Below are 43289 nucleotides of genomic sequence, written 5' to 3'. Positions count from 1 at the left end.
CATCTAAGAGATAGCAAGAGCGGATCATACTGGGCCGTCAGCGGGAAGCTCGGCTGCCTTTTCTTGTAGTATTGCTCTGATCGCACGCGCTGCAGTTCATGCTGGCGGGCTCTGCGCTTTGTCGCATATTACGGGTCGGTGGAGAAGGTTATGAATGCAGTAGTCAATGGCTCCGCAAATCTTGTCGGGATAACCGGAATTGCACGGCGTCTGGTCCAGGACGGTGCCATTGATGAGGCTGTGGCTCGGGAGGCGATGGCACAGGCTGCTGCGGCTCGTTTGCCCCTGCCTCAATGGTTTGCCCAGAGAAAGTTGGTCACTGGCGCCCAGCTGGCTGCCGCCAACGCGCTTGAGTTTGGTATGCCATTGCTGGATGTGTCAGCGTTCGACAACAGCCAGAATGCAATGGGACTGGTGAGCGAAGAGCTCCTTCGCAAGCATCATGTGCTGCCGCTGTTCAAACGTGGCGGCAAGTTGTTCATCGGTACTAGCAATCCCACCCATTCTCTGGACGAGATCAAGTTTCACACCAATCTGGTGGTGGAGCCGATCCTGGTGGATGAAGATCAGATTCGCCGCACGTTGGAGCAGTGGCAGTCCAAGCAGGACACGCTTGGTTCGGCGCTCGGGACCGATGACGAAATGGGGGATCTGGACGTCTCGGCGGGCGACGAAGAGGGTGGTATTAGCGACTCTGGTATCGACGCCAAGGGCGACGACACCCCTGTCGTAAAGTTCGTCAACAAAGTCCTCGTAGACGCCATCCGCAAAGGCGCCTCGGACATCCACTTCGAACCCTACGAAGACGACTATCGGGTGCGCTTGCGCATCGATGGTCTGCTCAAGAACGTGGCCAAGGCCCCGGTCAAGCTCAACCAGCGCATCGCCGCGCGCCTGAAGGTGATGGCGCAGCTGGATATCGCCGAGAAGCGGGTGCCGCAGGATGGGCGCATCAAGCTCAACCTCTCCAAGACCCGCCAGATCGACTTCCGCGTCAGCACCCTGCCGACCCTGTTCGGCGAGAAGGTGGTGCTGCGTATTCTCGATGGCAGCGCAGCCAAGCTCGGCATCGACAAGCTCGGTTACGAGCCGGCCCAGCAGAAACTGTTCCTGGATGCGATCCACAAGCCGTATGGCATGGTGCTGGTCACCGGCCCGACCGGTTCGGGTAAAACGGTCTCGCTGTATACCGCGCTGGGCATCCTCAACGATGAAACCCGCAACATCTCCACCGCGGAAGACCCGGTCGAAATCCGCCTGCCCGGCGTCAACCAGGTGCAGCAGAACGTCAAGCGCGGCATGACCTTCGCCGCGGCGCTGCGCTCGTTCCTGCGCCAGGATCCGGACATCATCATGGTCGGCGAAATCCGCGACCTGGAAACGGCCGAGATCGCGATCAAGGCGGCGCAGACCGGCCACATGGTGCTCTCCACGCTGCACACCAACGATGCGCCGCAGACCATCGCGCGCCTGATGAACATGGGTATCGCGCCGTACAACATCACCAGCTCGGTGACATTGGTGATCGCGCAGCGCCTGGCGCGCCGGCTGTGCAACAACTGCAAGCGCCCGGTGGAACTGCCGGCCAATGCGCTGCTGGCCGAAGGCTTCACCCAGGCCCAGCTGGATGCGGGGATCAAGCTGTTCGAGCCGGTCGGCTGCGATGAGTGCACCGAAGGTTACAAGGGCCGTACCGGTCTTTACCAGGTGATGCCGATGACCGATGAGATCTCGACCATCGTGCTGGCCGGGGGCAATGCGCTGCAGATCGCCGAGGCCGCGCAGCTGGCCGGGGTCAATGATCTGCGGCAGTCGGCCTTGATCAAGGCCGCGGCCGGTGTGACGGGTCTGGCCGAGATCAACCGCGTGACCAAGGATTGAACTGCGTCCGTAGATAAAAAAGGCCCGCGCAAGCGGGCCTTTTTGTTTTGCATCGAGCGCTGGCTACTCAATCCATCCCCAGCTTCTTCAACTTGTACCGCAGCGCCCGGAAGGTAATGCCCAACTGCGCCGCGGTGCGGGTCTTGTTCCAGCGGTTCTCTTCCAGCGCTTTCTGGATCGCGGTGCGTTCCATCTGCTCGATGTAGGAGGGCAGCGCGCCATTGCCGGCCGGCAGGTCGACCACGGCTTCTTCCTGCGTGGCCGGCGCGTTGCCGGCGCCGAAGCGCGGTGCGTTCTGCGGCAGGCGCAGGTCGCTGGCACCGATGCGGTCTTCCTCGGCCAGGGCCAGGGCGCGCTCGAGGATGTTCTCCAGCTCGCGCACGTTGCCGGGGAACTGATACTGCGCCAGCGCTTCCAGCGCCGAGGGCGCCAGCAACGGGGTCGGGCGGCCGTGGGTACGGGCCAGCCGGGCCAGGATCGAGGCGGCCAGTGCGGGCAGATCGCTGCGGCGCTCGCGCAGCGGTGGCACGCGCAGTTCGATCACGTTGATGCGGTAGTACAGGTCGTGGCGGAAGCGGCCATCTTCGACCAGCTCGCCCAGGTCCTTGTGCGTGGCCGAGAGGATGCGCACGTCAACCGGCACCTCGGCGGCGGCGCCGACCGGACGGATCGATTTCTCCTGGATCGCGCGCAGCAGCTTGACCTGCATCTGCAGCGGCAGCTCGGCCACTTCATCCAGGAACAGGGTGCCCCCATGCGCGGCCTGGAACAGGCCGGGCTTGTCGGCATGTGCGCCGCTGAAGCTGCCCTTCTTGTGGCCGAAGAACTCGCTTTCCATCAACTCGGATGGAATCGCACCGCAGTTGACCGGCACGAACGCGCCGGGCGCGCGTGCGCTCTGCGCGTGGATGGTGCGTGCGACCAGTTCCTTGCCGACGCCGGATTCACCAAGGATGTAGACCGGGGCCTGGCTGCGCGCGACCTTGCCGATGGTGGCGCGCAGCACATCCATCGAGGGCGAATCACCGAGCAGGCGCGCGGCCTGTTCCGGGGCGAGCGGGGCGGGTGCGGCGCGCTCGGTGTTGTTGAGTTCCAGTGCGTGCTTGACCAGGCCGCGCAGCACCGAGATATCGACCGGCTTGCTGACGAAATCGAACGCGCCGGCCTTCAGGGCTTCCACCGCCAGGTCCATGCTGCCGAACGCGGTGATCATCGCCACCGGCGTGCGCGGGTAGTGCTGCGCGATTTCGGTGACCAGTTCGATGCCGTTGCCATCGGGCAGGCGCATGTCGGTGATGCACAGATCGTACGGATTGCTGGCCAGCAGCTCACGGGCTTCGGCGAGGTTGGCCGCGGTGCTGATGCGCAGGCCCATGCGGCCCAGGGTCAGTACCAGCAGTTCGCGGATGTCACGCTCGTCATCGACGACGAGGGCGCTGCGGGTGTCATTCATAAGGAAGGAAGATAGCCGAGGGCGGTCGTTGGCGACAAATGTTTGACGGTGGCGTTCTGGTATGCGCTGCTCATCCGGCCATCATCGTGTGCGGGCCGGCCAGCACCAGCCGGAAACAGGCACCACCGGCGGGCACCGAGACGTACTCCAACCGCGCCTGGTTGGCGCGGCACAGCTCGCGGGCGATGTACAGGCCCAGGCCGGTGCCGTGCTCGGAGGTGGTGAAGAACGGGCGGAACAGCTGGCTGGCCACCGTCTCGGGAATGCCGGGGCCGCGGTCCATCACATCGATGATGGCGGTGCGGTCCTGGCGCGCCACGCGCAGTCGCACGCGCGCCGGCTCTTCGGCCACGCGGCCGTACTTGAGCGCGTTGTGGACCAGTACGGTGAGGATCTGGTGCAGGTGGCGCGGGTCGACCAGGGCGTGCACCGAGGTCTCGCTGATGATCGGCTCCACGCTGTCGGTTTCCAGCGACAGGCCCTGCTTGTACTCCAGCACGAAGCGACGCACGAACGAGGCCAGGTCCACGTTTTCCGGATTGGCGCGCTCGCGCCGTGCCAGCCCGAGCACGCTTTCAACGATGCCGTTGGTGCGCTGGCATTGCTGGTTGATGATCTGCAGCAGGCGGCGGTCGGTGTCACCGATATCGGTGGATTCCTCCAGCAGCTGGGCGGCGTAGTTGATCGCCGCCAGCGGATTGCGGATCTCATGGGCCAGGCTGGCGGAGAAACGGCCCATCGCCGAGAGCGTCAAGGACTCGGCTCGCCGCGAGACCACGGTGGAATCATCCAGGAACACCAGGGTGAGGTCGCTGCCGGCCAGCAGACGGGCAAACCGTGGCTGCACTTCGGGCTGGTCGGGGGAGAGCTGCAGCGGCATCTCCTCGTTGGTCCAGCCGTTGCGCCAGCGCAGCAGTCGGCGGCTCAGTTCCGGCGCGGCACTGCCCAGTTCCAGCCGGCCGCTGCCACTGTTGCCGTCGGCATCGCCGAGCAGGGTGGAGGCGGCTTCGTTGGCGAGCGTGATGCGGTTGGCCCCGTCCACCACGATCACGCCGGTGCGCATGCGGCGGATGATCAGTTCGTTGATCTGGAACAGGTTGGCCACTTCATCGCCGCGCTGGTTGGCCAGCTGCTGGTTCATGCGGGCGCGGTTGCCGACCTGGTAGCTGATGAAGGCGACGGCCAGGTAACTGGTGACGAACATGGCCAGTTCGGCCAATGTGCGGGTCGGGTCACCGCCTTCGAGTTGTTTCCAGATGTACTCACCTGCCGTCGCGGCGCTGGCGGCCGCGGCCAGGCCCAGCCCCATGCTCAGCGGCAGCAGGGTCGCAGCGGCAGCGATGTTGAACAACAGCGACATCGAGATGCCCGCGCTGGCCCCGGGTAGCGCATGGGCGAGCAGGGTGGCGGCGATGATGTCGGCGGCCACGCTCCACACCACGATGGTGCGCAGCCAGCGCTCGTTGCGCCCGAACAGCAGCACCAGCACCGCCACCAGCAGGTAGCCGCTGGCCACGATGGTCGCAAGCTTCGGGTGGTCGGCGGAGCCGACCAGTCCGCTCAGTGGGCTGAACAGCAGCGCGCCGATGACGGTGGCCATCAGCAGGCGGTACAGCGCGAAGAAATACAGTTCGCGCCGCGGTATCGATTCGATGCGGTCGATCAATGAAGCACTGGGTGACACGCCGGAACTCCCCTTCTGGCATGGGGCCAGTGTAGGGCGTCCGGCCGGGTTTGGGGGCCGGTGGCCGGGGCGGGGCGTGTGAAGGCCGGACGGTGTACCGGTGGCGACCGGCTGCGCGGCGGTGCCGCCAAGGGCCTGGAGGGCCGTTTCCGGCACCGCCCGCAACTGTCTGAAATTGCGCCGGAAACGGCTCCGCGCCGGTGTCTTGGGACTGACTTCTTTGCGCCTGCGCGCCGGGTCGTCCACAATAGTGGGCCCGCCGCGGTCCTTACCGGCGCCCCCGTGAGGGAGCCTTGGAGATGCGTGCGGTCGTTCCTATTCCCACGGTGACGCATGAATTTCCACGAATACCAGTCAAAACAGCTGCTTGCCGAGTACGGCATTCCCGTTCCGGCCGGCAAGGTCGCGGCTACCCCGGACGAAGCGGTTGAAGCTGCCAACGCCCTGGGCCAGGGCCCCTGGATGGTCAAGGCGCAGATCCACGCTGGCGGCCGCGGCAAGGCTGGCGGCGTCAAGTTCTGCAAGACCACCGACGACGTGAAGGCCGCTGCGGCCAAGATGCTCGGCACCAAGATGGCCACCTACCAGACCGCCGGCGTCGAACTCCCGGTCAACCTGGTGCTGGTGACCACCGCCGGCGAGATCGTCAAAGAGCTGTACCTGTCGGTGCTGGTCGACCGTGGCACCAAGACCATCACCTACATCGCCTCTTCGGAAGGCGGCGTGGAGATCGAGCAGGTCGCTGCTGAAACCCCGGAGCTGATCCACTCGCTGAACGTCGATTTCGTCGAAGGCGTGCAGGGTTACCACGGCCGTGATTTCGGCTTCAAGCTGGGCCTGACCGCCAAGCAGGCCGGCCAGTTCGCCAGCATCATGGTGAACCTGTACCGCCTGTTCAACGAAAAGGACCTGGCCCTGGTTGAAATCAACCCGCTGGCGATCCTGGACGACGGCAACCTGTACGCGCTGGACGGCAAGTTCGACAGCGACGACAACGCCGCGTTCCGCCAGAAGGCGCTGGTCGCCATGCGCGACAAGACGCAGGAAGATCCGACCGAAGTGATCGCGTCGGAGCTGGACATCAACTACGTCACCATGGACGGCAACATCGGCTGCATGGTGAACGGCGCCGGCCTGGCCATGGCCACCATGGACGTCATCAAGCTCAACGGCGGCGAGCCGGCGAACTTCCTGGACGTGGGCGGCGGTGCGAACAAGCAGCGCGTCATTGAAGCCTTCAAGCTGATCCTGTCCTCGGACAAGGTCGAAGGCATCTTCGTCAACATCTTCGGCGGCATCGTCCGCTGCGACATGATTGCCGAAGGCATCATCGCCGCCGTGAAGGAAGTGGGCGTCAAGGTTCCGGTCGTGGTGCGCCTGGAAGGCACCAACGTGGAAGAAGGCAAGCAGCTGCTGCGCGACAGCGGCATGGCCATCATCCCGGCTGACAACATCAACGATGGCGCCAAGAAGATCGTTGAAGCTGTCAAGAACGCCGCCTGATACCGACACCAAGGAATTCCCATGTCTGTTTTGATTAACAAGAACACCAAGGTGATCGTGCAGGGCTTCACCGGCCAGCAGGGCACCTTCCACGCCACTCAGATGATCGAGTACGGCACCCAGGTCGTTGGCGGCGTGACCCCCGGCAAGGGCGGCACCACCCACATCGACCTGCCGGTCTTCAACACCGTTGCCGACGCCGTGCAGAGCACCGGCGCCAACGCTTCGGTCATCTACGTGCCGCCGCCGTACGCGGCCGACGCGATCCTGGAAGCCGCTGCTGCCGGCATCCAGGTCATCGTCTGCATCACCGAAGGCATCCCGGTGCTGGACATGCTGCGCGTCAAGAACGTGCTGACCCGTTCGCATCCGGACACCGTGCTGATCGGGCCGAACTGCCCGGGCGTCATCACCCCGGGTGAGTGCAAGATCGGCATCATGCCGGGCCACATCCACCAGCCGGGCAAGATCGGCATCGTGTCGCGTTCGGGCACCCTGACCTATGAAGCGGTCAAGCAGACCACCGAAGTCGGCCTGGGCCAGTCCACCTGCATCGGCATCGGTGGTGACCCGATCAACGGCCTGAACTTCGTCGACTGCCTGAAGCTGTTCAACGAAGATCCGCAGACCGAAGGCATCATCATGGTCGGCGAAATCGGCGGCGACGCTGAAGAAGCCGGTGCCGAGTACATCAAGAACCACGTGAAGAAGCCGGTCGTCGGCTTCATCGCGGGCGCCTCGGCTCCGGCCGGCAAGCGCATGGGCCACGCCGGTGCGATCGCATCGGGCGGCAAGGGCACCGCGGAAGGCAAGTTCGCCGCCATGGAAGCCGCTGGCGTCGTGACCGTCCGTTCGCCGGGCGACCTGGGCGCTGCCATCGCCAAGCTGGTGAAATAAGACGCCGGCCGCACCCGCGGCCGACGTCCGGTAGCGCTGACCGTTGGTCAGCTGCCGGTAGAGCCGACCGTTGGTCGGCTGTCTGAAACAGAAGGCCGCCTCCGGGCGGCCTTCTGCGTTTGCGTGATCGCGAAAACGGCCATCGCCCGATCCGCGGAGTGCCGGCCGCTTACCGGCGCCGCATGACGCAGCATGCGTGCATGGTTGGCGGCCAGCGGCCGGCACTACAATGAGCGCAGTACAACCACAGGCTGGAACCCCATGACGTCGCTCCGCATTGCCCTGGCGCAGTTTGATTTCCCGGTTGGCGCGGTGGCGCAGAACACCGGCAACATCATCGCGATGATCGCCGAGGCGCGCGATGAGTACGGTGCCGAGCTGGTGGTGTTCCCGGAACTGGCGATCAGCGGCTACCCGCCGGAGGATCTGCTGCTGCGCCCGGGCTTCCTCTATGACTGCCAGCAGGCGCTGGCGCGCATCGCCGCCGCCACCACCGGCATCGCCGCGGTCGTCGGCTGGCCGCAGGCCGCTGGCGCGGTGGTCTACAACGCGGCCAGCGTGCTGCGCGATGGCAAGGTCGAGCACACCTACCGCAAGCGCGAGCTGCCCAACTACGCGGTGTTCGATGAGCGCCGTTATTTCGATGTCGATCCGGACGGCGGCAGCTGCGTGTTCGAGCTGAAGGGCGTGCCGGTCGGCGTGCTGGTCTGCGAGGACCTGTGGTTCGCCGAACCACTGGCCGATACGGTCCGCGCCGGCGCGCAGCTGGTGGTGGTGCCCAATGCGTCGCCCTATGAGCGCGGCAAGCATGCCCAGCGGGATGCGCTGCTGGCCGAGCGCACCCGTGAGAGCGGGGCGGCGATCGCCTACCTCAACGTGGTGGGGGGACAGGACGCGCTGGTGTTCGATGGTGCCTCGGTCGTCGCTGACGGCGACGGCACGGTGCACCCGGCGGCCGCGGCCTTCACCGACCAGTGGCTGGTCGTGGACTACGACGCCGATGCGCGCCGCTTCCTGCCGCGCGAGTGGATCGACGACGGCGATGAGAGCATGGACGCGCTGGCCTGGCGCGCAGTCACCCGGGGCATCCAGGACTACTGCCGCAAGAACGGCTTCAAGAAGGTCTGGCTCGGCCTGTCCGGGGGCATCGATTCGGCCCTGGTGCTGGCGATGGCGGTGGACGCGCTGGGGGCGGCCAACGTTACCGCGGTGCGGCTGCCGTCGCGCTACACGGCGGACATGTCCAACGATCTGGCGGCCGAGCAATGCCGCGCCTTGGGCGTGAAGCTGGAGGCGGTCTCGATCGAGCCGGTGTTCGAGGGCCTGATGGCCGCGCTCGGCCCGATGTTCGAGGGCCAGGCGGCGGATGTGACCGAAGAGAACCTGCAGTCGCGCAGCCGTGGCGTGATCCTGATGGCGCTGTCCAACAAGTTCGGCGGCCTGCTGCTGACCACCGGCAACAAGAGCGAGTACGCGGTGGGCTACGCCACCATCTACGGCGACATGTGCGGCGGCTATGCCCCGCTCAAGGACCTGTACAAGACGGAGGTCTTCGGGCTCTCCAAGTGGCGCAATACCGTGGGCGGGGCCCCGGTGATCCCGCCGGCGGTGATTTCCCGCCCGCCCTCGGCCGAACTGCGGGCCAACCAGACCGACCAGGATTCGCTGCCGGCCTATGACGTGCTGGATGGCATCCTGTACCGCTACGTGGACCAGGAGCAGTCGCGCGAGGAGATCGTGGCCGCCGGGTACGCCGCCGAGGTGGTGGACCGTGTGCTGCGCCTGGTGCGCACCAGCGAGTGGAAGCGCCACCAGGCCGCCCCGGGGCCGAAGGTCTCGCGGCGGGCGTTCGGGCGCGAGCGGCGGTATCCGATCAGCAACGGGTACAAGGGCTGAGAGGCCCGCCGGTGGGTGCCGACCGTTGGTCGGCGCAGGGGCGTGGAGCGTGGAGCGGGCGGCGAAGGGCGGCCGGGGAAGGGCGCCCGGGGTGCGGAGAGCAGCCGACCAACGGTCGGCTCTACCGGCGTCGCTGCCGCGACACCACCGTCGGCGTCGCCGCCGGGTAATGAAAAAGGCCCCTTTCGGGGCCTTTTTTATTACTTGCGGTTCATCGTGGCGTTGCGTTCACCGGTACTGGCGGACTTCTCGCCGGCAAACGGGTTCAGCTTGCGCACCATCCACGGGTACTTCGGCCACTTGCCCTGCAGCCACGGGTGGTCGGGCTGGTTCAGCTCGAGCACGCGGCGGGCATCGTCGGCCAGGGTCTTGTTGCCCAGGTGGGTGTAGGCCTCACCCAGGGCAGCCACGGCGTCGTACTGGAACGCGCTCTGCGGGTAGTTCTCCAGCAGGAAGTTGGCGCGGCCCGCGGCCGAGACGTACGCCTCGCGGCGCAGGTAATACAGGGCGTTGTCCAGCTCGTACTGGGCGAACACGTCGCGCAGGGCGATCATCCGCTGGCGCGCATCGGCGGCGTAGCGGCTGTTCGGGTAGCGCTCGGTGACGATGGTGAAATCGGCATAGGCCTGGCGCGGGCTGGACAGGTCGCGGCGGCTCGGGTCCAGCGACCAGACGCGGCGCAGGAAGACCGTGTCGCGATTGCCATTGGCCAGGCCACGCAGGTAGTACATGTAGGCGATGTTGCGGTGGGTCGGGTAGGTACGGATGAAGCGGTCCACGCTGGACACCGCGTCATCGTGCTTGCCGGCCTTGTACTGCGCGTAGGCGCTTTCGATCATGGCCTGTTCGGTATACGGGCCGTACGGGTACTGGGCTACCAGGCGGCGGAAGCTGGCTTCGGCACCGCTCCAGTTCCCCCCTTCCATGAGCTTGTGGCTCTTCTCGTAGAGCGTTTCGACCGGCAGGCCTTCATCCGGATTCTTGCCCTTGGTACCGCGGTGACAGCCGGTGGCGACGAAGAGCAGCACCAGCATCAGGGCGGCGAGGCGGACGGGCGCGGACAGCATAACGGAGCGTCGGATCATGGGGTCAGGGCGGGACGCGGCTGGAATACGAAGGGTCGATGATAGCCTAGTGGCCTGTCCCGCGACTGAAACTGGTCGCCCGGACCCCAAAATTGTCCCCATTGCGGTGTGCCCCCATGTCCGATACCCCTGCTGATTCCGATTCCCCCCGCCAGGCCATCGTGCCCGATACCGCCGCCGGCCGCCGGTTCGACGCGGTCCTGGCCGAGCTGTTCCCCGAATTCTCCCGGTCCAAGCTGACCGAGTGGATCAAGTCCGGCGACGTCCTGCTGGACGGCGATACCGTGCGCGGGCGCGACCCGGTGCGCGGCGGCGAGGTGGCCAGCCTGCACGTCGTGCTCGACACCCAGACCCATGCCGAGCCGGAGGACATCCCGCTGGAGGTGCTGTACGAGGATGAACATGTGTTCGTCATCAACAAGCCGGTCGGCCTGGTGGTCCACCCCGGCGCGGGCAATCCGACCGGCACCCTGGTCAACGCGCTGCTGTTCCGCGACCCCTCGCTGTCGGTGCTGCCGCGCGCGGGCATCGTGCATCGCCTGGACAAGGACACCAGCGGCGTGATGGTGATCGCCCGCACGATCCAGGCGCAGACCGCGCTGGTCGAGCAGCTCTCCGCCCGTGAAGTGCACCGCCAGTACCTTGCGGTGGTGGTGGGTGCGCTGGTCTCCGGCGGCACCGCGACCGCCGGCATCGACCGCCACCCGCGCGACCGCATCCGCATGGCCGTGCGTGAAGACGGCAAGGAAGCGATCACCCATTACCGCCTGCGGGAGCGCTTCCGTGCGCATACCGCGCTGGAGTGCCGCCTGGAAACCGGCCGTACCCACCAGATCCGCGTGCACATGGCGCACCTGCGGCACCCGATCATCGGCGACCAGCTGTATGGCGGTGCGCTGAAACTGCCCAAGGGCGCCAGCGAGGAACTGGTCGCCGAACTGCGTGGCTTCAAGCGTCAGGCGCTGCACGCTGAAACGCTGGAGTTCGTGCACCCGATCACCGGTGAGAAGATCACCAACAGCGCGCCGCCGCCGGCCGACATGCAGGCCCTGCTGCACGCCCTGCGCGAAGACAGCAAGCGCTTCGCCGAGCAGGAACGCAACCGCCGCTGATGGACGCCACCGTGCCCGTGCTGCCAGCCGACTGGCAGGCCCCGACCGGGGTCCATGCGCTGACCACGCTGCGCTACGGCGCGGGCCGTTCGGTGGTGCCGTTCGACCAGTTCAACATGGGCAACCGCTACGCCGCCGATGGCGACGATCCGGAGCAGGTGCAGCGTAACCGCGACCTGCTGGTGCCCGGGCTGGGCCTGCCCTCGGCGCCGCATTGGCTGCGCCAGGTGCACGGTACCGGCGTGCGGCGCTTCACTGCGCCGCCAACGGCCATCGGCGTGGAGGCCGAACCTACCGCGGACGCCGCCGTGACCTCGGCGCCGGGGGTGGTGCTGGCCATCCTCACCGCGGACTGCCTGCCGGTGGTGTTCGCCGCGCGCGATGGCGGCGAGATCGGCGCCGCCCATGCCGGCTGGCGTGGGCTGGCCGACGGCATGCTGGAAGCCACCGTGGCGGCCATGCGCACCCCGGCCGCGCAGCTGCAGGCCTGGCTGGGCCCGGCTGCGGGACCGGCGCTGTATGAGATCGGCGAGGACGTGTTCGAGGCCTTCGTCGAGCGCGACGAGGGCGCCGCGGCTGCCTTCGTGGCGACCCGGCCGGGGCACTGGAAGGTGGACCTGTACGCACTGGCCCGCCGTCGCCTGCAGGGCGTCGGGCTAGACCCGGCCCACATCAGTGGCGGGCAGTACTGCACGCTGGCCGACCCACAGCGGTTCTATTCGCACCGGCGTGATCGCCGCACCGGGCGCATGGCGACCCTGGCGTGGATCGCACCCTGAATTCCCAGCGGGCGGCAGGTGAACCGGCCGCCGATGCGGGCATCGTGTTCGATGGCGTCCGCGCGCTGTGCCATCATCAGCCTTCCAGCGCCTGCAGATAGGTCTGCCGCCAATGGTTGATGTCGTAGGTGCGCAGGTGATCCATCATCGCCTGCCAGCGCTCCACGCGCTTTTTCAGCGGCATCGTCGCGGCGGTGGCGATCGCATCGGCCACGCCATCCAGGTCATGCGGATTGACCAGCAGCGCCTGCTTCAGTTCATCGGCGGCGCCGGCCAGCAGTGACAGCACCAGCACGCCTGGATTTTCCGGGTCCTGCGAGGCGACGTACTCCTTGGCGACCAGGTTCATGCCGTCGCGCAACGGGGTCACCAGGCCCACTGCCGCCGCCCGGTAGAACCCGGTCAGCGTGGCATGGGTGAAGTTCTGGTTGACGTAGCGCAGCGGGGTCCAGTCGGGCGCGGCATGCCCGCCGTCGATGTGGCCGGCGATCTGTTCCAGCTGGCCGCGCAGTTGGCGGTACTCGGTGACATCGCCGCGCGAGACGGGGGCGATCTGCAGGTAGGTCAGCGAGCCGTGCTGGTCCGGGTGGCGCTCCAGATAGCGCTCGAAGCCCTGGAAGCGCTCCGGCAGGCCCTTGGAGTAGTCGAGGCGATCCACGCCGATCGCCAGTTGGCGATTGCGCAGGCTGCCGCGCAGGTCCTTGACTGCCGGTTTGTTCGCCCCGGCCTTGGCCTGGCGCGCGATGAACTCGGTATCGATGCCGATCGGGAAGGCCGCGGCGCGGAAGCGTCGGCCACCGGGGGCCTCCAGTTCGCCATCGGGCAGCACCCGGCCGCCACCGAACAGCCGCACATAGGACTGGAAACGGTCCGCGTCGCGCTGGGTCTGGAAGCCGACCAGATCGTAGGCGTACAGGCTGGAGAACAGCCGCAGGTGGTCCGGCATCGCCTGCAGCAGGTCGGCCGAGGGCATCGGCACGTGCAGGAAGAAGCCGATCCGGCAGCCGATGCCGCGTTCGCGCAGCAGCGAGGCCAGCGGGATCAGGTGGTAATCGTGGATCCAGACGATATCGTCCTCGCGCAGCAGCGGCGCGAGCTTTTCGGCGAACAGTGCGTTGACGCGCCGATAGGTCTCGCGCGTGGCGCGGTCGTAGTCGACCAGGTCCAGCCGGAAATGCAGCAGCGGCCACAGCGTGCGGTTGGCGAAGCCGTTGTAGTAACCGTCCACGTCGCGCTTGTTGAGGTCCATGGTGACGTAGCGGATGTCACCGTCGACCTGCTCGTGCAGGGCGCCACTGTTGTCGCGGACGGACTTGCCACTCCAGCCGAACCACAGGCCACCACGCTCCTTGAGCGCGGCGAGCAGACCGACGGCCAAACCGCCGGCACGCGATTCACCGGGGACGGCGACCCGGTTGGAGACGACGACCAGACGGCTCATGACGCCTCCTGCCAGCTGCGCGACAGGCGCATGGCGGCGGTGATCAGGCCCACGTGCGAGTAAGTCTGCGGGAAGTTGCCCCAGGCCTCGCCGCTGTCGAAGGCAAGATCCTCCGAGAGCAGGCCCAGATGGTTGCGCCGCTCCAGCAGCATCTCGAACATGTCGCGTGCTTCCTCCATGCGCCCGATCGCCGCGAGCGCATCGATGTACCAGAAGGTGCAGATGGTGAAACTGGTTTCCGGCTCGCCGAAATCATCCGGTGCCACGTAGCGGTACAGCGCGTTGCCATGCTTGAGATCGCGGCCGATGGCCTCGACGGTGGCGACGAAGCGCGCATCGTTGGCCTCGATGAAGCCGATGTCGGCCAGCAGCAGCAGCGAGGCGTCCAGCCGGTGGCCGCCGAACGTATCGGTGAAATGGCCGAGTTCGTCGCTCCACGACTCGCGCATGATCCGCGCATGGATGATGTCGGCGCGTTCGCGCCAGTAACTGGCGCGGTCATCCAGCTTCAACCGCACCGCGATCTTGCACAGACGGTCGCAGGCGGCCCAGCACATCGCGCTGGTGTAGGTATGCACTTCGGTGCGGCCGCGGAATTCCCACAGCCCGGCATCGGGCACGTCGTGCAGGGTGAACGCCTGCTCGCCCAACGGCTCCAGCCGCGCGAAGGTGTGCGCATCGCCCGGGTCCTGCAGGCGGCGATCGAAGAACAGCTGCGTGGACGCGAGCACCACGCTGCCGTAGACATCGTGCTGGCGCTGCACCCAGGCCAGGTTGCCGCGACGCACCGGCCCCATCCCGCGGTAGCCGGACAGCGACGGGACTTCGCTTTCTTCCAGCTTGGCCTCGAAGCTGATGCCGTACAGCGGCTGCAGGCTGCCATCGGCGGTCGCCAGGTTGAAGATGTAGCCCAGGAACTGCTCCATGGTGCGGGTCGCGCCGAGGCGGTTGAGCGTACGTACCACGAAGGCGGCATCGCGCAGCCAGCAGTAGCGGTAGTCCCAGTTGCGGATGCTGCCGGGCGCTTCCGGGATGGAGGTGGTCATCGCGGCGATGATCGCGCCGCTGTCTTCGTACTGGCAGAGTTTGAGCGTGATCGCGCTGCGGATCACCGCATCCTGCCATTCCAGCGGGATCGACAGATAGCGTACCCATTCGCGCCAGTAGTCGCGGGTGCGCTGGAAGGACTCCTGCACGTAGCCGCTGAGCGAGCGGTTGAGCGACTCGTCCACGCCGAGCACCAGGTGCACGGGATGGCTGAGCACGAACGGCAGGCCGTCGCGCACGAACCGCAGCGGCACGTCGGTGGTCAGGCGCAGCACGTGGTCGGGCAGGACCCAGCGGATGTGGTTGCTGCCCCAGGTCGAATCCGGGACGCGCGCGCCCCAGTCGGCCAGCGGCCGCGCGCGCACGATGATGCGCGGGTTGCCGGACAGCGGGCGGACCTGGCGGATCAGGCTGACCGGCCGATAGAAGCGGTCGTTCTGGCGCCAGCGCGGCGCGAAATCGATGATTTCCAATGCGCCGCCATGCTTGTCGCGCAGTACGGTGCGCAGGATGGCGGTGTTGGTCAGGTAGCTCTGCTCGCTGTCGACCATGTCCTCCAGCTCGATGCCGAAGTCACCGCCTTCCTGTTGATTGGGGCCGAGCAGGGCGCAGAAGGTCGGGTCGCCGTCGAAGGTCGGCAGGCAGCTCCAGACGACGCGCGCGTGCTTGTCGATCAGCGCGCCGAAGCTGCCATTGCCGACCACGCCCAGATTCAGATCGGGTTCGCTCATGATGCAGGAAGTCTCGTGTCATGCCGCGGCGGCACACCGGTGGGGGAGACCTGCGCGCGGCGTCAGGGGGCCTTGGAATCAAGGCATCAGTAGGCATTCTCGCGGAGCCAGGCGTGCACCCTGCGTACCGTCGGCAGCGAGAACACCGCATCGCTGGGTTCACGCGCACCGACCAGCACACTCCAGCCATGCAGGTCATTGGCCGCGCCGAAGCCGAATTCATCCGTGAGGTCATCGCCGACGAACACCGGCATGCGATCACGGAACGGCGGCTGCAGCATCAGTTGCCGCATCGCACGCCCTTTGTCGCTGCCTTCGGGCAGGAACTCGATCACATGGTCGCCGGGCTGCAGCCGGTAGCCGCCATGCCCGCGGATATGCCGCTCGGCGAAGGCGCGTACATCATTGGCCGCATGCGGTGCACCGCGCCAATGCAGGGCCAGGCTGCGGCCCTTGTCTTCAACGAGCACGCCTGGATAGCCATGCGCGAAGCGCATCGCCTGCTGGTGCAGGGCATGCAGCCACTCGCTGGTATCGGCGGAGGGATCACCGCTCTGCGCGCGCTGCTCATGGTTGCGCAGCTCGTGGCCGTGCAGGCCGGCGGCGGGCAGGCTCAGGGGCGCAAACAGCTTGTCCAGCTGCGCCAGCGGCCGGCCGCTGATCAGCGCGACCGCGCCGTCCAGGCGATCGCTGATGCGCCCGATCGCCTCACGCACATCAGGCAGGAGCGCGACCGACTCGGGGTCGTCCGCGAATTCGATAAGCGTGCCATCCACGTCCAGGAACAGCGCACAGGCATCGTCCAGCAGCGGCGGCGGCGGACGTTGGGGGAAGTCGTTGGCCATGGTGACCAACATGCCAGCGCGGATGTGATTGCCAGGTCATGGCATCGCGCCACGCCGCCTCCCCGTTCACCACCGGTAGAGCCGACCGTTGGTCGGCTGCACCCATCCGGTAGAGCCGACCGCCGGTCGGCTGCACCACCGGTCAGAACGTATACCGCACGCGCCCGTAGTAGTACGCGCCATTGCTGCCGATCGGTGACAGCACGTCATACGGCAGATTGCCGAAGTAGTAGATGTCGTCGTTGGACAGGTCCGAATAGTTGTCGGTCAGGTTCTGTCCACCCAGCGCCACGCTCCACTGCGGGGTGATCTTGTACTCCACCTCGGCATCCAGCTGCCACTCGGCACCGTAGGTCTGGCGCGGGATGTAGCCATCGCCGAAGTTGAACACCCGGGTGACGCTGCCATAGCGGCTGAGACGGCTGCTCAGCGACCAGTGGTCGTTGGCCCAGCTGGCGGCCAGTGCGGCGCGGGTACGCGGGGTGGCATCGGTCAGCGTATTGGTCTCTTCCACGCCGAACAGCACGTAGTCCGGATCCAGGGCGAGCAGGCCCGGCGGGGTGGCGAGCACGTTCTTCAGCGTGGTCTTGGTGTAGGCATACGTACCGGTCAGCACCAGCTCGCCATCGCCCAGCGACTGCCGCCAGTTGCTCACCAGTTCCGCGCCGCGGGTGCGGGTATCGGCGGCATTGACGAAGAAGCTGGCGCTCTGCAGGCCGGCTGTGCCGAACTGCTGCTGCACGTAATCGGTCAGCGCATCACCGGTGATGCTTTCCGACAGCGCGATGCGGTCATCGATGTCGATCTGGAAGAAGTCCAGCGAGACGTCGAAGTGGTCGCCGATGCGGCTGGTGAAGCCCAGGCTGGTATTGAGCGACTTCTCCGGCTTCAGATCGGTGGCGCCCAGGCCACGCGCGATGGGATTGTTGACCGACAGCACGCGGCCCTGCACCAGCTGGCCGGCGGCGTTGTAGCCGGTGGAGGTGGATTCGTAGCCGATCTGTGCCAGTGACGGGGCACGGAAGTTGTTGGAGATCGCACCGCGCAGCGCAAACGCCGGGGTGAACTCGTAACGCAGGCCCAGCTTGCCGGTCAGCTCGCCACCGAAGTCATCGCTGTGCTCGTACCGTGCCGCCAGATCGCTGGAGAAATGCTCGCCGAACTGGCTCGACAGGCTGGCGTAGGCGCTGACGACGTCACGCGACAGCGAGGTCGCATCCTGCGGGGTCAGGCCACCACCGGCCTGCGAGCCGGTCGGGCGATCCGTGAACGGGCCGGCGGCATAGCTGGTCGGGTCACCGGGGCGGGTTTCGTAGTGGTCGCGGCGCGCTTCCAGGCCCAGGCCCAGGCTGTGGGTGATGGTGTCGCCCTGGGAGAACACGCGGCCCAGGTCGACGTTCGCCACGGTCAGCTCATTGCGGTAATCGCCGGTCTTGAACCGGGTCGGGCTGGTCGGGCCCAGCGAGGCGTTGAGCGAGTTGCGCAGGCGGTAGGTGAACGTGTTGACACCGTAATCCAGGCTGGCGTCGTAGTTCCATTCACCCCACTGGCCCTTCGCGCCGGCCACGGCCTGTACGTCGCGGTTCTCGCCCTCGGAGATCGGACGGTAGCCGTTCGGATAGACCTCGGCCCAGTTGGCGTCGCTGTCCGGATAGCGGAAGTAGTTCGCGCCTTCGCTGTCGCGCTGGTTGAACGTAGCGAAGCTGTAGAACGTGGAGGTCTCGCCGAACGGCAGCTGCGCGTTGTACCAGGCGTTCAGATCCCGGGTCTTGCCATCGCCGAGCTCGTAGTTGCGCTTGCCCTGCAGGGCAAGGTTGGTCGGAGTCTGGTCCCACGGCGGGATCTGGTCGAAGCCGGCGCGGTTGGTGCCCTCGTGGTTCTTCAGTTCCAGGCCGACGCGCAGGAAGCCGCCGTTATCGCCCAGCGCCGTGCCGACCTTGGCGCTGGCGTAGCTGGTCTGGCCATCGGTGAGGGTGCGGTCGATCGGCTTGAGGTCGGTGTGGTTGGCGCCGAAGCTGGCTTCGAACGCGCCGCCTTCCGGGGCGTCATCGAGGATCACGTTGATCACGCCGGCCACCGCATCGGAGCCGTACAGCGCACCGGCGCCATCGCGCAGCACCTCGATGCGCTTGATCGCGCTGACCGGGATCGCGTTGAAGTCGACCGGGGTGGTGCCCTTGCCGATCTTGCTGTCGGTATTGACCAGCGCGCTGCTGTGGCGGCGCTTGCCGTTGACCAGCACCAGCACCTGGTCGGGGGAGAGGCCGCGCAGCTGGGCGGCACGGATGTGGTCGGCGCCGCCGGAGTTGGACTGGCGCGGGAAGTTGAACGAGGGCAGCAGCGCCTGCAGCGCGCTGCCCAGTTCGCCATTGACCACGCCGGCCTTGCGGATGTCCTCGGCGGTGAGCACGTCCACCGGTGAGGTGGATTCCAGCACGGTCCGGTCGATCGCACGGGTGCCGGTGACGATCACGGTGTCCAGCGTTGTGGCGGTGTTCGGCGCGTCCTGCGCGAGTACGTCCTGGGCCAGCAGGGGGGAAGAGAGGACGAGCGCGATGGCAAGGCCAAGGCGCGACGCGGACGGACGGGACATGCGGACTCCAGCAGAACGACGAGGGGGGAGGGAGGGGGGGAGGAAGGCGCTGGCGTTGCCGACCCATGGTCGGCACTACCAATCCATCCGGATGAAGCGATATATTATCTTCGCGTGATCGCCCTGTGCGGCGCAAGTCCCGCCGGCGTGGTTATCAGCAGATAGCCGTTGGCGATCTGCACCGGACCCGGATGTCCGTCACGCTCCTTCCCCTGCCTGCCCCCGTGTTCCCGGAGAGTTGTCCATGTCGTTCCGCGCCATCCTGATTGCCCTGGTCCTGGCCACCAGTGGCTGTGCCACCGCCGCTCCGGCCGCCAAGCCGACCCCGCCGGCTGTCGCAACCGCCACCTTGCAGGGTGACGCCGCCCGTCCGGACGCCGCCGCCGGCTGGGTCCGCAGCGAGCTGTACTTCGGCGTCGGCGAAGAGAGCGGCGTCGCCGACCGCCCGCAGACCGAGGGCATCACCGACGCGCAGTGGCGCGCCTTCCTCGACAAGGAGGTCACCCCGCGCTTCCCGGATGGCCTGACCGTGTTCGATGCCTACGGGCAGTGGCTGTTCCGCGGCGCGCCCGAGCCGAACCGCCTGCGCACCAAGGTGCTTGTGGTGCTGCACGAGAACACCCCGCAGCGTCGCGCCGACATCGAAGCGATCCGCCTGGCATGGAAGCAGGCCACCGGGCACCAGTCGGTGCTGTGGGCGAAGCAGGCGGTCGACGTCTCGTTCTGATCGGGCGTTGCCACGGCGCGGCGCGGTGACGCGCGTCGCGCCGACCACATCAGTGTCACCCGCGCATCGCTAGGATCGGACCTCCCGCATCGAGGAAGTCCTGTCATGAGCAAGCGTGTTGCCGAGATCGTGGTCGACACTCTCCAGGCCGCCGGCGTCCGCCATTGTTACGGCATCGTCGGCGACACCCTCAACCATGTCACCGATGCCCTCCATCGCAGTGACATCGAGTGGGTGCACATGCGCCACGAAGAGGTCGCCGCGTTCGCGGCCGGTGCCGAGTCGCTGATCAGCGGCCAGCTCACCGCCTGCGCCGGCTCCTGCGGGCCGGGCGGCCTGCACTTCATCAATGGCATCTTCGAGAGCAATCGCAATCGCGCGCCGATGGTGCTGATCGCCAGCCAGGTAGTCACCGCCGAGCTGGGCATGGAGTTCCCACAGGAAGTCGATTTCAAGGCGGTGTACAGCAGCTGCAGCGTGTTCTGCGAGCAGGTGCACAGCCCGGAGCAGGCACGCCGCGTGGTGACCTTGGCCTGCCAGGCGGCGATCAGCCGTCGCGGGGTGGCGGTGGTGATCCTGCCGGCCGACATCAGCGAAGCGGAGGTCAAGCACGATCCGCCGTTCTCGGTGCATTACACCCAGCCGGTGCTGCGCCCTTCGGACGATGAGCTGCAGCGCATCGCCGCGCTGATCGGCGAGGGCAAGCGCATCGGCATCTATGCCGGCGCGGGCTGTGAACATGCCCACGACGCACTGGTCGCGCTGGGTGCCCGGCTCAAGGCACCGATCGCGCATACCTCGCGCGCCAAGGACTTCGTCGAATACGACAATCCGTACAACATGGGCATGACCGGCATCTTCGGCATCGAGTCCGGGTACCACACGCTGATGGCCTGCGACACGCTGCTGCTGCTCGGCGCGGACTTCGCGTGGGGCCAGTACTACCCGGACAAGGCCACGCTGATCCAGGTCGATCGCGACGGCAGTCATCTCGGCCGCCGGCACCCGGTGAACCTGGGCGTGGTGGGTGACATCGGCCCGACCCTGGAGGCGCTGCTGCCGTTGCTGCCCGAACGCGACGACCGCAGCTTCCTGGATGAGTGCATCGAGCACCGCGAGAAGGCGCTGGCCACCCGGGCCAAGGAAGAGCAGCCGGGCGAGGGCGAGCTGATCCATCCGCAGCACCTGACCGCGCTGATCGACCGGCATGCCGCCGACGATGCCCTGTTCACCGCCGACGGCGGGTCGCCGATGGTCTGGATCCTGCGCCATATCCGTGTCAACGGCCGCCGCCGCACACTGACCAGTCTGCTGCACGGCACGATGGCCAATGCCATGCCGCAGGCGCTGGGGCTGCAGAAGGCGTATCCCGGCCGCCAGGTGATTTCGCTCTCGGGCGATGGTGGCCTGGCGATGCTGCTCGGCGATCTGCTCACCGCGGTGCAGGAGAACCTGCCGATCAAGGTGGTGGTCTACAACAACAGCTCGTTGAACTTCGTCGAGCTGGAGCAGAAAGTCGAAGGTCTGCTGGACAACTACACCGACCCGAAGAATCCGGATTTCGGCCGTCTGGCTGACGTGATCGGCTTCTACGGCCGCACCGTGACCCGCTCCGAGGACCTGGAGCAGGCCGTGCAGGACATCCTGGCCCATCCCGGCCCCGCGCTGCTGGACGTGCATACCAGCCCGACCGAGCTGGTGATGCCGCCGCAGGTGGAGGCCAAGCAGGTGGCCGGTACCGCCCTGTACGCGGCCAAGGCCCTGCTCAGCGGCCGGGTCGGGGACGTGCGGGACCTGCTGGCGAACAACTTCCTCAACAAGCCCTGATCCCCACGCGATCGGGTAGGGCCGGCCGCTGGCCGGCCTCTTCAGGAGGCTCCAGCCAATACCGGGAGCCGGCCAGCGGCCGGCCCTGCCGCGCGATGACGCGTTCCATCGGCGGACGTTTTCCGGCGTTCCATTCATGTGCCTGTTACTGGGGGCGGTGAGGCCCTACCATCGGCTACCCCTCCCCACGGCCGTCCCCGCGCATGTCCGCCTCCGCTCCCGTCCCCACCGGACGCCCCCGCTGGTTCGTCGCCGGCGATCTCAATGGCTTCTTCGGCCTGGTGGTCGACAACCTGTCGATCCTCGGTTTCATCGCGATGGCGCTGGTCGGCATCTTCCAGTTCCCCGCGGACGTAGTGTTCGGTCGCATGTTCCCGGGCACCGCCTTCGGCGTGCTGGTCGGCAACGTCCTCTACACCTGGATGGCCCGGCGCCTGGCCGCGCGTACCGGCCGCGATGACGTCACCGCGATGCCGCTCGGCCTGGATGCGCCGACCAGCATCGGCATGGCGCTGCTGGTGCTCGGCCCGGCCTTCCTCGCCTTCAAGGGGCAGGGGCTGGCCCCGCACGACGCGGCGATCGCCACCTGGCAGCTGGGCATGGCCTCGCTGGTGATCATGGGCGTGCTCAAGGTGATCCTGTCCTTCTTCGGCGAAGCGGTCACCCGCGCGCTGCCGCGGGCCTCGCTGCTCGGCTCGATCGCCGGCATCGCGATCGTGCTGATGGGCTTCCTGCCGCTGCTGGAAACGCTGCGCTCGCCGGTCGTCGGCTTCGTCACCCTCGGCCTGCTGCTGTACGTGCTGATCGCCAAGCGCAAACTGCCGATCCGCGCGCCCGGCGTGCTGGTCGCCTTCGTGTTCGGCACCCTGCTGTATTACGGCCTCGGCCTGGCTGGCCTGGGCGCACCCGGCTTCAAGGTACCCGAGTGGGTGCCGCCGCAGGTGGTGCTGCCGTGGCCGACGCTGGGCTTCATCGACGGCCTGCCGACCGCGATCACTTACCTGCCGCTGCTGCTGCCGTTCGGCCTGCTGATGGTGGTGGGCGGCATCAACGTCTCCGAAAGCGCGCGTGCGGCCGGCGATGATTACCGCACCCGCGACATCCTGCTGGTGGAGGCCATCGCCACGCTCGTGGCCGGCTTCTGCGGCGGCGTCGCGCAGACCACGCCGTACATCGGCCAGCCGGCCTACAAGCACATGGGCGCGCGCAGCGGGTACACCCTGCTGACCGGCCTGTTCGTCGGCATCGGCGGCATGCTGGGCGTGATTTCCGGGCTGGTGCAGTGGCTGCCGCTGGCGGTGCTGGCGCCGATCATCGTGTACGTGGCGATCGACATCACCACCCAGGCCTTCCAGGCCACTCCGCGCGAGCACGCCGGTGCGATGGTGCTCGGTTTCCTGCCCTCGGTGGCCTACCTGCTGGCGATCAAGGCGCCGGGCTGGATCGCACCGGAACAGCTGGCGGTAATGACCTCCACACTGGACGGGCATGGCCTGCCGGAGCTGGCGGTGATCTTCACCCTCGGTAACGGCTTCATCATCACCTCGATGCTGTGGATCGCGGCCGTGGTGGCGATGATCGATGGAAAGCTGTTGCGCGCCTCCGGCGTCTTGTTGGTGGCGGCGGTGCTGACCCTGTTCGGGTTGATCCACTCGGTCGACCCGCGCGGTGGCATCTACCTGCCGTGGCAGCTGGAAGGCCTGCCGAAGATCATCAGCTGGCAGTTCACCGGCGCGTATGTGGCGCTGGCCGGGCTGCTGGCGTTGTTGTCGCTGCAGAAGCAGCCTGCGGAGCGCACCTGACGCTCCGCGTGGCACGTCAGGCTTCGCCATCCAGCTCCGGGTAATGCCGGAAGATCCCGTTGGTGTTGAACGCCAAACGACGTTCCGACGCCAGGTAGGCGGCGATGTTGGGCCGGGTTTCCACCCGGTCCTTCAATGCGCGCAACTGTGGCAGTGACGGCCAGAGCGCCTGCATGCGGCGCGGGAACATGTACTCCAGCCCGCTCAGCAGCTGGAACAGGGACAGATCGACGTAGGAATGCTCGCGCAGCGGATGCCGCCCGCCATTGTGCTTGAGCACGCTCTCGAAATACCCCAGGAACCTGGGCATGCGCTCGGCACGCATCGACTCCGCGCGCGCCTTGGCCTCCGGCTTCTGATCGTCGTAGTACCTCGATGCAGCGATCGGATGGTGGGTGTCATGCACCTCGGCCACCAGATCGGCGATGGTCAGCTGCAACTGCAGCGCCTGTTGCCGACGTGAGCTGGCATCGGGCACCAGGCCGAGTTCGGGTCCCAGGTGGTCGAGGATCGCGCCGACCTGGGCGATCACCTGCCGGCCGGTGCGCAGGAATGGCGGGGCGAACGGCTGCAGGCCCTCGACCTTGCCGTCCAGGTAGGGCTGCATCACGGCATCGCCGTGGACCCGCGCCATATCGGTGTAGCCGGCGCCGGCATCCTCCAGCGCCAGCCGCACGAACTCGCCGCGGCCCTGGATGCCGGTCCAGTAATACAGTTCGTAATGCATGCAGCCACTCCGTACGGAACCGGCCCTCAGCATGGCCCGCGCGGCCGAAAGCAGGCGTGAGCGCAGCGTGCTTCCCGTGCTAGGGTCGAACGGGGATGGTGACGGAGGACGACGCGATGCGGATGTGGGTAGCGGGCGTGTGCGCGGCGATGTTGCCGGCCACCGTGGCGGCGGATCCGGTGGCGCTCCACGATGGCTTCGGCTACAGCGATGCCGTGCTCCGCGCGGAGCTGACGACCCTGCGCGGCATGAGTGATGCGTCCGGTCCGCGCCGTCATCTCGGGGCCGCGGGCTATCACCGCGTCCGTGGCGAGCTGGCCGCATCCAACCGGGCCGCACGCCAGTGCCTGGATGAAACGCGGGAGGCGCCACCGGCGCTGCAGGGGATGGCCTTCCTGTGCGAATCCACCCTGGCCGGCAATGCGTTGATCGAGGGCGACATCGGGCGCTGGGCCAGCCTGATGCTGCGCGTGCGCGAAGACTACCAGCGCACCATCGTGCCGCTGCTCAAGGCCGATGACGAGGTGCCCGATGTGACCCGGCCAACGTTCGCGGCGTTCACCTCCTGGCCGCGCAGCGCGCTGCCGGTCGCCGAGCGTGGGCAGGACGTGGCGGTGCCGATCCAGTTCAGCAACGAGCTGCCCTCGGTGACGCTCACCCTGCACGGCACGCGCGATGGCCGTCCGTTCACCCACGAGGCGTCCTTCATCGTCGATACCGGCGCAGCACGCTCGCACATCAGCCGCACGCTGGCGGCGTCGCTGAGGCTGACGGTGACGGAGAACTTCGTGGTGTCGCGCATCCTCGATGGCGACATCCAGCAGGCCGGTCTGGTGGCTCCCATCGATATCGAGCTGGGCGGCCAGCGCGTGCGCGATGTCTCCTTCAACAGCGAAGCCGCGCGCGAGCTCAACCTGATCGGCCTGGACGTGCTGCGCGCGCTGGGCCGGCTCCGGCTCTCGCGTGAAACGCTGACCCTGCTGGGGGCGCAGACGCCGGCGGCGTGCACGCGCCGGATGGTCTTTACCTCGTCGCTGTGGGGGCCATTCCAGCAGGTCCGGTTCCCGATCCGGGGTCGTGAGGACAACCTGATGCTGCTCGATAGCGGCTTCCACGGTGCTTTCCAGATGCGCGGCGCACCGCGCGCGTCGGTGCCGGCGGCAGCGATCCAACGCAGGAACGTGATCACCACGCGCGGGGCCGAGGACATCGAATACGCCCCGGCCAGCACGCCATTGCAGATCGCCGATACCGTGACCAGCGTGGCGGTCGATATCGCCTTCCAGCCGCCGGATCTGTTCCCGTCGTCGTGGCGGATCGGCTATGGCGTCACCGGGGGCCATGACGTGGTGCTGGACCTGCCCGGCGGCATCGGGTGTCTGGTTCCGCGCCCACCCGAACCACCGCTGCTGGGTGGGCCCCGACCGCGTGACGAAGCCTGAATCGGCATCTCATGCGCCCTTGAAACACGCGCGCGTAACCGCATCTCACAGACAGTGCTGGCACGGCCAGCCCCGTTTACATCGAGGACAAGACCATGCGGATGGACAAGCTCACCTCGCGTTTCCAGCAGGCGCTGGCCGACGCGCAGTCGTTGGCCGTGGGCCGCGACCACAACATCATCGAACCGGTGCATGTGTTCAGCGCGCTGCTGGACCAGCAGGGCGGCAGCACGCGCCCGCTGCTGGCCCAGGCCGGCGTCAACGTGCCGGTACTGCGCGAACGTTTGAATGAAACCCTGGAGGCCCTGCCCAAGGTCTCCGGACAGGAAGGCAACCTGTCGATCGGCAACGATCTGAACCGGCTGCTCAACACGACCGACAAGCTGGCCCAGCAGCACGGCGATGCCTTCATCGCCAGTGAGTGGTTCGTGCTGGCCGCGGTCGACGATGGCGGCACCCTGGGCATGGCGCTGCGCGCTGCCGGTGCCGACAAAAAGAAGATCGAAGCCGCCATCGACAAAGTGCGCGGTGGCGAGACCGTGCAGTCGGAAAATGCCGAGGACCAGCGCCAGGCGCTGGAGAAGTACACCATCGACCTGACCGCGCGTGCCGAGAGCGGCAAGCTGGATCCGGTGATCGGTCGCGATGAGGAAATCCGTCGCACCATCCAGGTCCTGCAGCGCCGCACCAAGAACAACCCGGTGCTGATCGGCGAGCCCGGGGTGGGCAAGACCGCCATCGTGGAGGGCCTGGCCCAGCGCATCATCAACGACGAAGTGCCCGAGGGCCTGCGCGGCAAGCGCGTGCTCTCGCTGGACATGGGCGCGCTGATCGCCGGTGCCAAGTTCCGTGGCGAGTTCGAAGAGCGCCTGAAGGGCGTGCTCAACGACCTGGCCAAGAGCGAAGGGCAGGTGATCCTGTTCATCGACGAACTGCACACCATGGTCGGCGCAGGCAAGGCCGATGGCGCGATGGACGCGGGCAACATGCTCAAGCCGGCGCTGGCGCGTGGCGAGCTGCACTGCGTCGGCGCGACCACGCTGGACGAATACCGCAAGTACATCGAGAAGGATGCCGCGCTGGAGCGCCGTTTCCAGAAAGTGCTGGTGGGGGAGCCGAGCGTGGAAGACACCATCGCGATGCTGCGTGGGCTGAAGGAAAAGTACGCCGTGCACCATGGGGTGGAAATCACCGACCCGGCGATCGTCGCGGCGGCCACGTTGTCGCACCGCTACATCGCCGACCGCCAGTTGCCGGACAAGGCCATCGACCTGATGGACGAGGCCGCCTCGCGCATCCGCATGGAGATCGACTCCAAGCCGGAAGAACTGGATCGCCTGGAGCGCCGTGTGATCCAGCTCAAGATCCAGCGCGAAATGCTCAAGAAGGAAAAGGACGACGCCTCGCGCCAGCGCCTGGCCGACCTGGAAACCGACATCGATGCGTTGGAGCGCGAGTTCTCCGATCTCAACGAGATCTGGAAGTCGGAGAAGGCGACGCTGCAGGGCGCGACCAGGATCAAGGAGCAGATCGAACAGGCCAAGCTGGAACTGGAATCGGCCCAGCGCCGCCAGGACTTCGGCCGCATGAGCGAGATCCAGTACGGGCAGCTGCCGCAGCTTGAAAAGCAGCTTGCCGCTGCGCAGGAAGTGGAAACCAGTGAGTTCAAGCTGGTCCAGGACCGGGTGACCGCCGAGGAGATCGCCGAAGTGGTCTCGCGCTGGACCGGCATCCCGGTCAACCGCATGCTGGAAGGCGAGCGTGACAAGCTGCTGCGCATGGAAGAAGTGCTGCACAACCGCGTGGTCGGCCAGGAAGAGGCGATCAAGGTGGTCTCCGATGCGGTGCGGCGTTCGCGCGCGGGCCTGTCCGATCCGGATCGCCCGAGCGGCTCGTTCCTGTTCCTGGGGCCGACCGGCGTGGGCAAGACCGAGCTGTGCAAATCGCTGGCCGAGTTCCTGTTCGACAGCGCAGACGCGATGATCCGCATCGACATGAGCGAGTTCATGGAAAAGCACAGCGTCGCGCGGCTGATCGGTGCGCCTCCGGGTTACGTGGGCTACGAAGAAGGTGGCTACCTGACCGAGGCGGTGCGTCGTCGCCCGTATTCGCTGATCCTGCTGGACGAGGTGGAGAAGGCACATCCGGATGTGTTCAACATCCTGCTGCAGGTGCTGGACGATGGCCGCCTCACCGATGGCCAGGGCCGCACGGTGGACTTCCGCAATACCGTCATCGTGATGACCTCCAACCTGGGCTCGCACCAGATCCAGGACATGAGCAGCGATGACAGTCCGGAAGCCTATACGCAGATGAAGGCGGCGGTGATGGGCGTGGTGCAGGCGCACTTCCGCCCGGAATTCATCAACCGCCTGGACGACATCGTCGTGTTCCATCCGCTGGACAAGGTGCAGATCAAGCAGATCGCCCGCATCCAGATGCAGGGTCTGGAGAAGCGCCTGGCCGAACGGGGCCTGCGCATCGAGGTCAGCGACGACGCCTTCCAGCTGCTGGGCAACGTCGGCTTCGATCCGGTCTACGGTGCGCGTCCGCTCAAGCGTGCGATCCAGTCGCAGCTGGAGAATCCGCTGGCGCAGAAGATCCTGTCCGGCGAGTTCCTCAACGGCGATGTGATCCGGGTCGACGCGGCCGAGGGCAAGCTGGTGTTCGTGAAGGGCTGAGTCGCGCGCACACCGGGGGCCTGATAACCGTTGGACCTCAGGCCATGCATGTTTGGCATCAACCCCCGCCTCGGCGGGGGTTTTTTGTTCGGTATCGTCGGCATTCACCTGGAGGCGATGCGATATGTCCGAACACGGCAGTCCCGAATCACAGTGGCGCGCGGAGACCATCGCGGTGCATGGCGGTTACCGGCCCGACCCCACCACGCGTGCGGTGGCGGTGCCGATCTACCAGACCGTGGCCTACGCCTTCGATGACACCCAGCACGGGGCGGACCTGTTTGACCTGAAGGTGCCGGGCAACATCTACACGCGCATCATGAATCCGACCACCGATGTACTCGAGCAGCGCATCGCCGCGCTGGAGGGCGGAATCGGCGCACTGGCCCTGGCCTCGGGCCAGGCCGCGATCACCTATGCGATCCAGACCATCGCCGAGGCCGGTGACAACATCGTCTCGGCCAGTGCCCTGTATGGCGGTACCTACAACCTGTTCGCGCATACGCTGCCGCAGTTCGGGATCGAGACACGCTTTGCCGACCCTCGCGATCCGCAGGCGTTCGGCGCGCTGATCGATGAGCGCACCAAGGCCGTGTTCGTCGAGTCGATCGGCAATCCGCGTGGCAACATCACCGACATCGAAGCCGTGGCGAAGATCGCACACGCGCACGGTGTGCCGCTGATCGTCGACAACACCGTCGCCACGCCTTACCTGCAGCGCTCGTTCGACTTCGGTGCGGACATCGTGGTGCATTCGCTGACCAAGTATCTGGGCGGCCACGGCACCAGCCTGGGAGGGGCGATCGTGGATTCCGGTCGATTCCCGTGGGCCGAGCACAAGCAGCGCTTCCGCCGCTTGAACGAGCCGGACGTGAGTTACCACGGCGTGGTCTACACCGACGCGCTCGGGCCGGCTGCCTACATCGGCCGCGCGCGGGTGGTTCCGCTGCGCAACACCGGCGCGGCCATTTCACCGTTCAATTCCTTCCTGATCCTGCAGGGCATCGGGACCCTGGCCCTGCGCCTGGACCGGATCAACGCCAACACGCTGGCCGTGGCCAGGCATCTGCAGGGCCACGCCAAGGTGGCCTGGGTCAATTACGCCGCACTGCCGGACCATCCCGAGCACGCGCTGGTACAGAAGTACCTGCGCGGCCACGGCTCCGGCGTGCTGACCTTCGGCCTGCCCGGTGGCCGCGCGGCTGGTGCACGCTTCCTGGATGCGCTGCAGTTGTTCACCCGCCTGGTGAACCTGGGCGATGCCAAATCATTGGCGACGCATCCGGCCTCGACCACGCACCGGCAGCTGGACGCTGCCGAACTGGAGAAGGCGGGCGTCAGCGAAGACACGGTGCGGCTGTCGGTCGGCATCGAACACATCGACGACCTGCTGGCAGACCTGGAGCAGGCGTTGGCCAAGGCGTAGTGGTGGGGCCCACGGCGGCCGGTGCGGGCCGGCCGCCGTGGGGTTTTGGGCTGGCGCCACCCGCGGGGGTAGGATCGGCTGGCGTTCCCGCAACTGCGCAAGATCGGCCATGCGCCGGCAAGGGGGACGACGCATGCTGAGCGTCACCCCGACATGGAGCCCGCTATGAGCCGCATTGCCCAGGTACGACAGCGCCACGGTATCGACCGCGTCATCGCCCATCTGCAGGCCTGCCTGCGTGCTGGAGATCCCTTGCCGGACCTGGAGACGTTGGCTGCGATCGCGCACCAGTCACCGTTCCATTTCCACCGGCTGTATCGCGCGCTGACCGGCGAAACGCCCGGACGCACCGTGGCCCGCCTGCGCCTGCTGCAGGCGCTGCAGCTGCTCGGCCAGGCGGAGAGCCGGGTGACCGAGGTCGCTTTGAACGTCGGCTATGAAAGCCCACAGGCGCTGGCCCGTGCCTGCCGCCAGGCATTGGATGCCACGCCGAGCAGCCTGCGCGAGGATGCCGGGCTGCGCAGCCGCTGGCAGCAGCGGCTGTCGCTGCCGGCGGGCGACGACGCGGACGGGACGGTGCCGCTGCAGGTCACGGTGGCCACGCTGGAACCCTTCGATGTGGTGGCGCTGCGCACGAAAGGGGCTTTCGATGATCTGGATCAGGCATTCGGCCAGGTCTTCGCCTGGGCGGCGGAGCAGGGCTGGGCCGAGCAGCTGCAGCAACTGGTGGGTATTGCGCGCAACGATCACCGCGATGTGCCGGCGCCTGAATGCGTATTCGATTGCGGCATGGGGTTTGGCCGCCCGCCGCCGGTGCTGCCCGCCCCGCTGCGGACGCTGAGGCTCGGCGGAGGCGCGTACGCGGTGGTGCGCCATGTGGGCAGCTACGCGGGCCTGGAAGCGGTCACGGACGCCCTGCTGCGCGACTGGCTGCCCGACAGCGGCCACGCGCTCCGCGATGCGGAGCTGTATTACCACTACCTGGATGACCCGGAAGAGGTGCCCGAGGCCATCCTGCGCGCCGATATCTGCGTGCCGGTAGCGTAGCGGCCCTTACACCACCGGAATGCTGTGCTGCTGGCCCATCGTGCGGTATGGCGGGGTCGACATCACCATCTCGGCCAGCGAGTAGGCCAGCTCGCGCTCTGCCATGACCGTGCCATCGGCGCCGTGGGCGAGCAGGTGCTTCACCTCGGCATCGCTGTGCGCGCGTGCCAGCAGGGTCAGGCCCGGATTGAGCGCGCGCAGCTTGGCCAGGGTCTCACCGGCTTCCAGCGGCTGCGGAATCGCCAGCACGGCGATCTTGGCGCGCTCGGGGTGCGCCTCGGCCAGCACGCGATCGGAGGCCGCGCTGCCGCGGATGCCGGGCAGGCCGGCTGCATGTGCCTCGGCGACGTGCTCCTTGTTGTCGTCGATGATCATCACCGGCACCCCACGGTCGCGCAGCACCTGCGCCAGCGCGCTGCCGACACGGCCGTAGCCGATCACGATGGCGTGGTCGTGCAGGTCCAGCGAGGGGCCGGGCGGCAACTCGGTCTCCACCGCGGTGGGGGTGGTTTCCTGGTTCTTCAGCAGCCAGCGGTCGAGCAGGCCGAACACCAGCGGGTTGAGCATGATCGAGATCAGCGCGCCCGCCAGCACCAGCGCCTGGCCGGTCGGCGGCAGGATCTTCAGGGTCACGCCGAGGCCGGCGATGATGAAGGCGAATTCGCCGATCTGCGCCAGACTGGCCGAAATGGTCAGCGCCGTGCCGGTCGGGTGGCCGAAGGCCCGCACGATCACGAACGCGGCGGCGGACTTGCCGAACATGATGATCGCCGCAGTGGCCAGCACCTGCCATGGGTGTTCGATCAGGATGGCCGGGTTGAACAGCATGCCGACCGAGACGAAGAACAGCACCGCGAACGCATCGCGCAGCGGCAGGGAGTCATTGGCGGCCTTGTGGCTCAGCTCCGATTCGTTGAGCAGCATGCCGGCGAAGAACGCGCCCAGCGCGAAGGAGACGCCGAACAGCATCGCCGAACCGAAGGCCACGCCCAGTGCGATCGCCAGCACCGCCAGGGTGAACAGCTCGCGCGAACCGGTGCCGGCGATGCGCTCCAGGATCCACGGGATCACCCGGCGCCCGACCACCAGCATCACCGCGACGAACAGACCCAGCTGTACGAAGGTCCAGCCGATGCTGGCCAGCACGCTGCCGACGGTATGGGTTTCATTGGCCGCATCGGGACCGAACACGCCGGCCAGCACCGGCATCATCACCAGTGCCAGGACGCAGGCCAGGTCCTCGACGATCAACCAGCCGATCGCGATCTTGCCGCGCGTGGTTTCCAGCAGGCGCCGTTCTTCCATCGCGCGCAGCAGTACCACGGTACTGGCGGTGGCCAGCGAGAAACCGAACACGATGCCGTAGATCACCGGCCAGCCCATCAGGGCGGCCAGGCCCCAGCCGAGCAGGGTGGCGACCAGGATCTGGCCGATGGCCCCCGGGATGGCGATCGCTTTGACCTCCATCAGGTCTTTCAGCGAGAAGTGCAGGCCGACCCCGAACATCAGCAGCATCACGCCGATCTCGGCCAGCTGGTTGGCCAGCGCCTGGTCGGCGACGAAGCCCGGCGTGAATGGCCCAACGCATATGCCTGCAATCAGATAACCGACCAGGGGAGACAAACGCAGCTTGTTGGCCAGCGCGCCGAAGATGAAGGCGAGCCCCAGGCCAACGGCAACGATGTTGATCAGGTCGGTGTCATGGTGCATCGGGGCTCGCAAAGAGGGGGGGTACCCCGATTTTCACCGATGCGGGCAGATCGGGCAAACCTGACGCGGCGCATTGCTGCTATGTCCCCACGGTCAGGTCATGTGCTGTCCGGGACAGTCGGCCAGTGCAGCGATGAATGCGCAGATCCCGGCATTTGGGCGGCCCAAACGCAGATGCCCCGGCGGGCCGGGGCATCTGCGTTGTTCAGGCGGTGACCGCGGGATCCGGTAGTGCCGGCCAGCGGCCGGCACGCTCCCTTGTCACCACTTGTAGGTCACGCGGCCGTACACGTAGGCACCATTGAAGCCGTACGGCGAGTAGTTGCTGTACGGCAGCATGCCCCAGGTGGAGTTCTGCAGGTCCACGGTGCGGTCCGGGTATTCGTCCAGGATGTTGTCCGCGCCCAGGGTCAGGGTCCAGTTCTCGCTGGGCTTGTAGCTGGCCGAGGCATCGAGCACCCACGAGGCATCGTAGGTCTGGTCACGCAGGGCGGTGGCCGAGTTGCGCACGGTGAACGAGCCGTAGCGGGTCGCCGCCAGGTTCAGGTCCCAGTGGTCCGAGCGCCAGGTGCCGCTGAGGATGGTCTTGTCGCGCGGGTAGCTGTCCTCGATGCGGCCGATCTCATCGCGGCCGATCAGCGACTGGGTGATGCCCAGCGTGCCGAACACCGGCGGCGAGGCGATGAATTTCTTCACCTCGGTTTCGTTGTAGCTGTAAGCCGCGGTCAGTTCCAGCGAGCTGGCAGCGAAGGGAATCGTGTAGCTGGAGACCGCATCCACGCCGCGGGTGCGGGTGTCCACGCCGTTGGTGAAGTACGAGAACGCGGTGACTCCGGGCAGGCCCAGATCGGTCAGCAGCGCATTGGCGGCCGCATTGGTGGTGATGTTGGTGGAGAGCACGATGCGGTCATCGATGTCGATCTGGTACGCATCCACGGTCAGGTAGAGCCGGTCCACCGGCTGCAGCACCAGGCCCAGGCTGTAGGAGGTCGAGCTCTCGGCCTTCAGCGGACTGGCACCCAGCGCTTGCGCGGCCGGGCTGGTGGTCGGGAAGGTGCCGCGTTCGACGAACACGCCGTTGACGATCGTGCTGGTCACCGCCTGGTAGCTCTGCTGGGCCAGCGACGGCGCGCGGAAGCCGCTGGACGCGGTGGCGCGCAGGGCGACCTTGTCGGTGAAGGCGTAGCGCGCGGAGAGCTTGCCGGAGAACTTGTCGCCAAAGTCCGAGTAGTCCTCGTAACGGCCGGTGATGCCGGCGGAGAACTTGTCGGTGAGGTCGGCTTCCAGGCCGGCGTAGACGGCGTAGTTGTCGCGGTCGGCGTCGACGGCGTTGAGCGGGGTGAAACCGCCGAAGCCCTGTGCGCCGCTGCCGGTGTAGGAGTTCAGTTCACCGGCCGACTGTTCCCACTTCTCCTTGCGGTACTCGCCGCCAAAGGACAGCGTGACCGGATAAGCCAGGCCCCAATCCAGGGTCTTGGTCACATCGGCGTTGACGATGTTCTGGGTGTACTCCAGCGCGCCGTCGTAGAACGAGCGCGGACTGTCCACGCCGAGCGCATAGTTGATGCTGTTGCGCGTGTGGAAGTCGATCTTGTTGGCGCCGTAGTTGTAGCTGACATCCCAGTTCCAGCCGCTGTCGGAGCCCCCCTTGACCCCGGCCACCAGCGAGCGGTCCTTGGAGTACTGGTTGATCTCCGGCACGAAGCCGTCCGGGTAGGTCTGCGCCAGCAGCGCGCCCTGGCCGCTGTTGGTGCGCGAGCGGTAGAACGCGAACGAGGTGATGTCGCGGTTGCTGGCCATCGCCGTGGCATAGGCCGAGACGTTGTCGCTGAACTGGAAGCTGGCGTTGGCCGAGGCGGCGGTCGCATCCACGCGCGGGTCGCCGACCACGAAGGTGGTCTGGCCGATGTCGGGGAAGTTGCCGGTGTTCGGCGTGGTGCCCTGGTAGGGGCCGGCGCGGTTGCTTTCGTCCTGCTGCACGATCTGGCCGGCCACGTGCACGCTGCCACGACCATCGGCGAAGCCGATGCCGGTATCGCCGGAGAGCTGGTACTTGTTGCCGTCACCGGCCGAGTACTGGCCGGCGTCCAATGCCAGGCTGCCGCCGGAAGACGAGCCCTTGAGCACGATGTTGATCACGCCGGCGATGGCGTCCGAGCCGTACTGCGCCGAGGCACCGTCGCGCAGTACTTCCACGCGCTCGATCGAGGCGATCGGGATCGCGTTGATGTCCACGGCCGAGGAGCCGCGGCCGATGCTGCCGTTGACGTTGATCTGCGCCGAGGTGTGGCGGCGCTTGCCGTTGACCAGTACCAGCACCTGGTCCGGGGAGAGGCCGCGCAGTTGCGCCGGGCGGATGCCGCTGGTGCCGTCGGTCAGTGCCGGGCGCGGGAAGTTCAGCGAGGGCAGGGCGCGGGCCAGCGCGGTGGCCAGCTCGGTGGTGCCGGTGGACTGCAGCGCCTCGGGCGTGATGATGTCGATCGGCGACTGCGACTCGGCCACGGTGCGGTCGGCCACGCGGGTGCCGGTGACGATGATGGTGTCCAGGGTATTGGCCGCCGTGCGGGCGGGGGCATCCTGGGCGGTGGCGACGAAGCTGGACATACCGAGCGCGACAGCTACGGCGGCGGCGAGCGTACTGGTCTTGCGGTTCATCAGGATGTGGCTCCGGTAGTGGCGGTGCTGCACCAAAGCGACATCACGACATCGAGGATCGGGTCTGCGAAGGCGGTTGTTGCGGTGCGCAATAGACGGATTAACGGGATATTCATCGCTTGTCAAATGATCGCCGTTTTCGCAAAAAACGTTGCAGCAGCAACCATTTACGCGTGGACGGGGATTCGACAGGAGGGTCCCGGGGAAGCGCGGGCAGGATCGTGGGAGAGAGAAACGAGGCCTGCCGCGCATCCCGGGGCCCGTCAAGTATTCGTTAACGCTAGAATTACGTCGCAGGAAAGGTGCTCACGAGCACATTCCATTCCGTTATATGGACCCCCAAGATGATTTCCCTTCGTAACTTCGCCTTGCGCCGTGGCGAGCGGCTGCTGTTGTCCAACGTCGACCTGACCCTGCACGCGGGGTACCGCGTCGGCGTGGTCGGCCGCAACGGGGCCGGCAAGTCCAGCCTGTTCGCCGCCGTCAAGGGCGAGCTGGAGGCGGACAAGGGCGACGTCGATCTGCCCGGCAAGATCCGCATCGCCAGCGTCGCGCAGGAGACCCCGTCGCTGCCCGACCCGGCGCTGCAGTTCGTGCTGGAGGGCGACACCGAGGTGGCTGCCGTCATGCGTGAAGAGGCCGAGGCCGCGGCACGTGAAGACTGGGAAGCGGTCGCCACTGCCCACCAGCGGATGGCCGAGATCGGTGCCTACGACGCCGAAGCACGCGCCGGCAAGCTGCTGCACGGCCTGGGCTTCCCGGCCGAGACGCACTCGCGCGCGGTGTCCTCGTTCTCCGGTGGCTGGCGCGTGCGCCTGAACCTGGCACGCGCGCTGATGATGCCCAGCGACCTGCTGCTGCTCGACGAACCGACCAACCATCTGGACCTGGACGCCGTGTTCTGGCTGGAACAGTGGCTGCTCAAGTACCCGGGCACCCTGCTGCTGATCTCGCATGACCGCGAGTTCCTGGACAACGTGGCCACCCACACCCTGCACCTGCACGGTGGCGGCGCCAAGCTGTACGTCGGCGGCTACACCGATTTCGAGCGCCAGCGCGCCGAACAGCTGCGCCAGCAGCAGCTTGCCCACGAAAAGGAACAGGCCGAGCGCGCGCATCTGCAGAGCTTCATCGACCGCTTCAAGGCGCAGGCCAGCAAGGCCGCCCAGGCGCAGAGCCGCATGAAGCGCCTGGCCAAGCTGGCGGGCACCGAAGCGGTGCGCGCCGAGCGCGAGTTCCGCATCGAATTCGCACCGCCGGCCAAGCTGCCGTTCTCGCTGATCCGCCTGAACCACGTCGAGGCCGGTTACGGCGCCGATTCGGTGATCCTGCACAACGTGGGCTTCGGCCTGGAGGCCGGCCAGCGGATCGGCCTGCTCGGCCCGAACGGCGCCGGCAAGACCACCCTGGTGAAGACCCTGGTGGGCGAACTGGCCCCGATCAGCGGCGAGCGTGCCGCGCATCCGGACCTGCGCATCGGCTACTTCGCCCAGCACACGGTGGAGTCGCTGCACGAAGGGCAGTCGCCGATGGAGCATTTCCGCGACCTGGCCCCGGACGCACCGAACCAGTCCTTCCGCGATTTCCTCGGCAAGTGGAACTTCGCCGGCGACCGCGCCTTCGAACCGGTGGACGGTTTCTCCGGTGGCGAACGCGCGCGCCTGGCCCTGGCCCTGATCGCCTACCAGCAGCCGAACGTGCTGCTGCTTGACGAACCGACCAACCACCTGGACCTGGAGATGCGCGAGGCGCTGGCCGAGGCCCTGGCCGACTTCGAAGGCGCGATCGTGATGGTCTCGCATGACCGCCATCTGATCGGCCTGGTCTGCGATACCTTCTGGCGCGTGGCCGATGGCGTGGTCGAGCCGTTCGATGGCGATCTGGATGCGTACGCGGCCTGGCTGCGTTCGCGTCCCGCCGCGCAGGGCACCAAGCAGAAGATGGCTGCGGCGGCTCCGGAGCCTGCACCGCCGACCCCGCCGCTGCCCGCGCGCAAGCCGGCCAACCCGCACAAGCTGGCCGCCGCCGAAGCCAAGGTGGGCGAGCTGGAAGCGCTGCTGGCCGATCTGGACCGCCAGCTGGCCGACCCGTCCAACTACGCCGATGCGACCCGCATGGCCGTGCTCGGCCGTGATCGTGAAGCCACTGCCACCCTGCTCAGCAAGGCCGAGCAGACGTGGATGGAGCTGCTGGAGGCGTAAACGGCATGCCGACCAACCGTCGGCATCTACCGGACAGCATCAGGCAATCGGACGCTGCCGACCGTTGGTCGGCACATCGTCCTGGGCATCCAGCCATTCGCGGAACCGCCGCGCCGCATCACTCTCGGCGCGCGAGCGCAGTCGCGTCAGCCAGTACCGCCCCAGCTCCAGCGTCTGCGCGAAGGGCTGGATCAGGCGGCCGTGGGCCAGATCCTGCTCGAACATCTTCAACGGCAACAGCGCCACGCCGGCGCCCGCGGCGGCGGCACTGGCCAGCGTCAGTGACGAATCAAACACGGGGCCACGTGCTTCCAGTTCCGGCACGCCTGCCGCCTGCAACCAGCGTGGCCACTCATCGCTGCGGTAGGAGCGCAACAGCGGCACGCTGGCCAGATCGCGCGGCTGTCGCAGCGTACGTGCCAGCGCCGGCGCGCATAGCGGCGCGAAAGGAGCATCCAGTACGGCATCGCTGACCTGCCCCTGCCAATCGCCATCACCGAACCGGATCGCCAGGTCCAGCCCTTCACCGGCCAGGTCGATGCGGTTGTTGTGGGTCTGCAGGCGCAGCTCGATATCCGGATGGCGCGCATTGAAATCCCCCAGCCGCGGCAGCAGCCAGCCGGTGGCGAAGGTGCCGACCACGCCGACGCTGAGCACCTCGCGGAAATGCCCACCGACGAACCGGTCCAGGCTCACCGCGATACGGTCAAAGGCCTCGTTGAGCACCGGATACAGACGGGCCCCTTCATCGGTCAGGGCGACCCCGCGTGGCAACCGGGTGAACAGCGACACGCCGAGCCGATCCTCCAGTGCCCGGATCTGATGACTCAACGCGGCCTGGCTGACGCACAGCTCCAGCGCCGCGCGGGTGAAGTTCTGGTGCCGGGCAGCGGCCTCGAAGGCGCGCAGGGCATTGAGCGGGAGCTGGGGACGGAGCATCGTGGAGCCGTGAGCAGGGGTGATGCATCATCGCATCGACAGTCGCTGCCAGCACGCCCGGCGCGGGAGATGTCCTCATTTCCCGAGTCCCAGTGGGCCGATTCAATGGACCGGTATTAGGTGGATTCATGGCTCCCGCTGAAAATCCTCGCTGGTGGCGAAGGCGCAACCTGCCAATACTCGGGCCTTCGCCAAGGAGAACCGCATGATCGCTCGACGACAGTTCCTGCAATGGACCGGCGCTGCCGCCGCGTCTGCGCTGGCCGCCACCGCCTTCGCCAGGACGCCGCTGCCCGCGCCGAAGCCCGCCGTCGCGGCGAAGGACTTCGCGGCCTTGGAAGTAGCAAGCGGCGGACGCCTGGGGGTGACGCTGCTCAACACCGGCACCGGCTGGCGCACCGGCAACCGCCAGGACGAACGTTTCCCGATGTGCAGTACCTTCAAGTTCGTGTTGTCCGCGGCGGTGCTGCATCTGGCCGACCAGGGCAGGCTTTCGCTGGACCAGCGCGTGGCCGTGCGCCAGCAGGACATGCTCTCGCATGCGCCGGTGACCACGCGGCACATCGGCAAGGACGTCACCGTGCGCGACCTGTGCCGGGCGACCATGATCACCAGCGACAATCCGGCCGCGAACCTGCTGCTGGGCAGGGTCGGTGGGCCGGCCGGGGTGACCGCTTTCCTGCGTGCGAATGGCGATGCAGTGACCCGCAACGATCGGCTTGAGCCGGAAATGAACCGCTTCGCCCCGGGCGATCCGCGCGATACCACCAGCCCGGCCGCGATGGCGGCCAGCCTGCAGCGCTTCGTGCTCGGCGACGTGTTGAAGCCGACCTCGCGGCAGCAACTGGCGGATTGGTTGATCGACAACGAGACCGGCGATGCGCGGCTGCGCGCGGGGTTGTCCAGGGCGTGGCGGGTCGGCGACAAGACCGGCAGCAACGGCGAGGACACCACCAACGACATCGCGATCCTGTGGCCGATGTCCGGCGGCGCCCCGTGGGTGCTGACCAGCTACCTGCAGGGCGCGACGGTGGATGATGCGGGCCGCAACGATGTGCTGCGGCAGGTGGCGGTGATCGCCGAGGGCATCATGCAGCAGGCCGGGTAGGCGATACCGCCCGGGAGGCACCGACCGTTGGTCGGTGCGCACGCCGTAGTGCCGGCCGCTGGCCGGCAACCCGTTAAACCGGCATCGCCCGCAGCCAGCTCGCTTGGAGCCGGCCAGCGGCCGGCACTACCGTTCCCGCGTCAGCCTTCGGATTGGCTGGTGCGCACGGCCTCCAGGAAGTCCCGGCCCCAGCGATCCACGTCGTAATATTCCACGCTGCCGAACAGCTGGCGCATGCGCCCGGTCGCTTCGTCGTCGGGCATCGACAACGCCTGCAGCAGGCCGGCGGTGAGGTCGGCCGGGTCATGCGGATTGGTCAGCACCGCGCCCTTCAGCTCGGCCGCGGCACCGGCGAACTCGCTGAGCACCAGTACGCCGTTGCTGCCCTCGATCCCCTGCGTGGCCACGAATTCCTTGGACACCAGGTTCAAGCCATCACGCAGCGGGGTGATCCACATCACCTGCGCGGCCGCGTAGTGGGCGACCACTTCTTCGAACGGCAATGCCTGTGCGAAGAAGCGCACCGGCGTCCAGTCCAGCCGCGAGAAGCGGCCGTTGATGCGCCCGACCGCCTGCTCGATCTGGTTCTGCAGCGTGCGGTAAATGGTCATTTCGCGCGCGGCCGGCACGCAGATCATCAGCAGGGTGACCTTGCCCTGGCGGTCAGGATGCTGTTCCAGCAGGCGCTCGAACGCCTCCAGCTTGGCCAGCGTGCCCTTGGTGTAATCCAGGCGCTCCACCGAGAGCACCAGCTTGCGTGCGCCGATCTCGCGGCGCAGCTTGAAGATGTCGTTGCGCACATCGCTGCGTGCGAGCACGTTGTGGATGCGGCGCAGGTCGGTGCCAACCGGATGTGCACCCAGAGCGACTTCGCGATCACCCACGCGCAGGCGCGTGGTCATCGTGTCCAGGCCGACCGCACACCCGTAGGTGAGGAAGCGCGGCGCGCAGCTTTCCCAGGCCAGCCGCTCGGCCGGCATCGCACCGCGCACCACGTCCACGAAGTTCTCCACCTGGCGCGGAATGTGGAAGCCGATGTAATCGCAGCTGAGCAGGCTGCCGATGATCTCGCGGCGCCACGGCACCACGTTGAACACATCCGCCGAGGGGAAGTAGGTGTGGTGGAAGAAGGCGATCTTCAGGTCGGGGCGCAGCTCGCGCAGCGTGGCCGGCACCATCCACAGGTTGTAGTCGTGGATCCACACGGTCGCGCCATGCGCGGCCTCGGCGGCGGTGGCTTCGGCGAACTTGCGGTTGACCTTCAGGAACACCTGCCAGTCCTCTTCGCGGAACTTCGCGCGTTCCCAGAACACATGCAGCATCGGCCAGAACGCTTCCTTGGAGAAACGCTTGTAGAAGATGTCCACTTCCTGTTTGCTCAGTGGCACGCGTGCGGCAGTCAGCGTCGGATAGCGTTCGGCATCCACCGCCAGGTGGGTCTGGAACGGACCGCGCTTGGGCTCATCGATCCCCCAGGCCACCCACGAGCCCTTCTGGCCCCCTTCGAAGAAGCTCAGCAGCGAAGGAATGATGCCGTTCGGCGAGCGCGGCGGGCGCTGCACCAGCACGCCGTCTTCCATGACTTCATCGAAGGGCAGGCGGTGATAGACCATCACCAGGTCCGCACCGTCGGCACGTGCCTGCGGCGGCGGGCGCAGGAACGGATCGTCATCGGCGAGCAGGTGGAAATGCTCGATCGCTTCAAGGATGCCGCCGCAGCCCGGCGTCTGTGCATGGAAGGTGTGCTTCAGCTCGGCCGTCGCGGCAGTCAGCGCCGGCTCGGAATCGCCGACGCACACCCCGCGGAAGCCGGAGGTATACATCGACAGGTCATTGAGGGTGTCGCCGGCCACCAGGATGCGGTCGCGCGGCAGGTCCAGCAGGCGCGCAAGCGCGGCCAGGGTGCGGCCCTTGTCGGTATCCGGCGGCAGGATGTCCAGATAGCGGTCGGCCGAATACAGCACATCGCAGCCCAGCGCCTGTGCGGCAGCCTGGATCTGCGAGCGCAGCGGCGCCAGCGTGTCGGGATCGCAGAAATACGAGCAGCGGCGCTCCTGTGGCACGTCCTGGCGCTGCAGCGCGGTGAACGGGCGCATCGCCGCCGCCACCACCTGCTCGCCGGGCCAATGTGCGTCGATCATCGATTGCAGGGGCTGCAGTGGTTGCAGGGTGTGGCCGTCGACGACCGTGGCGCCGACATCGCAGACCACGTAATCGGGGCGCGGAATGGCCGGATCGGAGAGCAGCGGCATCACCGCTTCCAGGCCGCGGCCGGTGATGAAGATCAGGCGGATGCCGGGGTGCTGGTCGACCAGCCGGTAGAGCCGATGGCGCGCGGCAGGATCGCCGGCGAGGAAGGTGCCATCCAGATCGGTGGCGAGGATCAGTTGCGGGGCCGGCGGCGCCGGCGGTGTACGGGTTGGAGTGAGCGAGGTCGGTGTCGAAACAGTCAATGCACTTCCTTTTCGGGGTGAGAGGGGAGGGGGATATCGGGGTCCGGTGGCGCGGTGTCGGTCTCGGGCATGAGCTCGAGGGCCGAAGGCGTGGTGCGCAGCATCAGCCGGAAGCCGACCGGATGCGTGCGCAGGCGCTGGAAACTGAGCAGGCGCGCGGTGGTGAACACTGCCAGCAGCATCAGCACCACCGCGAAGTACAACGGCAGCGCCGGTGCGCCGAACTGCTGCATGGCCGCGCCCGCCAGTGCGGGGCCGAGCGCCGCGCCCACGCCGTGCACCAGCAGCAGGCTGGAGCAACCGGACAGCAGGTCCTCGCGCGGCAGGTAATCGAGCATGTGCGCCACCGCGAACGGATACAGGGCGAAGGCCAGCCCGCCGTAGAAGAAGAACAGGCCAAACAGCAGGTGCGTCTGCAACTGGATCATCGGCAGCGACGCCACCACGGCGATGCCGGCCGCGGCCAGGCTCAGGGCGACCAGCCCGGTGCGGCGGTCATGGCCATCGCTGATGTGGCCCAGCGGCCACTGCAGCAGCGCGCCACCGGCGATGGCGGTCAGCATGAACAGGGCCACGCCATTGCCATCCAGGCCGACTTCGCCGGCGTACACCGGCAGCAGGCCCCAGAACGCGCCCATCGCCAGCCCGGACAGACCGGCGGCGACGGTCGCCACCGGTGCCATCGCATACAGGCGCGCCAGTTTCAGGCGCGGTACCGACGGAATCTCGGGCGGGCGCAGGCGCGTGGCGGTGACCGGCAACACCGCCGCGCAGACCAGGATCGCGGTGAGCATGAACATCGAGGTCGCGCCGGCGTCGCCGAGCATCAGCAGCACCTGGCCAAGCGCCAGTGCCGAGAGATTGACCACCATGTACAGCGAGAAGGCGCGGCTGCGCAGGCGCGGATCGGGCTCGGCGTTGAGCCAGCTTTCGATCACCGTGTACAGGCCGACCAGCGCGATGCCGGTGAGGATGCGCAGCACACCCCAACCCACGGGATGGATCCACAGTGGATGCAGCAGCACCGCGATGGCGGCGAGGGCAGCGAAGAAGGCAAACGCACGGATATGGCCGATGCGGCCGATCAGCGAGGGAGCGAAGAAGGTGCCGATGAAGAACCCGGCGAAATAGCCGGACATCACCAACCCCAATGTACCGGCACCAAAGCCGGCTTCACCACCGCGCACCGCCAGCAATGTCCCGAGCAGGCCGCTGCCGGTCAGCAACAGCGCCACACCGGTGAGCAGGGCGGTCAGCCGCAACACGCGTGCGTCCTTCGTGGGGAAGAAGACGAACGAATCACGTGACCGACCATAACACAGGGGGAATGAAGCCCCGGTTGCAGTGGCGGCGATGCGCGGACGTGGCGGTCTGTCGCATCGAGCACGCGGTTTGCGCTGTCAGGTCGCGCCCGTTAGGGTGGGGGCATGAACGCAGTCAAACTTCTTCCCTTGGCCGCTGCGCTGGCGATCACCGCCTGCAGTGGTTCCAACGACACCGTCGGGCATGAGGTGTCGATGGCACCGTCCGATGCCTTCATGTCTGCCGTGGCCGCACATTGCGGCAAAGCGTTCGAAGGCCGCATCGCGGTCAACGA

General features: G+C 67.1%; 29 protein-coding genes (1 of these 29 only partly in view). 16 read left to right on the top strand and 13 right to left on the bottom strand.

The window, feature by feature from the left end; translation table 11 throughout:
• Positions 1–150 precede the first annotated feature (150 nt).
• On the top strand, positions 151–1881 hold the full coding sequence (gene pilB / locus AC07WC_RS05515) for a type IV-A pilus assembly ATPase PilB (RefSeq protein WP_495209098.1): 1731 nt from the start codon (positions 151–153) through the stop codon (positions 1879–1881).
• Between the two features lie 67 nt (positions 1882–1948).
• On the opposite strand, the gene AC07WC_RS05510 is transcribed toward pilB, so the two are convergent.
• Together AC07WC_RS05510 and AC07WC_RS05505 are read right to left on the bottom strand one after the other, a co-directional pair.
• Positions 1949–3334, bottom strand: a complete 1386-nt coding sequence (locus tag AC07WC_RS05510) for a sigma-54-dependent transcriptional regulator (RefSeq protein ID WP_495209097.1) — start codon at positions 3332–3334, stop codon at positions 1949–1951.
• A 70-nt stretch (positions 3335–3404) separates the two neighbouring features.
• On the bottom strand, positions 3405–5018 hold the full coding sequence (locus tag AC07WC_RS05505) for a sensor histidine kinase (protein WP_495209096.1): 1614 nt from the start codon (positions 5016–5018) through the stop codon (positions 3405–3407).
• A gap of 333 nt (positions 5019–5351) precedes the next feature.
• Here AC07WC_RS05505 and sucC point away from each other — a divergent pair, with 333 nt between their 5' ends.
• From sucC to AC07WC_RS05490, 3 genes are all read left to right on the top strand, one after another.
• Positions 5352–6521: an ADP-forming succinate--CoA ligase subunit beta gene (gene sucC / locus AC07WC_RS05500; RefSeq protein ID WP_495209095.1), complete on the top strand. Its 1170-nt coding sequence runs from the start codon at positions 5352–5354 to the stop codon at positions 6519–6521.
• A gap of 21 nt (positions 6522–6542) precedes the next feature.
• Complete coding sequence (sucD, locus tag AC07WC_RS05495; RefSeq protein WP_019183943.1) at positions 6543–7418, top strand: succinate--CoA ligase subunit alpha; 876 nt, start codon at positions 6543–6545, stop codon at positions 7416–7418.
• A gap of 261 nt (positions 7419–7679) precedes the next feature.
• Positions 7680–9314 (top strand): NAD+ synthase, encoded by a 1635-nt coding sequence (locus tag AC07WC_RS05490; RefSeq protein ID WP_495209094.1) that lies wholly within the window; start codon positions 7680–7682, stop codon positions 9312–9314.
• 200 nt (positions 9315–9514) lie between these two features.
• On the opposite strand, the gene AC07WC_RS05485 is transcribed toward AC07WC_RS05490, so the two are convergent.
• Positions 9515–10399, bottom strand: coding sequence for an outer membrane protein assembly factor BamD (locus tag AC07WC_RS05485; protein WP_088433876.1), 885 nt, complete (start codon positions 10397–10399; stop codon positions 9515–9517).
• A gap of 116 nt (positions 10400–10515) precedes the next feature.
• On the opposite strand from AC07WC_RS05485, the gene rluD reads away from it, so the two are divergent.
• Positions 10516–11511: a 23S rRNA pseudouridine(1911/1915/1917) synthase RluD gene (gene rluD / locus AC07WC_RS05480; RefSeq protein ID WP_123730367.1), complete on the top strand. Its 996-nt coding sequence runs from the start codon at positions 10516–10518 to the stop codon at positions 11509–11511.
• The gene (gene pgeF, locus AC07WC_RS05475; protein WP_495209093.1) at positions 11511–12290 is read left to right on the top strand and encodes a peptidoglycan editing factor PgeF; all 780 of its coding nucleotides are present in this window, start codon (positions 11511–11513) and stop codon (positions 12288–12290) included. The genes rluD and pgeF overlap by 1 nt, the downstream gene beginning before the upstream one ends.
• Positions 12291–12366: 76 nt before the next feature.
• On the opposite strand, the gene otsA is transcribed toward pgeF, so the two are convergent.
• The 4 genes from otsA to AC07WC_RS05455 all read right to left on the bottom strand — a co-directional run bounded on the left by otsA (position 12367) and on the right by AC07WC_RS05455 (position 18947).
• The gene (otsA, locus tag AC07WC_RS05470) at positions 12367–13731 is read right to left on the bottom strand and encodes an alpha,alpha-trehalose-phosphate synthase (UDP-forming) (RefSeq protein WP_495209092.1); all 1365 of its coding nucleotides are present in this window, start codon (positions 13729–13731) and stop codon (positions 12367–12369) included.
• Positions 13728–15509 carry a glycoside hydrolase family 15 protein gene (locus tag AC07WC_RS05465; protein WP_495209091.1) on the bottom strand — a complete coding sequence of 594 codons (1782 nt, stop codon included), beginning with the start codon at positions 15507–15509 and terminating at the stop codon, positions 13728–13730. The genes otsA and AC07WC_RS05465 overlap by 4 nt, the downstream gene beginning before the upstream one ends.
• A gap of 86 nt (positions 15510–15595) precedes the next feature.
• The gene (otsB, locus tag AC07WC_RS05460; protein ID WP_495209090.1) at positions 15596–16354 is read right to left on the bottom strand and encodes a trehalose-phosphatase; all 759 of its coding nucleotides are present in this window, start codon (positions 16352–16354) and stop codon (positions 15596–15598) included.
• A 142-nt stretch (positions 16355–16496) separates the two neighbouring features.
• Positions 16497–18947, bottom strand: coding sequence for a TonB-dependent receptor plug domain-containing protein (locus tag AC07WC_RS05455; RefSeq protein ID WP_495209089.1), 2451 nt, complete (start codon positions 18945–18947; stop codon positions 16497–16499).
• Between the two features lie 244 nt (positions 18948–19191).
• Here AC07WC_RS05455 and AC07WC_RS05450 point away from each other — a divergent pair, with 244 nt between their 5' ends.
• The 3 genes from AC07WC_RS05450 to AC07WC_RS05440 all read left to right on the top strand — a co-directional run bounded on the left by AC07WC_RS05450 (position 19192) and on the right by AC07WC_RS05440 (position 23303).
• Positions 19192–19674: a DUF3574 domain-containing protein gene (locus tag AC07WC_RS05450; protein WP_495209088.1), complete on the top strand. Its 483-nt coding sequence runs from the start codon at positions 19192–19194 to the stop codon at positions 19672–19674.
• Positions 19675–19779: 105 nt separating this feature from the next.
• The gene (locus AC07WC_RS05445) at positions 19780–21501 is read left to right on the top strand and encodes a thiamine pyrophosphate-dependent enzyme (RefSeq protein ID WP_495209087.1); all 1722 of its coding nucleotides are present in this window, start codon (positions 19780–19782) and stop codon (positions 21499–21501) included.
• 203 nt (positions 21502–21704) lie between these two features.
• Positions 21705–23303, top strand: a complete 1599-nt coding sequence (locus AC07WC_RS05440) for a SulP family inorganic anion transporter (protein ID WP_495209086.1) — start codon at positions 21705–21707, stop codon at positions 23301–23303.
• A 16-nt stretch (positions 23304–23319) separates the two neighbouring features.
• Here the strand turns inward: AC07WC_RS05440 and AC07WC_RS05435 are convergent, their stop codons facing one another.
• Complete coding sequence (locus AC07WC_RS05435) at positions 23320–24030, bottom strand: glutathione S-transferase (RefSeq protein WP_495209085.1); 711 nt, start codon at positions 24028–24030, stop codon at positions 23320–23322.
• Between the two features lie 116 nt (positions 24031–24146).
• On the opposite strand from AC07WC_RS05435, the gene AC07WC_RS05430 reads away from it, so the two are divergent.
• The 4 genes from AC07WC_RS05430 (at position 24147) to AC07WC_RS05415 (ending at position 30626) form a co-directional block, all read left to right on the top strand.
• Complete coding sequence (locus AC07WC_RS05430) at positions 24147–25472, top strand: retropepsin-like aspartic protease (protein ID WP_495209084.1); 1326 nt, start codon at positions 24147–24149, stop codon at positions 25470–25472.
• 95 nt (positions 25473–25567) lie between these two features.
• Complete coding sequence (gene clpB, locus AC07WC_RS05425) at positions 25568–28153, top strand: ATP-dependent chaperone ClpB (RefSeq protein WP_495209083.1); 2586 nt, start codon at positions 25568–25570, stop codon at positions 28151–28153.
• Positions 28154–28277: 124 nt separating this feature from the next.
• On the top strand, positions 28278–29579 hold the full coding sequence (locus tag AC07WC_RS05420) for an O-acetylhomoserine aminocarboxypropyltransferase/cysteine synthase family protein (protein WP_495209082.1): 1302 nt from the start codon (positions 28278–28280) through the stop codon (positions 29577–29579).
• A 165-nt stretch (positions 29580–29744) separates the two neighbouring features.
• Entirely contained in the window at positions 29745–30626 is an 882-nt protein-coding gene (locus AC07WC_RS05415) for an AraC family transcriptional regulator (RefSeq protein WP_495209081.1), read from the top strand.
• 6 nt (positions 30627–30632) lie between these two features.
• Here the strand turns inward: AC07WC_RS05415 and ybaL are convergent, their stop codons facing one another.
• Both ybaL and AC07WC_RS05405 read right to left on the bottom strand, forming a co-directional pair.
• Entirely contained in the window at positions 30633–32336 is a 1704-nt protein-coding gene (gene ybaL / locus AC07WC_RS05410; protein WP_495209080.1) for a YbaL family putative K(+) efflux transporter, read from the bottom strand.
• A gap of 261 nt (positions 32337–32597) precedes the next feature.
• Positions 32598–34991: a TonB-dependent receptor plug domain-containing protein gene (locus tag AC07WC_RS05405; protein ID WP_495209079.1), complete on the bottom strand. Its 2394-nt coding sequence runs from the start codon at positions 34989–34991 to the stop codon at positions 32598–32600.
• A gap of 344 nt (positions 34992–35335) precedes the next feature.
• Here AC07WC_RS05405 and AC07WC_RS05400 point away from each other — a divergent pair, with 344 nt between their 5' ends.
• Positions 35336–37192: an ABC-F family ATP-binding cassette domain-containing protein gene (locus AC07WC_RS05400; protein WP_495209078.1), complete on the top strand. Its 1857-nt coding sequence runs from the start codon at positions 35336–35338 to the stop codon at positions 37190–37192.
• Between the two features lie 39 nt (positions 37193–37231).
• Here the strand turns inward: AC07WC_RS05400 and gcvA are convergent, their stop codons facing one another.
• On the bottom strand, positions 37232–38131 hold the full coding sequence (gcvA, locus tag AC07WC_RS05395) for a transcriptional regulator GcvA (RefSeq protein WP_495209077.1): 900 nt from the start codon (positions 38129–38131) through the stop codon (positions 37232–37234).
• Between the two features lie 205 nt (positions 38132–38336).
• Here gcvA and blaL2 point away from each other — a divergent pair, with 205 nt between their 5' ends.
• A complete protein-coding gene (gene blaL2 / locus AC07WC_RS05390) occupies positions 38337–39239 on the top strand; it encodes a L2 family extended-spectrum class A beta-lactamase (protein WP_495209076.1) in 903 nt (300 codons plus the stop codon).
• A gap of 140 nt (positions 39240–39379) precedes the next feature.
• On the opposite strand, the gene ggpS is transcribed toward blaL2, so the two are convergent.
• Positions 39380–41626: a glucosylglycerol-phosphate synthase gene (ggpS, locus tag AC07WC_RS05385; RefSeq protein ID WP_495209121.1), complete on the bottom strand. Its 2247-nt coding sequence runs from the start codon at positions 41624–41626 to the stop codon at positions 39380–39382.
• 62 nt (positions 41627–41688) lie between these two features.
• A complete protein-coding gene (locus tag AC07WC_RS05380) occupies positions 41689–42957 on the bottom strand; it encodes an MFS transporter (protein WP_495209075.1) in 1269 nt (422 codons plus the stop codon).
• Between the two features lie 162 nt (positions 42958–43119).
• Between AC07WC_RS05380 and AC07WC_RS05375 the strand changes: the two genes are divergently transcribed.
• On the top strand, positions 43120–43289 hold the beginning of the coding sequence (locus AC07WC_RS05375; RefSeq protein WP_495209074.1) for a hypothetical protein. It continues 466 nt past the right edge of the window; 170 of the gene's 636 nt are visible here — the first part of the coding sequence; the start codon lies at positions 43120–43122; the stop codon falls past the right edge of the window.

This window comes from Stenotrophomonas sp. GW821-FHT01H02A (genome assembly GCF_059422145.1).
The sequence above is the reverse complement of the archived record's forward strand: the minus strand, read 5'-3'. Positions and strand labels throughout refer to the sequence as shown.

Excerpts from the sequence above, each read along its gene's own strand:
- AC07WC_RS05510 (WP_495209097.1), bottom strand. The coding sequence starts at position 3,334 with ATGAATGACACCCGCAGCGCCCTCGTCGTCGATGACGAGCGTGACATC.
- clpB (WP_495209083.1), top strand. The coding sequence starts at position 25,568 with ATGCGGATGGACAAGCTCACCTCGCGTTTCCAGCAGGCGCTGGCCGAC.
- blaL2 (WP_495209076.1), top strand. The coding sequence starts at position 38,337 with ATGATCGCTCGACGACAGTTCCTGCAATGGACCGGCGCTGCCGCCGCG.
- AC07WC_RS05485 (WP_088433876.1), bottom strand. The coding sequence starts at position 10,399 with ATGATCCGACGCTCCGTTATGCTGTCCGCGCCCGTCCGCCTCGCCGCC.
- otsA (WP_495209092.1), bottom strand. The coding sequence starts at position 13,731 with ATGAGCCGTCTGGTCGTCGTCTCCAACCGGGTCGCCGTCCCCGGTGAA.
- AC07WC_RS05405 (WP_495209079.1), bottom strand. The coding sequence starts at position 34,991 with ATGAACCGCAAGACCAGTACGCTCGCCGCCGCCGTAGCTGTCGCGCTC.
- AC07WC_RS05445 (WP_495209087.1), top strand. The coding sequence starts at position 19,780 with ATGAGCAAGCGTGTTGCCGAGATCGTGGTCGACACTCTCCAGGCCGCC.
- rluD (WP_123730367.1), top strand. The coding sequence starts at position 10,516 with ATGTCCGATACCCCTGCTGATTCCGATTCCCCCCGCCAGGCCATCGTG.
- AC07WC_RS05420 (WP_495209082.1), top strand. The coding sequence starts at position 28,278 with ATGTCCGAACACGGCAGTCCCGAATCACAGTGGCGCGCGGAGACCATC.
- gcvA (WP_495209077.1), bottom strand. The coding sequence starts at position 38,131 with ATGCTCCGTCCCCAGCTCCCGCTCAATGCCCTGCGCGCCTTCGAGGCC.
- AC07WC_RS05450 (WP_495209088.1), top strand. The coding sequence starts at position 19,192 with ATGTCGTTCCGCGCCATCCTGATTGCCCTGGTCCTGGCCACCAGTGGC.
- AC07WC_RS05400 (WP_495209078.1), top strand. The coding sequence starts at position 35,336 with ATGATTTCCCTTCGTAACTTCGCCTTGCGCCGTGGCGAGCGGCTGCTG.
- ybaL (WP_495209080.1), bottom strand. The coding sequence starts at position 32,336 with ATGCACCATGACACCGACCTGATCAACATCGTTGCCGTTGGCCTGGGG.
- AC07WC_RS05455 (WP_495209089.1), bottom strand. The coding sequence starts at position 18,947 with ATGTCCCGTCCGTCCGCGTCGCGCCTTGGCCTTGCCATCGCGCTCGTC.
- AC07WC_RS05415 (WP_495209081.1), top strand. The coding sequence starts at position 29,745 with ATGAGCCGCATTGCCCAGGTACGACAGCGCCACGGTATCGACCGCGTC.
- AC07WC_RS05440 (WP_495209086.1), top strand. The coding sequence starts at position 21,705 with ATGTCCGCCTCCGCTCCCGTCCCCACCGGACGCCCCCGCTGGTTCGTC.
- AC07WC_RS05465 (WP_495209091.1), bottom strand. The coding sequence starts at position 15,509 with ATGAGCGAACCCGATCTGAATCTGGGCGTGGTCGGCAATGGCAGCTTC.
- sucC (WP_495209095.1), top strand. The coding sequence starts at position 5,352 with ATGAATTTCCACGAATACCAGTCAAAACAGCTGCTTGCCGAGTACGGC.
- sucD (WP_019183943.1), top strand. The coding sequence starts at position 6,543 with ATGTCTGTTTTGATTAACAAGAACACCAAGGTGATCGTGCAGGGCTTC.
- AC07WC_RS05435 (WP_495209085.1), bottom strand. The coding sequence starts at position 24,030 with ATGCATTACGAACTGTATTACTGGACCGGCATCCAGGGCCGCGGCGAG.
- pilB (WP_495209098.1), top strand. The coding sequence starts at position 151 with ATGAATGCAGTAGTCAATGGCTCCGCAAATCTTGTCGGGATAACCGGA.
- AC07WC_RS05490 (WP_495209094.1), top strand. The coding sequence starts at position 7,680 with ATGACGTCGCTCCGCATTGCCCTGGCGCAGTTTGATTTCCCGGTTGGC.
- otsB (WP_495209090.1), bottom strand. The coding sequence starts at position 16,354 with ATGGCCAACGACTTCCCCCAACGTCCGCCGCCGCCGCTGCTGGACGAT.
- AC07WC_RS05430 (WP_495209084.1), top strand. The coding sequence starts at position 24,147 with ATGCGGATGTGGGTAGCGGGCGTGTGCGCGGCGATGTTGCCGGCCACC.
- pgeF (WP_495209093.1), top strand. The coding sequence starts at position 11,511 with ATGGACGCCACCGTGCCCGTGCTGCCAGCCGACTGGCAGGCCCCGACC.